Source organism: Achromobacter sp. GbtcB20 (genome assembly GCF_019091095.1).
Taxonomy (GTDB): Bacteria; Pseudomonadota; Gammaproteobacteria; order Burkholderiales; family Burkholderiaceae_B; genus Achromobacter; species Achromobacter mucicolens.
The window spans coordinates 1-54,686 of sequence record NZ_JAGXJZ010000024.1 but is presented as its reverse complement, the minus strand read 5'-3'; the positions used below and the strand labels follow the sequence as shown (position 1 = coordinate 54,686).

At 65.6% G+C, this 54,686-nt stretch carries 57 protein-coding genes (1 of these 57 running past the window's edge); 41 read left to right on the top strand and 16 right to left on the bottom strand.

The window, feature by feature from the left end:
- Positions 1-817, bottom strand: the 5' portion of a protein-coding gene (fliD, locus tag KVT32_RS24035) for a flagellar filament capping protein FliD (protein WP_056316706.1). Its footprint begins 572 nt before the window's first position; 817 of the gene's 1,389 nt are visible here — the first part of the coding sequence; the start codon lies at positions 815-817; its stop codon lies off the left edge, out of view.
- Between the two features lie 143 nt (positions 818-960).
- On the bottom strand, positions 961-1,338 hold the full coding sequence (locus KVT32_RS24030) for a flagellar protein FlaG (protein WP_056316709.1): 378 nt from the start codon (positions 1,336-1,338) through the stop codon (positions 961-963).
- A gap of 139 nt (positions 1,339-1,477) precedes the next feature.
- Between KVT32_RS24030 and KVT32_RS24025 the strand changes: the two genes are divergently transcribed.
- On the top strand, positions 1,478-2,215 hold the full coding sequence (locus tag KVT32_RS24025; protein ID WP_142055703.1) for an IclR family transcriptional regulator: 738 nt from the start codon (positions 1,478-1,480) through the stop codon (positions 2,213-2,215).
- 30 nt (positions 2,216-2,245) lie between these two features.
- Here the strand turns inward: KVT32_RS24025 and KVT32_RS24020 are convergent, their stop codons facing one another.
- The 4 genes from KVT32_RS24020 to KVT32_RS24005 form a co-directional block, all read right to left on the bottom strand.
- Positions 2,246-3,412 (bottom strand): acyl-CoA dehydrogenase family protein, encoded by a 1,167-nt coding sequence (locus KVT32_RS24020; protein ID WP_142055701.1) that lies wholly within the window; start codon positions 3,410-3,412, stop codon positions 2,246-2,248.
- The gene (locus tag KVT32_RS24015; protein ID WP_217618919.1) at positions 3,402-4,643 is read right to left on the bottom strand and encodes a CaiB/BaiF CoA-transferase family protein; all 1,242 of its coding nucleotides are present in this window, start codon (positions 4,641-4,643) and stop codon (positions 3,402-3,404) included. The genes KVT32_RS24020 and KVT32_RS24015 overlap by 11 nt, the downstream gene beginning before the upstream one ends.
- Positions 4,640-5,611: a tripartite tricarboxylate transporter substrate binding protein gene (locus KVT32_RS24010; protein ID WP_056316720.1), complete on the bottom strand. Its 972-nt coding sequence runs from the start codon at positions 5,609-5,611 to the stop codon at positions 4,640-4,642. Before KVT32_RS24010 ends, KVT32_RS24015 begins: the two co-directional genes overlap by 4 nt.
- Positions 5,612-5,676: 65 nt before the next feature.
- Positions 5,677-6,093 (bottom strand): cupin domain-containing protein, encoded by a 417-nt coding sequence (locus KVT32_RS24005; RefSeq protein ID WP_062841386.1) that lies wholly within the window; start codon positions 6,091-6,093, stop codon positions 5,677-5,679.
- Between the two features lie 166 nt (positions 6,094-6,259).
- Between KVT32_RS24005 and folC the strand changes: the two genes are divergently transcribed.
- The 4 genes from folC to purF all read left to right on the top strand — a co-directional run bounded on the left by folC (position 6,260) and on the right by purF (position 10,516).
- Positions 6,260-7,570, top strand: coding sequence for a bifunctional tetrahydrofolate synthase/dihydrofolate synthase (gene folC / locus KVT32_RS24000; protein WP_056316725.1), 1,311 nt, complete (start codon positions 6,260-6,262; stop codon positions 7,568-7,570).
- 73 nt (positions 7,571-7,643) lie between these two features.
- Positions 7,644-8,477: an SPOR domain-containing protein gene (locus tag KVT32_RS23995; RefSeq protein ID WP_217618918.1), complete on the top strand. Its 834-nt coding sequence runs from the start codon at positions 7,644-7,646 to the stop codon at positions 8,475-8,477.
- Positions 8,477-8,965 carry a CvpA family protein gene (locus KVT32_RS23990; protein ID WP_056316730.1) on the top strand — a complete coding sequence of 163 codons (489 nt, stop codon included), beginning with the start codon at positions 8,477-8,479 and terminating at the stop codon, positions 8,963-8,965. The genes KVT32_RS23995 and KVT32_RS23990 overlap by 1 nt, the downstream gene beginning before the upstream one ends.
- 30 nt (positions 8,966-8,995) lie before the next feature.
- Complete coding sequence (gene purF, locus KVT32_RS23985; RefSeq protein WP_217618917.1) at positions 8,996-10,516, top strand: amidophosphoribosyltransferase; 1,521 nt, start codon at positions 8,996-8,998, stop codon at positions 10,514-10,516.
- 74 nt (positions 10,517-10,590) lie between these two features.
- On the opposite strand, the gene KVT32_RS23980 is transcribed toward purF, so the two are convergent.
- The 5 genes from KVT32_RS23980 to map form a co-directional block, all read right to left on the bottom strand.
- Positions 10,591-11,112: a YgjP-like metallopeptidase domain-containing protein gene (locus KVT32_RS23980; protein ID WP_152384189.1), complete on the bottom strand. Its 522-nt coding sequence runs from the start codon at positions 11,110-11,112 to the stop codon at positions 10,591-10,593.
- 13 nt (positions 11,113-11,125) lie between these two features.
- On the bottom strand, positions 11,126-11,608 hold the full coding sequence (locus tag KVT32_RS23975) for a disulfide bond formation protein B (RefSeq protein ID WP_152384190.1): 483 nt from the start codon (positions 11,606-11,608) through the stop codon (positions 11,126-11,128).
- 49 nt (positions 11,609-11,657) lie between these two features.
- A complete protein-coding gene (locus KVT32_RS23970) occupies positions 11,658-12,371 on the bottom strand; it encodes a MarC family protein (protein ID WP_056316742.1) in 714 nt (237 codons plus the stop codon).
- A gap of 68 nt (positions 12,372-12,439) precedes the next feature.
- Positions 12,440-15,046, bottom strand: coding sequence for a [protein-PII] uridylyltransferase (locus tag KVT32_RS23965; protein ID WP_217618916.1), 2,607 nt, complete (start codon positions 15,044-15,046; stop codon positions 12,440-12,442).
- A gap of 16 nt (positions 15,047-15,062) precedes the next feature.
- On the bottom strand, positions 15,063-15,884 hold the full coding sequence (map, locus tag KVT32_RS23960) for a type I methionyl aminopeptidase (protein WP_142055691.1): 822 nt from the start codon (positions 15,882-15,884) through the stop codon (positions 15,063-15,065).
- A gap of 899 nt (positions 15,885-16,783) precedes the next feature.
- Between map and rpsB the strand changes: the two genes are divergently transcribed.
- The 20 genes from rpsB (at position 16,784) to KVT32_RS23860 (ending at position 34,630) form a co-directional block, all read left to right on the top strand.
- The gene (gene rpsB / locus KVT32_RS23955) at positions 16,784-17,533 is read left to right on the top strand and encodes a 30S ribosomal protein S2 (RefSeq protein ID WP_063952311.1); all 750 of its coding nucleotides are present in this window, start codon (positions 16,784-16,786) and stop codon (positions 17,531-17,533) included.
- Between the two features lie 180 nt (positions 17,534-17,713).
- Entirely contained in the window at positions 17,714-18,592 is an 879-nt protein-coding gene (gene tsf / locus KVT32_RS23950; protein WP_056316754.1) for a translation elongation factor Ts, read from the top strand.
- 179 nt (positions 18,593-18,771) lie between these two features.
- On the top strand, positions 18,772-19,488 hold the full coding sequence (gene pyrH / locus KVT32_RS23945; protein WP_056316757.1) for a UMP kinase: 717 nt from the start codon (positions 18,772-18,774) through the stop codon (positions 19,486-19,488).
- A gap of 15 nt (positions 19,489-19,503) precedes the next feature.
- A complete protein-coding gene (frr, locus tag KVT32_RS23940; RefSeq protein ID WP_217618915.1) occupies positions 19,504-20,064 on the top strand; it encodes a ribosome recycling factor in 561 nt (186 codons plus the stop codon).
- A gap of 176 nt (positions 20,065-20,240) precedes the next feature.
- Complete coding sequence (uppS, locus tag KVT32_RS23935; protein ID WP_056316763.1) at positions 20,241-21,005, top strand: polyprenyl diphosphate synthase; 765 nt, start codon at positions 20,241-20,243, stop codon at positions 21,003-21,005.
- A 51-nt stretch (positions 21,006-21,056) separates the two neighbouring features.
- A complete protein-coding gene (locus tag KVT32_RS23930) occupies positions 21,057-21,914 on the top strand; it encodes a phosphatidate cytidylyltransferase (RefSeq protein ID WP_056316764.1) in 858 nt (285 codons plus the stop codon).
- Positions 21,911-23,110: a 1-deoxy-D-xylulose-5-phosphate reductoisomerase gene (locus tag KVT32_RS23925; RefSeq protein WP_152384192.1), complete on the top strand. Its 1,200-nt coding sequence runs from the start codon at positions 21,911-21,913 to the stop codon at positions 23,108-23,110. The genes KVT32_RS23930 and KVT32_RS23925 overlap by 4 nt, the downstream gene beginning before the upstream one ends.
- Before the next feature lie 54 nt (positions 23,111-23,164).
- Positions 23,165-24,496 (top strand): RIP metalloprotease RseP, encoded by a 1,332-nt coding sequence (gene rseP / locus KVT32_RS23920; RefSeq protein ID WP_142055686.1) that lies wholly within the window; start codon positions 23,165-23,167, stop codon positions 24,494-24,496.
- 53 nt (positions 24,497-24,549) lie between these two features.
- Positions 24,550-26,883 carry an outer membrane protein assembly factor BamA gene (bamA, locus tag KVT32_RS23915; RefSeq protein WP_056316774.1) on the top strand — a complete coding sequence of 778 codons (2,334 nt, stop codon included), beginning with the start codon at positions 24,550-24,552 and terminating at the stop codon, positions 26,881-26,883.
- Between the two features lie 109 nt (positions 26,884-26,992).
- Positions 26,993-27,553, top strand: coding sequence for an OmpH family outer membrane protein (locus KVT32_RS23910; RefSeq protein ID WP_056316777.1), 561 nt, complete (start codon positions 26,993-26,995; stop codon positions 27,551-27,553).
- Positions 27,554-27,571: 18 nt separating this feature from the next.
- Complete coding sequence (gene lpxD, locus KVT32_RS23905) at positions 27,572-28,669, top strand: UDP-3-O-(3-hydroxymyristoyl)glucosamine N-acyltransferase (protein ID WP_056316781.1); 1,098 nt, start codon at positions 27,572-27,574, stop codon at positions 28,667-28,669.
- A 67-nt stretch (positions 28,670-28,736) separates the two neighbouring features.
- Positions 28,737-29,192: a 3-hydroxyacyl-ACP dehydratase FabZ gene (gene fabZ / locus KVT32_RS23900; RefSeq protein ID WP_006385190.1), complete on the top strand. Its 456-nt coding sequence runs from the start codon at positions 28,737-28,739 to the stop codon at positions 29,190-29,192.
- A complete protein-coding gene (gene lpxA / locus KVT32_RS23895) occupies positions 29,193-29,987 on the top strand; it encodes an acyl-ACP--UDP-N-acetylglucosamine O-acyltransferase (protein WP_152384193.1) in 795 nt (264 codons plus the stop codon). It abuts the gene before it with no gap.
- On the top strand, positions 29,984-31,180 hold the full coding sequence (gene lpxB, locus KVT32_RS23890) for a lipid-A-disaccharide synthase (RefSeq protein ID WP_152384194.1): 1,197 nt from the start codon (positions 29,984-29,986) through the stop codon (positions 31,178-31,180). The genes lpxA and lpxB overlap by 4 nt, the downstream gene beginning before the upstream one ends.
- Positions 31,167-31,775, top strand: coding sequence for a ribonuclease HII (rnhB, locus tag KVT32_RS23885; protein WP_152384195.1), 609 nt, complete (start codon positions 31,167-31,169; stop codon positions 31,773-31,775). The genes lpxB and rnhB overlap by 14 nt, the downstream gene beginning before the upstream one ends.
- On the top strand, positions 31,772-32,560 hold the full coding sequence (locus tag KVT32_RS23880; protein ID WP_152384196.1) for an RNA methyltransferase: 789 nt from the start codon (positions 31,772-31,774) through the stop codon (positions 32,558-32,560). Before rnhB ends, KVT32_RS23880 begins: the two co-directional genes overlap by 4 nt.
- A gap of 125 nt (positions 32,561-32,685) precedes the next feature.
- On the top strand, positions 32,686-33,153 hold the full coding sequence (locus tag KVT32_RS23875) for a DUF2846 domain-containing protein (protein ID WP_152384197.1): 468 nt from the start codon (positions 32,686-32,688) through the stop codon (positions 33,151-33,153).
- A gap of 167 nt (positions 33,154-33,320) precedes the next feature.
- Complete coding sequence (locus tag KVT32_RS23870; protein ID WP_226849033.1) at positions 33,321-33,653, top strand: hypothetical protein; 333 nt, start codon at positions 33,321-33,323, stop codon at positions 33,651-33,653.
- A complete protein-coding gene (locus KVT32_RS23865; RefSeq protein WP_152384198.1) occupies positions 33,650-34,129 on the top strand; it encodes a DUF2846 domain-containing protein in 480 nt (159 codons plus the stop codon). Before KVT32_RS23870 ends, KVT32_RS23865 begins: the two co-directional genes overlap by 4 nt.
- Before the next feature lie 21 nt (positions 34,130-34,150).
- A complete protein-coding gene (locus tag KVT32_RS23860) occupies positions 34,151-34,630 on the top strand; it encodes a DUF2846 domain-containing protein (RefSeq protein ID WP_152384199.1) in 480 nt (159 codons plus the stop codon).
- A 72-nt stretch (positions 34,631-34,702) separates the two neighbouring features.
- Here KVT32_RS23860 and KVT32_RS23855 read toward each other — a convergent pair whose 3' ends face one another.
- The gene (locus KVT32_RS23855) at positions 34,703-35,530 is read right to left on the bottom strand and encodes a pyruvate, water dikinase regulatory protein (RefSeq protein ID WP_056316802.1); all 828 of its coding nucleotides are present in this window, start codon (positions 35,528-35,530) and stop codon (positions 34,703-34,705) included.
- 214 nt (positions 35,531-35,744) lie between these two features.
- Here KVT32_RS23855 and ppsA point away from each other — a divergent pair, with 214 nt between their 5' ends.
- Positions 35,745-38,111 (top strand): phosphoenolpyruvate synthase, encoded by a 2,367-nt coding sequence (gene ppsA, locus KVT32_RS23850; protein WP_056316805.1) that lies wholly within the window; start codon positions 35,745-35,747, stop codon positions 38,109-38,111.
- 84 nt (positions 38,112-38,195) lie between these two features.
- Here ppsA and KVT32_RS23845 read toward each other — a convergent pair whose 3' ends face one another.
- Together KVT32_RS23845 and KVT32_RS23840 are read right to left on the bottom strand one after the other, a co-directional pair.
- Entirely contained in the window at positions 38,196-39,041 is an 846-nt protein-coding gene (locus KVT32_RS23845) for a bifunctional transcriptional activator/DNA repair enzyme AdaA (protein ID WP_056316807.1), read from the bottom strand.
- Positions 39,042-39,191: 150 nt separating this feature from the next.
- Entirely contained in the window at positions 39,192-39,932 is a 741-nt protein-coding gene (locus KVT32_RS23840; RefSeq protein ID WP_152384200.1) for a glutamine amidotransferase, read from the bottom strand.
- A 169-nt stretch (positions 39,933-40,101) separates the two neighbouring features.
- On the opposite strand from KVT32_RS23840, the gene KVT32_RS23835 reads away from it, so the two are divergent.
- The 3 genes from KVT32_RS23835 to KVT32_RS23825 all read left to right on the top strand — a co-directional run bounded on the left by KVT32_RS23835 (position 40,102) and on the right by KVT32_RS23825 (position 42,769).
- Complete coding sequence (locus tag KVT32_RS23835) at positions 40,102-40,533, top strand: NfeD family protein (RefSeq protein ID WP_152384201.1); 432 nt, start codon at positions 40,102-40,104, stop codon at positions 40,531-40,533.
- Positions 40,534-40,629: 96 nt separating this feature from the next.
- Positions 40,630-41,556: an SPFH domain-containing protein gene (locus KVT32_RS23830; protein WP_056318680.1), complete on the top strand. Its 927-nt coding sequence runs from the start codon at positions 40,630-40,632 to the stop codon at positions 41,554-41,556.
- 25 nt (positions 41,557-41,581) lie between these two features.
- Positions 41,582-42,769 carry a GGDEF domain-containing protein gene (locus KVT32_RS23825; protein WP_152384202.1) on the top strand — a complete coding sequence of 396 codons (1,188 nt, stop codon included), beginning with the start codon at positions 41,582-41,584 and terminating at the stop codon, positions 42,767-42,769.
- Between the two features lies 1 nt (position 42,770).
- Here KVT32_RS23825 and smpB read toward each other — a convergent pair whose 3' ends face one another.
- On the bottom strand, positions 42,771-43,244 hold the full coding sequence (gene smpB, locus KVT32_RS23820; protein WP_062841367.1) for an SsrA-binding protein SmpB: 474 nt from the start codon (positions 43,242-43,244) through the stop codon (positions 42,771-42,773).
- A gap of 271 nt (positions 43,245-43,515) precedes the next feature.
- Between smpB and KVT32_RS23815 the strand changes: the two genes are divergently transcribed.
- From KVT32_RS23815 to KVT32_RS23785, 7 genes are all read left to right on the top strand, one after another.
- Entirely contained in the window at positions 43,516-43,950 is a 435-nt protein-coding gene (locus KVT32_RS23815) for a type II toxin-antitoxin system RatA family toxin (protein ID WP_056316825.1), read from the top strand.
- Positions 43,940-44,287, top strand: coding sequence for an RnfH family protein (locus KVT32_RS23810; RefSeq protein WP_152384203.1), 348 nt, complete (start codon positions 43,940-43,942; stop codon positions 44,285-44,287). The genes KVT32_RS23815 and KVT32_RS23810 overlap by 11 nt, the downstream gene beginning before the upstream one ends.
- Positions 44,288-44,535: 248 nt before the next feature.
- Positions 44,536-45,690 (top strand): acyl-CoA dehydrogenase family protein, encoded by a 1,155-nt coding sequence (locus tag KVT32_RS23805; RefSeq protein WP_152384204.1) that lies wholly within the window; start codon positions 44,536-44,538, stop codon positions 45,688-45,690.
- Entirely contained in the window at positions 45,687-46,862 is a 1,176-nt protein-coding gene (locus KVT32_RS23800; protein ID WP_152384205.1) for an enoyl-CoA hydratase/isomerase family protein, read from the top strand. The genes KVT32_RS23805 and KVT32_RS23800 overlap by 4 nt, the downstream gene beginning before the upstream one ends.
- An 89-nt stretch (positions 46,863-46,951) precedes the next feature.
- Positions 46,952-47,842 (top strand): 3-hydroxyisobutyrate dehydrogenase, encoded by an 891-nt coding sequence (mmsB, locus tag KVT32_RS23795; RefSeq protein ID WP_152384206.1) that lies wholly within the window; start codon positions 46,952-46,954, stop codon positions 47,840-47,842.
- Positions 47,843-47,912: 70 nt separating this feature from the next.
- Positions 47,913-48,281, top strand: a complete 369-nt coding sequence (locus KVT32_RS23790; RefSeq protein ID WP_081101074.1) for a PaaI family thioesterase — start codon at positions 47,913-47,915, stop codon at positions 48,279-48,281.
- A gap of 74 nt (positions 48,282-48,355) precedes the next feature.
- Positions 48,356-49,045 (top strand): VIT family protein, encoded by a 690-nt coding sequence (locus tag KVT32_RS23785; protein ID WP_152384207.1) that lies wholly within the window; start codon positions 48,356-48,358, stop codon positions 49,043-49,045.
- Between the two features lie 54 nt (positions 49,046-49,099).
- On the opposite strand, the gene KVT32_RS23780 is transcribed toward KVT32_RS23785, so the two are convergent.
- Positions 49,100-50,098, bottom strand: coding sequence for a folate-binding protein YgfZ (locus tag KVT32_RS23780; RefSeq protein WP_152384208.1), 999 nt, complete (start codon positions 50,096-50,098; stop codon positions 49,100-49,102).
- A gap of 160 nt (positions 50,099-50,258) precedes the next feature.
- Between KVT32_RS23780 and mltG the strand changes: the two genes are divergently transcribed.
- The 5 genes from mltG to KVT32_RS23755 form a co-directional block, all read left to right on the top strand.
- Positions 50,259-51,350 carry an endolytic transglycosylase MltG gene (mltG, locus tag KVT32_RS23775; protein ID WP_371825611.1) on the top strand — a complete coding sequence of 364 codons (1,092 nt, stop codon included), beginning with the start codon at positions 50,259-50,261 and terminating at the stop codon, positions 51,348-51,350.
- A complete protein-coding gene (tmk, locus tag KVT32_RS23770) occupies positions 51,347-51,970 on the top strand; it encodes a dTMP kinase (protein ID WP_152384210.1) in 624 nt (207 codons plus the stop codon). Before mltG ends, tmk begins: the two co-directional genes overlap by 4 nt.
- Positions 51,967-53,016 carry a DNA polymerase III subunit delta' gene (gene holB / locus KVT32_RS23765; protein ID WP_056316853.1) on the top strand — a complete coding sequence of 350 codons (1,050 nt, stop codon included), beginning with the start codon at positions 51,967-51,969 and terminating at the stop codon, positions 53,014-53,016. Before tmk ends, holB begins: the two co-directional genes overlap by 4 nt.
- 66 nt (positions 53,017-53,082) lie before the next feature.
- Complete coding sequence (locus tag KVT32_RS23760) at positions 53,083-53,853, top strand: TatD family hydrolase (RefSeq protein WP_152384211.1); 771 nt, start codon at positions 53,083-53,085, stop codon at positions 53,851-53,853.
- Positions 53,854-53,891: 38 nt separating this feature from the next.
- A partial coding sequence (locus tag KVT32_RS23755) for an ankyrin repeat domain-containing protein (RefSeq protein WP_217618914.1) occupies positions 53,892-54,686 on the top strand: 795 nt, incomplete at its 3' end.

Below are 54,686 nucleotides of genomic sequence, written 5' to 3'. Positions count from 1 at the left end.
CCGAGGGATCGCTTTCCAGCTTCAGCGTGATGGGCTTGCCGGCTTCGGTCTTGGACGACAGGTTGAGCGTGACGCCGTCGATGGCGGTCGAAATGTTGTTCGTGCCGCTCTTGACGGTGATGCCGTTGATGTCGATTTCAGCGTCGACAGCGGCGGTGGCCGTCATCTTCGCGCTGGTGTCGGCAGCGTCGGTGTTGTAGTTCAGGACGTCCTTGAGCGACTGGTCGCCCGTCACCGTGATGGACTTGACCGACGCCTGCACGCCCGTGTTCTTGGCGGTCATCATCAGGTAGCTCTTGCCGTCGCCGTCGGTGATGACGGTGGCGCGCACGCCCAGCGAGTCGTCGGCGTTGACCGCCTTGACGATGCCGTTCAGCGAGGTGTCGTCCTTCAGGTCGACGGTCTTCTTGGTGCCGTCGGCCAGTTCGATTTCAAAGGAACCGGTGGCGCCATTGGACGCCTTGCGGTCGGCGACCGCGCCCGATTGCAGGGTCTGGGAGGTGGCAACGTTCTTCACGTTGATCGTGTACTGGCCGGCCACGGCGCCTTCGGCGGCCACGGTCGCGGTCAGGGCGTCGCCGCCGGTCACGCTGCCTTTCACGGCGCCCAGCGTCTCGGGCTTGCCCAGCGCGGCGGCAGCCTTCTGCACGGCTTCCACGGCGCTCTTGAGCTGGCCGTATGCCGTAACGCGGGTTTCGAAGCTGGTCTGCCGTACGGTGTACTGCTGCAGCTTCTTTTCCTCGGCAGCCTCCAGCTTCGAGAGGATGTCCTCCAGGGGCAAGCCTGAATTCGAACCGAGGTTGGTGATGGTGGCCATGTGAAGTTCCTTCCTAGCGATGCAATTCTGACAAAAATGTGGTCCCGGCTATCGGCCGGGTAAAGGCATAAGGCGGGCCTATTTCGACGGTTCTCGTGCCGGGCCCCGCTGCAATTTTGGCGAACGGCGTTTTAAGTGCCGGATCAGGCCGAGGTCTTGATACCGTTTCCCTGCATGTTCACGATCATTTTGGCGATCTTGAGCACCGCTTCGCTGGGGATGGTGCGCAGGACGTCACCCGACTCGGCGTCGATCACGGACACAACCACCTGGTGCACATTCGGGTCGATCTCGAACTGAAGCTGGGTCGACCAGGCCTTCATCTGTTCGTTGATCTCGTCCAGCGCCTTATCGAGCGGCATCTTCTGCGCATTGGCCTGATCCGACGTGGCGTTGCCCGAGCCGCTGCTATTGCTGCTGGCGGGGGCGGGCGTGGCGGTGGCGGAAGGGTCGGGCGTGGCGATAACGGTCGAAACCGGTAACGACGCGAACGCTGCGGGGGCTAACGGGGTTACGGCCATGATCACTCCAACGGCGAGGGGGGCGTCTCGGAGAACGCGCTGTTTTCAGGAAATTCTCAGTTACCATAACGGCACCCTCGGGGCGAACTTTAGCCCCGCGCAACTGGATGGTTCACGTGCTAAGAGTCTGGATCGGGCAATGAGTGTCAAGACGGCGTTGCGAGTTATCGAAATCATCGAAACCTACGCCCGCGAGAAACGCGCGCTGCCCCTGTCGGAACTGGCTCGCCTGCTGGATGTGCCGGTGTCCAGCTGCCTGGCGTTGATCCGCACGCTCACCAGCCTGGGCTACCTGTATGAAACCGGACGGCGCCAGGGCTACTACCCGACCGGCCGGCTGCTCGCCATGGCCCAGCGCATCGCGCGGGCCGATCCTGTCCTGGACCGGGTGTATCCCAGCCTGGTCGAACTGCGCGACGCGACGCGCGAAACGGTGGTCTTCGCCAAGCTGTCGGCCGACGGCCGTGTCGTGTACCTGGATGTGCTCGACTCCCCCCATACGATCCGATACGCGCCGGTTGCCGGCGAGTTCAAGGACGTTCACGCCAATTCGCTAGGTAAAGCGTTGCTTTCGCTGCTGGACGACACGGCGCGCGATGCGCTGTTGGCGGGCATCCCCATGACGCGCTACAACGAGCGCACGCTGGTGACCCGCGAGGCGTTGCTCGCGGATCTGGACGCCTCGCGGCAGCGGGGATGGTTCATGAATAGCGGCGAGTCGATCGCCGACGTGGGCGCGATCGCGTGGCCGGTCACGCTGTCCGGCGAACACTACGCCATTTCGGTGGGCGGCCCGATCTACCGGATCGAGCCGGAGCAGGAATCGTATGCCCGGATCCTGCGGGCGGCCTGCACGGGGCTGGAGCAGCAGGCCTGAACCGCGCCCGCCTGCGGGCGGGGCGCTCGCCTAGTACGACTTGGGCAGGCCCAGCACCTTTTCCGCAATGAAACACATGATGAGCTGCGGGCTGACCGGCGCGATGCGGGGGATGAAGCTTTCGCGCAGCAGCCGCTCCACGTGGTACTCCTTCGCGTAGCCCATGCCACCCAGCGTCATCACCGCCGTCTGGCAGGCGTTGTAGCCCGCTTCGGCCGCCAGGTACTTGGCCGAGTTGGCGGCCGGGCCGCAGGGCTTGCCCGCGTCGTACAGGCTGGCCGCCTTGAACACCATCAGGTCCGCGGCCTCCAGCTGCATCCACGCCTGGGCAAGCGGGTGCTGAATGCCCTGGTTCTTGCCGATGGGGCGGCCGAACACGGTGCGTTCGCCGGCGTACTTGACCGCCCGGTCCAGCGCCGCGCGGCCAATTCCCACCGCTTCGGCGGCGATCAGGATGCGCTCGGGATTCAAGCCATGCAGGATGTATTCAAAGCCGCGGCCTTCCTCGCCGATACGATCGGCCACCGGAATCCGCAGGCCATCGATGAACAGCATGTTCGAATCGACCGCCTTGCGGCCCATTTTTTCAATCTCCCGCACCTCGATCTTTTCGCGGTCCAGGTCGGTGTAGAAGAGCGACAGTCCCTGCGTGGGCTTGTCCACCTCGGACAGCGGCGTGGTGCGGGCCAACAGCAGCATCTTGCTGGCCACCTGGGCCGTCGAAATCCAGATCTTGCGGCCATGGACGATGTATTCGTCGCCCTGGCGCACGGCGCGGGTGCTCAGTTTGGTCGTGTCCAGCCCCGCGTCGGGCTCGGTGACCGCAAAGCAGGCCTTTTCCCGGCCGGCGATCAGCGGTTCGAGCCACCGCCCGCGCTGTTCATCGCTGCCGAACACCACGACCGGATTCAGCCCGAAGATGTTCATGTGGACGGCCGAGGCGCCGGTAAAGCCCGCTCCCGACGCGGCGATGGTCTGCATCATCAGCGCCGCTTCGGTCATGCCCAGGCCCGCGCCGCCGTACTCCTGCGGCATCGCGATGCCCAGCCAGCCGTCGCGCGCCAGGTCCGCGTGCAGGGGTTCCGGAAACCCGCCCTCGCGGTCTCGTTCCAGCCAGTATTCGTCGGGGTAGCGGTCGCAGATGCGGGAAACCGCGTCGCGCAGGGCGAGCTGGTCGGGGGTGAATTCAAAGTCCATCGTTGTTTCCGTCCTGGGTAATGCCACGGGCAAGCATGGCGTCGATCTGTTCCTGGCCGTAGCCCGCCTCGGCCAGCACCTCGCGGCTGTGCTGCCCGAGGCGCGGGGCAGGGCGCCGTATCGAAGTCGGCGTGGCTTCGTAGCGGCCCAGCGTTCCCGTGGTGCGAATGCGGCCTTCCGACGGGTGGTCCATTTCCTGGATGAAGCCGGTGGCGGTCAGGTGCTCGTCCTGCAGCAGGCCGTCGATGGTGTAGAGCTGCGAGGCGGGAATGTCGGCGCGCGCCAGTTCCGTCAGCCAGTCCTGGCTCGGGCGGGTGGCGATCACCTCGGCCACGAAGGCGTAGACCTCGCTGATGTGCGCCGCGCGGGCGCCGTGCGTGCAAAAGCGCGGATCCTGCGACAGCTCGGGACGCCCGATCAATGCGAAGAAGTTGCGCCAATGCTTGTCGTTGTAGATCAGCAGGCAGATGTATCCGTCCGCGGTGGCGTACGGCCGGCGATGCGGCGCCAAGAGGCGCGCGTAGCCCGTGGGACCCATCGGCGGCTCAAAGGTCGCGCCGCCCAGGTGGTCGCCCAGCACCAGGTGCGCCATGCCCTCGAACATCGGGATCTCCACCTGCTGGCCGCGGCCGAGCGTGCGGGCGCCCAGCACCGCGGATACCAGCGCGATGCCGACGTGCAGGCCGACCGCCCGGTCAGCCAGCGTCAGCGGCGCATAGCGCGGCACATCGCCGCTCTGCTGCGCGGACAGCGCGGCAATGCCGGTCTGCCCCTGGATCAGGTCGTCGTAGGCGGGACGGCCGGCGTAGGGGCCGGCTTCGCCAAACCCGTAGGCGCCCACGTACACAAGGCGCGGGTTGCGGGCGGAAACGGCCTCGTACGACAGCCCCAGCCGCGCCATCGCCTGCGGGCGGATGTTGTAGAGCAGGGCATCGCAGCCTTCCGCCAGTTTCAGGCAGGCCTCCCGGCCCTCGGGGGTTTTCAGGTCCAGGACGATCGACCGCTTGTTGCGGTTCAGGTGCAGGTACAGATGCCCCATGCCCGGGTTGCGCATGGGGCCGACGGCCCGCATGTTGTCTCCCGCCGGCGACTCCACCTTGATGACGTCCGCGCCCAGGTCCGCCAGGACCTGGGTCGCATACGGCCCCATCACCACCGAGCTCAGGTCCAGAATGCGCACGCCGGCGAGCGGCCCGGCGGCCGGCGTGTCGGGCAGGGGCTGGTCGATCATTGCTGCTCGATCCCCGCGTCGCGGATCAGCTTGCCCCACAGGTCGCGCTGTTCGCCGACGAACTGGGCGAAGGCCTCGGGGGTGCTGGAGAACGCATCAAATCCCAGTCCCGCCAGGCGCTTTTTCGTGTCGGGATTCGCGGCGATCTTGTTGATGGCCGCATTCAGCTTGGCCACGATCTCGGGCGGCATCCCGGCCGGGCCGAAGTAGCCGTTCCAGGAATTCAGGTCGAAGTCGGGCACGCCCGCTTCGGCCATCGATGGCAGGTCGGGCACGATGGCGCTGCGCTCGGCCGTGGACACGGCCAGGGCGCGCAATTGCCCCGACTGCACGAACGGCAGGCCCGAGGCCAGATCGGTGAACATGAAGTCCACCTGGCCGCCCACCACGTCCGTCAGGCTTTGCGGCGTGCCTTTGTAGGGCACGTGCAGGATGTCGATCTTGGCGCGGTTGGCCAGTGTTGCGCCGGCGACGATGCCCGTGCTGTTGCCGCTGGCATAGGTGATGCGGCCGGGATTCTTCTTGGCGTCGGCCACCAGGTCAGCCACCGTCTTCCAGGGGCGCTTCGGGTTCACGACCAGGATGAAGGGCAGGTTGCCGCCCCGCGCGATGGGGGTGAAATCCTTCACCGGGTCGTATGGCACGTTCTTCATCAGCCACGGCGCGGCCGAATGGGACGTGTTGGTGGTGACGAAGAGCGTGTAGCCGTCCGGCTTGGCGCGCGCCACGTAGTTGGCCGCGATCGTCGCGTTGGCGCCGGGTTTGTTCTCGACCACGACCTGCTGGCCAAGAATGGTCGACAGTTCGGCCCCGAAGATGCGTCCCACGGCGTCCGTGCCGGATCCGGCGGGAAAGGGCACCACGAGGGTGATGGGCTTGGTGGGGTAATCGGCGGCGTGCGCGGGGCCAGCGGCCATCAAGGCGGCGCCGCTCACTAGCGCGGCGCCCAGCAGGCGTAGGGATTGCATGGGTGTGTCTCCTGTTTTTATGGAATGCGGCGCGGCTCTGCGGCCGCTGCCTGGGTCAAGCCGCGTCAAGCGGCCGAGGGTGACGCCGGAAAATCGCGTATCACGCGGTCGGGGGATTCTTCGTACGGGGGCGTGTAGATGACCAGCAGCCGGGCCGGCTCGTCGCTCGTCACCGTGAAAACGTGGGGGATATCGGGCGGGAAGTAACAACAGTCGCCCGGGCCCATGTCGGCCCATTCGTCCTGCACCTGGGCGCGGGCGGTGCCCGATATCAGGTAGCAGACCTGTTCAATGCCGGGATGCGCATGCGGCAGCGCGCCCTTGCCCTTGTCGATCACGCCCAGCAGGACCTCCACCCCGCGGGCGCCCACGGTCTCCGGGCTGATCAGCCGGCGGTTGAGGGTGCCGGTGTGGTTGGCCGGGTGGTAACCGGGGACGTCGGCTTCACGCACCAGCCAGCTCGGGGTATCACGCTGCGTCATGTCTCTTCCTTATATTTTTCATACATGAATTTATTTTTACGTATGAGAAAAACATGGGCAAGCACTTTTTGTTCCGGGATACCGGGCCGCGCCCTAGGGGATTAGGGAAAACACCGGGCGTGGACTGCTAAAATCGCAGGCTGATTTCCTTTCGCGAACCCGCCTCATGTCTTCTGTCCGCACGCCTGACGCCGCCGCCAACCTGTCTGATTGGCTGCAGTACCTGGAGTCCATCCACGCCACGGCGATCGACATGGGTCTGGACCGGGTGCGCCAGGTCGCGGACCGCATGGCGCTGTCGCTGCCCGGCGTGAAATTCGTCGTCGGCGGCACCAACGGCAAAGGCTCCACCTGTGCCATGCTCGAGGCCATCCTGCTTGCGGCGGGCTACAAGGTGGGCTTGTACACCTCGCCGCACCTCATCGACTTCAACGAGCGCGCCCGCGTCAACGGGCAGATCGCGTCCGATCAGGACCTGATCGCCCAGTTCCAGGCCGTCGAAGCCGCGCGCGGCGACGTCTCGCTGACTTACTTTGAATTCACCACGCTGGCCATTCTGCGCCTGTTCTCGCAGTCGCGGCTCGACGCCGTCGTCCTCGAAGTCGGCCTTGGCGGACGCCTGGATGCCGTGAACATCGTCGACGCCGACTGCGCCATCGTCACCAGCGTCGACCTCGATCACACCGACTGGCTGGGCGACACGCGCGAAAAGATCGGTTTCGAAAAAGCCCATATCTACCGCAGCGGCCGGCCCGCCATCTGCAGCGACCCAGTGCCCCCGCAGTCGCTGCTGGATTACGTCCAGGAGATCGGCGCGGACCTGTGGCTTTTCGGACGCGACTACAACTATTCGGGCGACCGCCAGCAGTGGGCCTATGGCGGGCGCGAACAGCGCCGCAGCGCGATGGCTTATCCGGCCCTGCGCGGCGCCAACCAATTGCTCAACGCCTCGGCGGCGCTGGCCGCGCTGGAATCCGTGCGCGACCGACTGCCCGTGCAGCAGCAGGCCGTGCGCCTGGGGCTGCTGCAAGCTTCGCTGCCGGGCCGCTTCCAGATCCTGCCGGGCCAGCCCACCGTCATCCTGGACGTTGCGCACAACCCGCACGCCGCCGCCGTGCTGGCGCAGAACCTGGACAACATGGGCTTTCATCCGTACACCCACGCGGTGTTCGGCATGCTGAACGACAAGGACCTCGCCGGCGTGGTGGCCAAGCTCGGTTCCCGCATCGACTACTGGTATTGCGCGGGCCTGCCCGGACCGCGCGGCACCCCGGGCCAGGCGCTCGCGGACCAGGTCGGCGCGGCCCTCCCGCCGTTGCCCGCCGGCAGCGAAAGCCCCGGCATCCAGGCCTACGCCGATCCTGCCCAGGCCTTTGCGGCAGCGCGCGAACGGGCAGGGGAGAATGATAGAATCGTCGTATTTGGATCGTTTCTCACCGTAGCCTCCGTTTTGCAGGCTCTGGGTCGCAAGGCATAGGCAAATCGGGCCATTCGCGTCATGGCGGCCGTGCCGCCGCAATGCCGCAAGGCGCCGCAAGGAATTCTCTTCCATGGGTTTTTTCAAACGCAAAGATCCTGCCGAGCAGGCGCAGGCCTCCAAACGGGCTGCCGTGCCCAGCGAGGTCCAGGCGGCCGAGTTGCGCGGCCGCGCGCGGCGCAGGCTTGCGGGCGCAGTGGCGCTGGTGCTGGCCGCAGTCATCATCCTGCCCATGGTGCTGGACTCTCAGCCCGCCCCGGTCGACGACAACATCCCCATCAAGGTGCCGGAACGCACGACGCCGTTCCAGCCTCAGGTCTCCGAACCCCAGGTTGCCGCGCCCGCCGACCCCTCGGCGTCCGGGGCCACCGACCCGGCCGCGGTGCCTACGCCTCCCGCCGTGAATTCCGTGCCGCCCGTGGCCGCCGCGTCCGGCACGCCCACCACGCCCCACACCACGCAGCCGGCCACCCCGCCCGCGACGCCTGCCGTCCCGCCGGCCACGCCGCCCAAGCCCGAAACCAAGCCCAAGCCCGAGCCCGCCAAGTCGACCACGCCGGCCAAGCCTGAAACGCGTTCCGACGACGGCGCTCGCGCCCTGGCGCTGCTCGAGGGCCGCAGTGCGCCGGCATCGGCGCCCAAGCCGGAAGCGTCCAAACCCGCCGCCGCGAAGGGCAATTTCGTGCTGCAGATCGCTGCCTACACGACTTCCGAAGACGCCCAGTCGCGCCGCGGCAAATTGCATCAGGCCGGCGTCACCAACGCCTTCGTCGAGCAGGCCACGATCAATGGCAAGCAGCAGTACCGTCTGCGCGTGGGGCCGTTCCCGTCGCGCGAGGCGGCCCAGGCGGCCCAGGCGCGGTTGCGCACGCTGGGCTATGACAATGGTTTCATTGCCGCCCAATAGTGACCGGCTTCGACTTCGTCGTGCTGGCCATCCTGGTGGTATCGGGTGTGCTGGGCCTGGTGCGCGGCCTGCTCAAAGAGGTGCTGTCGCTGGTCGCCTATCTGCTGGCCTTCGTGGCCGCGATATGGTGGGGCCCCACGGTGTACACCTGGCTGGAGCCCTATATTGAAACGACGCTGCTGCGCATGGGAGTCTCCTACGCGGCGGTGTTCATCATCGTGTTGCTCGGCGTGGGGTTGGTCAATATGACGCTTGCCGCCCTGATCCGCAGCACCGGACTCAGCCCCGCCGATCACGGCCTGGGCGGAATGTTCGGGCTGGCCCGTGGTCTATTGATCGTGCTGGCGCTGGTCGCCGCCGCAGGGTATACGCCGCTGCCGCAAGAGCCGTGGTGGCAGGACGCCATGTTTTCGCATTCGGCCATCGAGGCCATCAAACATATCAAGACGTGGCTGCCGCCAACCCTGGCGACGTGGCTGCCGTACTGATTAGCTTCAAATCAACCAGGAAATCTCACCATGTGTGGAATCGTAGGGGTCATCGGGCGCGGGCCGGTCAACCAGCTGCTCTATGACAGCTTGCTGCTGTTGCAGCATCGCGGGCAGGACGCCGCGGGCATTGCGACGTCGCAAGGCAACCAGTTCAATATGTACAAGGCGCACGGCCTGGTGCGCGATGTCTTCCGCACGCGCAACATGCGCGCGCTGCCCGGCACGTCGGGCGTCGGCCAGGTCCGCTATCCCACCGCCGGCTCCAGCGCCAGCGAGGAAGAGGCCCAGCCGTTCTACGTCAATGCCCCGTTCGGCATCATGTTGTCCCACAACGGCAACCTGACCAACTGGCGTGAGCTGCGCGAGTCGCTGTATCGCGTCGATCGCCGCCACATCAACACGAACTCCGATTCCGAAGTCCTCTTGAACGTGCTGGCGCACGAGCTGCAATCGGCCGCCAACGGCGTGTCGCTCGACGAGGACGCCATGTTCCGCGCCGTGTCCGCCCTGCACAAGCGTGTGCGCGGCGCCTATGCCGTCGTGGCCCAGATTTCCGGCTACGGCCTGCTGGCCTTCCGCGATCCCAACGGCATCCGCCCGCTGTGTATCGGCCGCCAGGAAACCGAAGAGGGTGTGGAATGGATGGTTGCCTCGGAATCCGTGGCGCTTGAAGGCAGCGGATTCACGTTCGTGCGCGACGTGGAGCCCGGCGAAGCCGTCTTCATCGACCTGGACGGCCGCATGGTGGCCCGCCAGTGCGCCGACAACCCCCAGCTGGTTCCGTGCATTTTCGAATACGTCTACTTCGCCCGCCCCGATTCGATGATCGACGGCGTGTCGGTGTACGACGCGCGCCTGCGCATGGGTGAGTACCTGGCCGACAAGGTCGCGCGCAACATGCGCCTGGGCGACATCGACGTCGTCATGCCGATTCCCGATTCCTCGCGCCCGGCCGCCATGCAGCTTGCCGCACGCCTGAACCTGGACTATCGCGAAGGGCTCATCAAGAACCGCTACGTGGGCCGTACGTTCATCATGCCGGGCCAGGCCGTGCGCCGGAAGTCGGTGCGCCAGAAGCTCAATGCCATCGGCATGGAATTCAAGGGCAAGAACGTGCTGCTGGTCGACGACTCCATCGTGCGCGGCACGACCAGCCGCGAGATCGTCGACATGGCCCGCGCCGCCGGCGCCAACAAGGTGTACTTCGCCTCGGCCGCGCCTCCGGTGCGCTTCCCCAACGTGTACGGCATCGACATGCCCACGCAGAGCGAGCTCATCGCCACCGGCCGCACGGACGAGGAAATCGCCCGCGCCATTGGCGCGGACAGCCTGGTCTACCAGGACCTGCACGACATGCAGCAGGCCGTGCGCGACATCAATCCCAAGCTGACGCGCTTCGAGGCCTCGTGCTTCGACGGCCAGTACATCACCGGCGACATCACGCCCGAGTACCTGGCCCGCCTGGGGCAATCGCGCTCCGAGCCCGGCAAGGACGAAGATGCGGGCGGCCTGCGCTTCAACATGGGGCACACCTCCGACGAAGCCTGATCGCCGCCGGCGTTTGGCGCAGAACAAAATGCCGTCCCTCGGGACGGCATTTTTTTACCCGTTGAAGATGCGATCTAGCCTTTCGCTTCCCACAGCGGCGTGCGCGTGGCCTCCAGGTGCGTCAGGTATAGGCGCAGGTCGAATTCGTACTGGTGGTAGTGCGGCTCCATGCGCAGGCACATGTTGTAGAAGGCTTTGTTATGGTCCTTCTCCTTCAGGTGCGCCAGCTCGTGCACAGTGATCATCTTCAGGAATGGCGCGGGCACGTTCTTGAACAACGTCGCCACGCGGATCTCGTGCTTGGCCTTCAGCTTGCCGCCTTGCACCCGCGAAATGTAGGTGTGCTGGCCCAGCGCGTGCTGAATCACATGGATCTTGCTGTCGAACACAACCTTGTTGATCTGGTCGCCATTGCGCATGTGGGCGTTCTTCAGCTCGGTCACGTACTGGTACAGCGCCTTGTCGGTGCGCACGTCGTGCGCGCCTTCCGGATAGCGCGCCAGGAGGGCCGCGCCCAGCTTGTCCTGGTCGAGCAGTTTCTGGGCCTGCGCCAGCAGCGGTTCCGGATAGCCGGCCAGGTATTTCAGTGTCTGCATGTGCACGCCGCGTTCACGCGCGGCCGCGCCTGAACGCCACCGGCAGCGCCATGAAGAACAGAATCACAAAGAGCGCCAGGCTCCACAGGGCATATTCAATGCCCAGCACCGGCACCTTGGCGTCCATGCAGGTGGCGTAGATGCCGAACAGCGACGGGATGGCGCTTTCCAGGCCGATGCCGGTCATGAAACGATCGGCAAAGGTCTGGTCGCACGAGAGCATGTTGGCGGCCACGGTGTACTGGTACCAGGCGGCCACGATGCCCGACAGCGACAGCAGGGCGGCCAGAAAGCCGCAGATCCGCGTCAGGGCGCGTCCGCCGCCAAAGCCGCCCACCAGGGCGACGACGCCGATCACCAGGTAAATCAGGCGCTGCAACACGCACCAGGCGCAGGGCGGCATGTCGAAGACGTGCTGGGAAACGAGGGCGATGCCCACGGCGCCGAAGGAGAAGAGGGCGATCAGGCGGAGCAGGCGTTCTGAGCGAGAGGTCATTGTTGCGTTGGAATGGGTTAAACGAGGCCGGCGTGGCGGCCGGCCATGCTTAGGCCTTCGGGACGGGAATTGGTTGCATCACCTGGGTCAGCACGCCCAAAAGGAGTTCCCGGGCGCCCTCCCAGAAGATCTGCACCCCCAGGCACAGCATGATGAAGGCCGACAACCGCATGAAGACAGCGGTGCCATTGTCGCCCAGGCGGTGCAGCATCTGGGCCGCAAAGCGCAGGCAGACATACAGCGTGAGCGAAACGACGATGATGCCAGGAATGGAGCCGGCCAGGCGTACCAGGCTCAATGCGTGATTCTGGTCTCGTAGCGAGACCCCCACCGTGATGGCGGCCGCGATGGAGCCGGGACCGCAACTGATGGGAAAGGTTAGCGGATAGAACGCGCGGGCCTTGGCCATTTCGGGCGTGAACGATTCGGCCATGCGGGCGACGCGTTCGGTGTCGGCATCTGGCGAGTTCACCAGCCGCCAGGCGCTGGCGATCACCAGCATGCCCCCGCCCACGCGCACGATCGACAGCGAGATGCCAAAGAAGCTGAGAAGCACGTTGCCCGCCACCATGGCCACGATCAGCATCAGGCACACGTTGGTGGCGACCCGCTTGGCCAGCACCACCCGCGTGGCGGACGAAGCGCCCTCGGTCAGCGAGAGGAAGATGGGGGCGATCGCGGGTGGGTTCAGAAACGGCAGCAGGGTGGCCAGCGCAAAGAAAAAGCTGCCACCGAAAACGCGCAGATAGTCATTGAGCTGCATGGGAGCAAGCATCGCCTGGCCGAAAACCCGGATTGTATGCGGTCCGGGCGGGGTCTGGCGATGCGGGCTCAGGCGGCGCGCTGCTGGGCCTCGCCGCCGGAAAGCGCGTCCAGGATGTCGCGTTCGAACTGCATCTGGCTGCGGGGGCGCGCCAGGGCGGACCCGTCCACGATGAACACGTCCTCGACGCGGTCGCCCAGCGTCATGATCTTGGCCATGAGCAGGTTGACCTCGTGGCGGGCAAAGACGCGCGCCAGGGCATGCAGCAGCCCCGGCCGGTCGGTCGCCGTGACGGACAGGCGCCACGATGTGCTGCGCTCGTCCGGCTGCAGTTCGGCTTGCGGCATGACCGGAAACACGCGAGACACGCGCGACTGCCGGCCGCGTCCGTACCATCCGCCGCGCCCGGGCTGGGCCTGCGCGGCTGCTTGCGGGTCCTTCAGCCGCTCGGCCAGTTCGTGCTCGACCAGCGTGGCCTGCGCCCGCAGGTCGCTGGCGCCTTCCGGCAGCAGCACGATAAAGCTGTCCAGCGCCCAGCCATGACGGGTCGTGTGGATGCGGGCGTCCTGAATGGACAGGGACTTGGCGTCGAAATAGCCGCAGATCGCCACGAACAGGTCGGGGGCATCGCGCGTGTAGACCATGATCTGCAGGCCTTCGCCTTGCTCGGTGGGGCGCGCCTTGACCACGGCCCGCGCGGGCTCGACCTGGTGGTACAGATGGCGCGTGTGCCAGGCGATGTCCGAGGCGTCGTGCCGCAGGAAGTACGCCACGTCCAGCTGATTCCAGAAGGCTTCGCGCGCGTCGTCGCGCAGACCGGCCAGGCGCGTCAGCCGCGCCGCTTCTTCCTTGCGTTCGGCCAGCACCGTATGGGCGTCGGCGTGGGCGCCGCCCAGCGCGGCCAGCGTCAGCTTGTACAGGTCTTCCAGCAGCTTGCCCTTCCAGGCGTTCCAGACCTTGGGGCTGGTGCCGCGGATGTCGGCCACCGTCAGCAGATAAAGCGCGGTCAGATGGCGTTCGTCCTTGACCGTCGCGGCAAACTCCTTCACCACGTCGGGATCGGACAGATCACGCTTTTGCGCCACCGCCGACATCAGCAGATGCTGGCGCACCAGGAACTCCACCAGCTTGGCGTCTTCGGGATCCATGCCGTGGTCGGCGGCAAACTTGCGCACCTCGCGCGCGCCCAATTCAGAATGGTCGCCGCCGCGGCCCTTGGCGATGTCGTGAAACAGCGCGGCCACGTACAGCAGCCAGTGACGGTCCAGGCCTGCGATCAGCTGGCTGGCCAACGGATATTCCTGCGCGTGCTCGGGCATGGTGAAACGGCGCAGGTTGCGCACCACCGCAAGCGTGTGCTGGTCCACCGTATAGGCATGGAAAAGATCGTGCTGCATCTGGCCCACGATGCGGCGGAACACCGGCAGGTAACGCGGCAGGATGTTCAGCATGGTCATGCGCCGCAATTCGTGGACGATGCCGCGCGGCTGCTGCAGGATCTGCAGGAACAGCTTGCGGTTGACCGGATTGCGGCGGAACTGCGCGTCGATGCGGTGTCGCGAATGCCAGATGGCGCGCAGCGTGCGGGCAGACATGCCCGTCAGCTCGGGGTGCTGCTGCATCACCAAAAAGGCGCGCAGGAGCAGGGTGGGATTGCGCTCGAAGCCGTCGTCCCGAATGATGTCCAGGCGGTCGCGCAGGTTGCGGAAATCGTCGTCGATGTCGCGCGCGTCGCTGTCGGGGCGGGGAAACAGCCGCTCCTCGATGTTCTGCACCAGGATGCCGTTCAGCTGCGTCACCAGCCGTGCCGCCCAGTAGTAGCGCTGCATCAGCAGTTCGCTGCCGCGCCGCGTGGCAGTCGCATGGATGCCGTAGACCTCGGCCAGCGCGGGCTGCAGGTCGAACAGCACCCGGTCTTCGCGCCGGTTGGCCAGCAGGTGCAGTTCGATGCGCAGGCGCTTGAAGGCTTGCTCGGCCTTGCGCAGGTCGCGCGCCTCGGACGAGGTCAGCAGACCCGCCTGCGCCACCGACCGCCAGTTGTTGCCAAACCCGGCGGCCCGGGCCATCCACAGGATGACCTGCAGATCGCGCAGCCCGCCGGGCGATTCCTTGCAATTGGGTTCCAGCGCGTAGGGCGTGTCGTGGTAGCGCCCGTGGCGCTGCTGCATTTCGACGCGCTTGGCCAGAAAGAAAGCTTGCGGATCGAGCCGCGACTTGGTGGCCGCGTCGAACTTGCGCATCAGCACGCGGCTGCCGGCCAGCCAGCGGGATTCCAGCAGGGCGGTTTCCACGGTGATGTCGGCGTCCGCCTCGCGTTCGCAGTCCTCGATGGTGCGCACGCTGTGGCCCGGCTCCAGTCCCAGATCCCACAGCGACGCCACCAGCTTTTCGATCGCGCTTTCCTCGTCGGGCGTCGGCGCATGCGGCAGCAGGATCAGCAGATCGACGTCGGAGTGGGGGTAGAGCTCGCCGCGGCCATAGCCGCCCACGGCCGCCAGCGTGGCGCCGACCGGCAGCGGGCAATGCTTGACCAGATCCCGCAGGGCGGCATCCACGATGCGCCGCAGTTCGGTCAGCAGGATATCGGGGCGTTCGTGTTCCCGGAACTGGGCCACCGCGGCCCGCCGGGATTCCTGAATGCGTTCGCGCAGCTGGGTAAGGATTTCGGCGGTCATGGATGGCTGCGGTGCTTCAGACGGCGGGGATGACGATGGGTTCGGTGATGAACGCGGGCGGCTGGGGCATGCCGGGCGACAGGGTCAGGACCTCGTAGCCGGTCTCCGTCACGCAGACGGCGTGTTCCCATTGCGCGGACAGGCTGTGGTCGCGCGTGACCACGGTCCAGCCGTCGGCCAGTTGGCGGATCTCGCGGCGCCCGGCGTTGATCATCGGCTCGATCGTGAACAGCATGCCGGTCACCAGCTTTACGCCCGTGCCGGGCTTGCCGTAGTGCAGGACCTGGGGATCTTCGTGAAAGCGCTGTCCGATGCCGTGGCCGCAAAATTCGCGCACCACCGAAAAGCCGTTGGACTCGGCGTGCTTCTGGATGGCGTTGCCGATGTCGCCCAGGGTGGCGCCGTTCCTGACCTGCTGGATGCCCTTCCACATGCACTCGAACGTGATGTCGGACAGGCGCCGGGACAAAATGGACTGTTCGCCCACCGCGTACATCCGGCTCGTGTCGCCGAACCAGCCATCCTTGATGATGGTGACGTCGATGTTCAATGAGTCCCCATTTTTCAGCACCTTGTCGCCCGGGATGCCATGGCACACCTGGTGATTCACGGAGGTACAGATGGCGCCGGGGAAGGGCGGGTAGCCGGGGGGCGCGTAGCCGACCGTGGCGGACTTCACCTTCAGTTCGTCGGTCAGGTACTCCAGGCAGAGGCGGTCGAGTTCGCCGGTGGTAACGCCCGGTTTGACGTGCGGCGTGATGAAATCGAGAACTTTGGCGGCGTCCTGGCAGGCGGCGCGCATCTTGGCCAGGTCGGCCGGATCAGTGATTGTGCCCATGGAAAGCTTGCGATATGTCGCTTGAATGTCTGCTTGAAAGAATAGTAGAATTATAGGCTTCCCTAAAAATTTGGGGAGCAATCGGGTTACCGGCAAGAAGGGTCTGCACCGCCAGTGCCATGGCAAGAGCTTCGGCAAAAGCCAACGCTCAGGCAGTCTGACCCCCAGCCAAACCCGGCGGGTGCTGGCCTTTGGGTTCAGGGCACACCCGGCAGGATTATTCGGTCATGCGCGGTTCTTCATAAGATCACGCGGCAGGCCCTGAAGTTTCACCGCAAGCGAAGGTTGTGGAGCGAATTCGGGCAAGCCGCAGGGTGTTGGGAAGCAGTCGGGCGTCGATCGGGATCCAGCCGGATGCGTTCGGGGCATGAATGCCGCCGCCAGCTGGGCGCGGTGTGCTTGCAAGCCCGGAAGTGTTTTCGAGCGGCGATGCAGGTTCGGTATGGGCGCTGGATTAAGTTCTTGGAAATGCGCTGAAAAGCGCACCCTGAAAAGGGCATTCCTGAAAAGGATCCTGAAGAACTGCCACAGCGGCCTGATGCGCGGGCTGGCCTAGCGGCCAGGTTTGCGAAGAACTGGATTTCGCCGCCAACAAAACAATTCCGGGTGCGTCTCGAAGAAACTTCCAGGAGTCTCCTGGAGTGTCGGAAAGACGCAATGCAAGAATCTTGTGGTGGCGGCCGTCTGGGTTTATCGCGGCAGCGTAGTAGAAGTCGTTAAAGGCGAGCCGCTACAGGCAACGCGCCTGGAGCGTCGTAGTTATTGCGGCAGTGATCGGCCGGCCCGGTTAAAATCTTTGTCATCCCGCGTTTTGCGGGAAATCGCGCGCAACACCACCCAGGGTGTCAGCAAGATGCTGATGCAGGTGCGGCGCAAGAAACCAACCCTTGGAGAATTAAATGTCTTTGATGCGCGAAATGCTGGAAGCGGGTGTCCACTTTGGTCACCAAACCCGTTACTGGAACCCCAAGATGGCTCAGTACATCTTCGGTCACCGCAACAAGATTCACATCATCAACCTCGAAAAGACGGTTGATAAGTACCAGGAAGCCACCAAGTTCGTGAAGCAGTTGGCTGCTCGCGGCGGCAACATCCTGTTCGTCGGCACGAAGCGCGCCGCTCGCGAGCTGGTCGCTGCTGAAGCCGCCCGTTGCGGCATGCCCTACGTCGACGCCCGCTGGCTCGGCGGCATGCTGACCAACTTCAAGACGGTCAAGACCTCGGTCAAGCGCCTGAAGGACATGGAAGCCGTGGTCGCCGAAGGCGGCGCCGAGCGCATGATCAAGAAGGAAGGCCTGCTGTTCCAACGCGAACTGGACAAGCTGAACAAGTCGATCGGCGGCATCAAGGACATGAACGGTCTGCCCGATGCCATGTTCGTGATCGATGTCGGCTACCACAAGATCGCCATCGCCGAAGCCAAGACCCTGGGCATCCCCGTGGTCGCCGTGGTTGACACCAACCACTCGCCCGAAGGCATCGACTACGTGATCCCCGGCAACGACGACTCGGCCAAGGCCATCGCGCTGTACGCCAAGGGCATCGCCGACGCCGTCCTGGAAGGCCGCGAGCAAAACCTGAACGGTCTGGTCGAAGAGCTGGGCGAAGGTCAGGAAGAGTTCGTCGAAGTGCAAGACAACCAGGCCTAAGCCTGTTGTCATGTCCGGCGGGTAAGGTCTGGAAGCGGCGCCGCATCTGGTCCGCTTTCGCCCCGCCGGCGCTGCGAAGCTGGGCTCCCATCTTCCAGGCCCGCCACGTGCGGGCGTCTCATCGAATCAAATCACAGCCCCGGCCCGCCGGGGCGTGTCTTAGCAAAATTTGGAGCAAACATGGCTGAAATTACCGCTGCCCTGGTCAAGGAACTGCGCGAAAAGACTGACGCGCCCATGATGGAATGCAAGAAGGCCCTGACGGAAGCTGAAGGCGACCTGGCCCGCGCTGAAGAAATCCTGCGCGTCAAGCTGGGCAACAAGGCCAGCAAGGCCGCCGCCCGCGTCACCGCCGAAGGCCTGATCGGTCTGTTCATCTCCGCCGACGCCAAGAAGGGCGCCGTCATCGAAATCAACTGCGAAACCGACTTCGTCGCCAAGAACGACGACTTCGTCGGCTTCGTGAACAAGCTGGCTGAGCTGGTCGCCACGCAGAACCCGGCCGACGTGGCCGCGCTGTCGGCGCTGCCCTTCGGTGAAGGCACCGTCGAAACCACCCGTACCGCCCTGATCGGCAAGATCGGCGAAAACATCTCGATCCGCCGCTTCGAGCGCATCGAGACCGCCAACTCGCTGGCCAGCTACGTGCACGGCGGCAAGATCGGCGTGCTGGTCGAATACACCGGCGCCGAGGAAGTGGGCAAGGACCTGGCGATGCACATCGCCGCCACCAAGCCCAAGGCCCTGAACGCCGACGGCGTGAACCCTGCCGACATCGCCGCCGAGCGCTCGGTTGCCGAGCAGAAGGCCGCCGAATCCGGCAAGCCGGCCGACATCGTCGCCAAGATGGTCGAAGGCTCGGTCGTGAAGTTCCTGAAGGAAGTGACGCTGCTGTCGCAGCCGTTCGTCAAGAGCGACAAGCACACGGTCGAACAGCACCTGAAGGAAAAGGGCGCATCGATCAGCAAGTTCGTGCTGTTCGTCGTCGGCGAAGGTATCGAGAAGAAGACCAGCGACTTTGCCGCTGAGGTTGCCGCCGCCGCCGCTGGCGCCGCCTGACCTCTAGGTAGTGCTTAAAGGCCGGCGCTAGATTAAATTCTAGTCCGGCCTTTTTCGCCGCATGGGCCCCCAAAGGCAGACGCCGATGGGGCAGCCAACCCGCCAGGCGGGCGCGGTGCTGGGGGTCAACCCCATTCTTGTCTTACACTTTCGTCGGATTGTTCTTCGGGATATCACCTATGAGCAGCAGGGCATACAAACGGGTTCTTCTCAAACTTTCCGGCGAGGCGCTGATGGGCGACGATGCATTTGGCATCAATCGCTCCACCATCGTCCGTATGACCGATGAGATCGCTGAAGTCGCCGCCGCAGGCGTCGAATTGGCCATCGTCATCGGCGGAGGCAACATCTTCCGTGGCGTCGCCCCGGGTGCGCAGGGCATGGACCGCGCCACCGCCGACTACATGGGCATGATGGCCACCATCATGAACGCGCTTGCGCTGCAAGACGCGCTCAAGCACAAGGGTATCGACACCCGGGTACAATCCGCGCTGAATATCGATCAAGTCGTCGAGCCCTACATCCGGCCCAAGGCCTTGCGTTACCTCGAAGAGGGCAAGGTCGTGATCTTCGCCGCGGGTACCGGCAATCCCTTCTTCACCACCGACACGGCTGCGGCACTGCGCGGCGCCGAGATCGGCGCGGAGATCGTGCTGAAGGCCACCAAGGTGGATGGCATCTACAGTGCGGATCCCAACAAGGATCCCACCGCGACGCGTTACGCGCGCATCAGCTTCGACGAGGCGATCGTTCGCCGCCTTGAAGTCATGGACGCCACCGCCTTCGCGTTGTGCCGCGACCAGAAATTGCCGATCAAGGTGTTTTCGATCAATAAGTCCGGCGCGCTCAAGCGAGTCGTGAGCGGCGAGGACGAAGGCACGTTGGTACACGTTTAAAGAAAAGGAAATTCCATGAGCGCAGCAGAAATCCGCAAATCCGCCGAAGCCAGGATGGCCAAGTCGCTTGATACGCTCAAGACCAACCTGGCCAAGATCCGCACGGGCCGCGCCCACACCGGCATTCTGGACCACGTGCAGGTCGAATACTACGGCTCGCCCGTGCCGGTCGGCCAAGTCGCCAACGTGAACCTGGTCGATGCCCGCACCATCAGCCTGCAGCCGTACGAAAAACACATGGCCGGCCCGATCGAAAAGGCCATCCGTGAGTCGGACCTGGGCCTGAACTCCATCTCGATGGGCGACACGATCCGCGTTCCGATGCCCGCGCTGACCGAAGAACGCCGCCGCGACCTGACCAAGGTCGTGCGCAGCGAAGGCGAAGACGCCAAGATCGCGGTGCGTAACCTGCGCCGTGAGGCCAACGAAGCGCTCAAGAAGCTGGTCAAGGACAAGGAAATCTCCGAGGACGACGAACGCCGTTCGCAGGACGACGTCCAGAAGCTGACGGATCGCGCCGTCGCCGACATCGACAAGATGGTCGTCCAGAAAGAAGCCGAAATCATGACCGTATAATCCCAACACGCCACGCGGCGCCGCTTTGTCGGCCCGCGTGGCGTCAGGATTTCGTTGCACATGCGCCGTCCTGTCCATTGCCTCGCGGTACTTCCTCGTAGCGATGGAAACGACGGCGCAGGTTTTTTCCCGTATTCGTGTCTTTCGCCGGTCCGCCGCGCGCAGCCCCCAAACTAATGGCAACAAGTTCGACTCAGGCGGTTCCCGATATCCGCGACATCCCCGAGCACGTCGCTATCATCATGGATGGCAACGGCCGCTGGGCGACGCGGCGTCTGCTGCCTCGCACGGCCGGGCACGCCAAAGGCGTGCAGGCCGTCCGCCGCGTGGTCGAGGCGTGCGGTCGCGCGGGTGTGCGCTACCTGACGCTGTTTGCGTTCAGTTCCGAGAACTGGCGCCGTCCGGCCGAAGAAGTCTCGCTCCTGATGCGCCTGTTCGTGCAGGCGCTCGAGCGCGAGGTCGGCAAGCTGCAAGAGCAGGGCGTGCGCCTGCACGTCATCGGCGACCTGAGCGCCTTCGAACCGCGCCTGCGCGAGCTGATCGCCGCTGCGCAAGAGCGCACCGCGCATAACGACCGGCTGCACCTGACCGTCGCCGCCAACTACGGCGGCCGTTGGGACATCCTGCAAGCCACCCGCGCCATGCTGGCGGCCGAGCCCGACCTGGCCGCGCACCCAGAACGGGTGGACGAGGAGCGTCTTTCCCGGCACCTTTCCATGGCATGGGCCCCCGAGCCCGACCTGTTCATCCGCACCGGCGGTGAGCAGCGCATTTCCAATTTCCTGATCTGGCAGATGGCGTACGCGGAGTTCTACTTCACGGACCGCTACTGGCCGGATTTCGGCGCCAATGAACTCATGGCCGCCTTTGATTGGTACCGCACGCGCGAGCGCCGCTTCGGCCGCACCAGCGCACAAGTCAGCGAAGCGGCTGCAAAGTAAGCTGAACGCGACGCGCGCGTCTTTCCAGGCTGCACAAGAGGAGACCGTCACATGCTGGGCCAGCGTATCGTTACCGCCGTCGTTTTGTTGGCCATTCTGGCCGCCGCCATGGCGAGCGCCAATCCCTGGTGGTTCGTCGCGCTGCTGGCCCTTGCGGCCGCGTGCGCCAACTGGGAGTGGTTGCGCCTGACGCTGCCGCAACCGCCTTCCCCCCTCATCTCCATCGGTGTCGCCGTCCTGCTGTTCGCTGGCATGCTGGTGCTGACGTCCGCGTGGCTGGCGGGTGACCGGACCGGCGCGGGCGATCCCGGCTGGGTGCTGCGCTACCTGGTGCCGGCCGTGTCCGCCGTCTGGCTGTTTGCCGGCGTGGCCGCCGTGGTGCGCGGGCGCGCCGACGCGCCGCCGGCCAGTCTGGCGTGGTCGGTCTTCTCCGTCCCGGCCGCGTTTGCCGCTTGGGCGGTGCTGGCGCAGATGTACGTGGCGCGCGGCGCCGTGTTCGTCGTGTCGCTGCTGGCCCTCGTCTGGGTGGCCGATATTGCCGCTTACTTTGCCGGCCGGGCCTTCGGCAAGCGTAAACTGGCTCCGCGAGTGAGTCCGGGCAAGACCATCGAAGGCGCCATTGCTGGCGTCCTGGGCGCGGTGGTGTGGATCGGGCTGTCCAGCCTGTGGGACGGCACCTTCGGTCACGCCCTGGTGGAACGCTGGACTTTCTGGCTCGCTCTGCCGATCGCCGCGGTGCTGGGCGTGCTGTCCATTGTGGGAGACCTGTTCGAGTCGCTGCTCAAGCGCCGCGCGGGCCGCAAGGATTCCAGCACACTCTTGCCTGGCCATGGCGGCGTCTATGACCGGATCGATGCGATTCTTCCCGTCGCGCCGTTCGCGCTACTTTTGTCTGGAGTCTTGTTTTGACGGCTTTTCAACGTGTCGTCGTGCTGGGATCGACCGGTTCGATTGGTGAAAGCACGCTGGACGTGATTGCCCGCCACCCGCAGCGGATGGCGGTTTACGCGCTTTCGGCCCACAGCCGGATGCAACGGCTGGCCGAGCAGGCGCTGGCCAGCCGGGCCGCGGTCGTCGTGGTGCCCGACGCCGCCGCCCGCCAGAAATTCATCGATGCCTGGACGGGCGGGCAAGCCATGCCCGAAATCCGCGTGGGCGCACAGGCGCTGGCCGACACCGCCGCGGATTCGCAGTGCGACACCGTGATGGCCGCCATCGTGGGCGCCGCAGGCCTGCCTTCGGCGCTTGCCGCCGCGCGTGCTGGCAAGCGCGTGCTGCTCGCCAACAAAGAGGCGCTGGTCGCCGCCGGCACGCTTTTCATGCAGGCCATCCGCGACAACGGCGCCGAATTGCTGCCCATCGACAGCGAACACAACGCCATCTTCCAATGTCTGCCGCACCAAGGCCGTGCCGATGCGCCACAGCAGCCGGCCAAGGGCGTGCGCCGTTTGCTGCTGACTGCCTCGGGTGGGCCTTTCCGCGGCCGCGACCTGGAAGACCTGCACGACATCACCCCCGAACAGGCCTGCGCCCACCCCAACTGGAGCATGGGCCGCAAGATCTCTGTCGATTCGGCCACGATGCTGAACAAGGGGCTTGAGGTCATCGAAGCGCACTGGTTGTTCGCGATGCCGGCCGATCGGATCGACGTGGTCGTGCACCCGCAGAGCGTCGTGCATTCGATGGTCGAGTACGACGACGGTTCGGTGCTCGCGCAGCTGGGCCAGCCCGACATGCGCACGCCCATCGCGTACGGCCTTGGCTTTCCCGACCGCATCGAGAGCGGCGTAAGCCCGCTGGATTTGACCCGGCATGGCCGCTTGGACTTCGAAAAGCCGGATCTGACCCGCTTTCCGTGCCTGGCGCATTCCTTTGCCGCGATGCGGGCGGGGCAGGGCGCCTGCGTGGTGCTCAATGCGGCCAACGAGGTGGCGGTTGACGCATTTTTGGACGGGCGGCTGGCCTACACCTGGATTCCGCGGGTCATCGAGGCTGCGCTCGAGTGGCAGGCGCGGCAAGCATCTGTTACGCTCAGCAGTCTTGACGACGTACTTGCGCTTGACGCCGAGGCGCGCGCCTTTGCGGGCAACCTCGGACTGGCCTGATGGCGGGCCGCGATTGCCTCTGCGTTTGCCTCTGATTTCCTAGATTCCGACCCCATGCTTTTCACCTTGCTGGCCTTTGCGGTAGCGCTCGGCTCACTGATCATTTTCCATGAGCTCGGGCACTATTGGGTTGCCCGCCTTTGCGGTGTGAAGGTCCTGCGTTTCTCGGTGGGCTTTGGCAAGGTCATCCTGCGCCGCACCGACCGGCACGGCACCGAATGGGCGGTATCCGCGCTGCCGCTGGGCGGCTACGTCAAGATGCTGGACGATGCGCCGCCTGGGGCCTCGCCGGCCGTGGCGGCTTCCGCCTTCAACACCAAGCCTGTGGGCCAGCGCATCGCCATCGTGGCCGCTGGCCCCATCTTCAATCTGATCCTCGCGGTGTTCCTGTATGCGTGCCTGAACATGGCCGGCACCGAGGAGCCCGTCGCCATCATCGCGCCGCCCGCGGCCGAGACCCCCGCAGCGCGGGCTGGCCTGTTGGCCGGCGACCGCATCCTGGCCATCGATGGCCAGGAGGTCGCCTCGTGGTCCGACGCCCGCTGGCGTCTGATGGACGTCATGTCCACCGGCGGGCGCGCCAGCATCGAGGTCAGCACGCCGTCCGGCGCCGTCCAGCGGCGCGAACTCGATCTTCCCCCCAACACGATGGACCCGGCCGAGGGCGACCCGCTTGCCGCGGCCGGCGTGCGTCTGGCCCAGCCCAAGCCCGCCGTGCGCGCGGTGATCGACGGCGGAGAAGGGCAGGCCGCCGGCCTGCGCGCGGGTGACCTGGTCGTGGCCGTCAATGGCCAGCCGGCGCCCGACACCGGCGCGCTCGTCAAGCAGATCCAGGAAAGCGCCGGCAAGCCGCTCGCCCTGACCGTGGTCCGGGATGGTGCCAACGTCACCCTGAATGTCACGCCTCGCCCTGAAGTCGTCAACGGCCAGGAAATCGGCCGATTGGGCGTGCAACTGGGCGGCAACGTGCCGATGGTGACCGTGCGCTATGGCGTCTTCGACAGCCTCTGGCGCGGCGCCGTCCGCACCTGGGACACCGCCTGGTTTTCGCTGCGCATGATGGGCCGCATGGTGACGGGCGACGTGTCGTGGCGCAATGTAAGCGGTCCGGTCACCATTGCGGACTACGCCGGCCAGACCGCCCGGATCGGAATTGTTGCGTATATCGCCTATATCGCATTGATCAGTATCAGCCTGGGCGTTTTAAATTTGCTCCCCATTCCTATGCTGGATGGTGGCCATCTGCTGTACTATCTCGTCGAAATTGTGCGGGGTAGCCCCCCGCCCGCAAGATGGATCGACATCGGACAACGCGCCGGCATAGGCATATTGGCAAGCCTGATGGGGCTTGCGCTGTTCAACGATTTCACGCGTTTGTTCACTTGAACGCCATTTAGCATAAAATCCCCCGCCATTTGCACGACCGAGGATACTCAAGGATGTCTTTTCGCCGGATGTTTCAACACAAAAAGGGTGTACTGCCGGGTCTCGTAGCCGCGCTGATGTTGCCGGCCTTGGCCCACGCCTTCGAACCCTTTGTCGTGCGGGATATCCGCGTGGAGGGTATTCAACGAACCGACGCCGGCACCGTCTTTGGTTATCTGCCTGTCAAGGTCGGCGAGAAATTCACCGAAGAAGAAGCCACCGAAGCCATCCGCCGTTTGTATGGCACGGGCTTTTTCACCGACGTTCAGATCCAGACGGACAATAATGTCGTCGTCGTGGTCGTTCAAGAACGTCCCACCATCGCGTCCGTTAACTTCAACGGCATGCGCGAATTCGATTCCAAGGCCATCACCACCTCGCTGGCGCAGGTCGGTTTTGCGGAAGGCCGCATTTTCGACCGCTCCATGCTCGAGCGCGCCGAATACGAATTGAAGCAGCAGTATCTGTCCAAGGGCAAATACGGCGTCGAAGTCACTTCCACCGTCACGCCGCTGCCGCGTAACCGCGTCGGCGTCAGCTTCGACGTGTTCGAAGGCTCGGTTGCGCGCATCCAGGAAATCCGTTTCGTCGGCAACAAGGCCTTTTCCGAAAGCGACCTGCTGGACGAATTCAAGCTGACCACCCCCGGCTGGCTGACCTGGTACACCGATACCGATAAATACTCGCGCGAAAAGCTCGAGGGCGACCTCGAACGCCTGCGCTCGTTCTACCTGGACAAGGGTTACCTGGAGTTCTCGGTCGAGCCGCCGCAGGTCACCATTTCGCCGGATCGCCAGGACATCCGCATCACGATCACCGTCCACGAAGGCGAGCCCTACAAGGTGCGCAGCGTCAAGCTGGCCGGCAACCTGCTGGGCCTGGACAAGGAAATCAACGACCTGGTGCAGATCAAGGCAGGCGAGACCTTCTCGGCCGCCAAGACTAATGATTCCGCCAAGGCGATCACCGACTACCTGGGTGAGCTGGGCTACGCGTTCGCCAACGTCAACCCGAACCCGCAACTGGACCGCGCCAAGCACGAAGCCGACCTGACGTTCTACGTCGACCCGAGCCGCCGCGTCTACGTGCGCCGCATCCAGATCGGCGGCAACACCCGTACCCGCGACGAAGTCGTGCGCCGCGAAATGCGCCAGCAGGAAGCCGCCTGGTACGACGCCGGCGACATCAAGACCTCGCGCGATCGCGTCGACCGTCTGGGTTACTTCAGCGACGTCAACGTCAAGACCGAGCCGGTCCCGGGCTCCCCTGACCAGGTCGACGTCAACGTCGACGTGAAGGAAAAGCCCACCGGCATGATCAACCTGGGCGTGGGCTACGGCTCGTCCGAAAAGGCCATTCTGTCGGCCGGTATCAGCGAAGACAACGTCTTCGGCAGCGGCACCAACCTGACGCTGCAACTGAACACCAGCAAGACGAACCGCGCCGTGGTGCTGTCGCATACCGATCCGTACTGGACCAAGGACGGCATCAGCCGCACCACGTCGGCGTACTACCGCGTGACCGAGCCCTGGAACAACAACGACGGTGACTACCGCGTCAAGGCCTTGGGCCTGGGCATGAACTTCGGTATCCCGATCTCGGAGTACGACCGCATCTTCCTGGGCGGCAACTTCGAACGCAACCAGATCGACCTGTACAACAACTCGCCGGCGGCCTACGAAAGTTTCGTTGACCAGTATGGCGATGCGACGAACTCGGTGATCCTGAGCGCCGGCTGGTCCAAGGACACGCGTGACAGCGCGCTGGCGCCGACCAAGGGTTCGTACACGCGCCTGAAGGCCGACGTGTCGACCATCGATCTGCAATACACGATGCTGACGGCGCAACAGCAGTATTACGTGCCGCTGGGCGGCTCGTACACCCTGGCGCTGAACGGCATGGTCGATTGGGGCCAGAGCTACGGCAGCAAGGATTACCCGGTCATCAAGAACGTCTATGCCGGCGGTATCGGCACCGTCCGCGGCTACGAAGGCTCGTCGCTGGGTCCGCGCGACGTCAAGACGGGCGATTACCTGGGCGGCACGCGCCGCATCGTGGCCAACGCCCAGCTGTACCTGCCATTCCCGGGCGCCTCGAAGGATCGCACCCTGCGCTGGTTCATCTTCAGCGACGCCGGTCAGGTGTCGGCGGGCAGCGGCCTGTCCTGCACCCGTGGCCGCGACAACACCGAGGTCGAGGATCCGTGCGGCTGGCGTTTCTCGGCCGGTATCGGCCTGTCTTGGCAATCGCCGATGGGCCCGCTGCAGCTGTCGTATGCGCGACCGCTTAATTCCAAGCCGGGCGACGACAAGCAAAGCTTCCAGTTCCAGATCGGAACGGGATTCTAAGCGAGGCGTTACTCTTGAAAACAAGGGCGCGGCCCCCTGGTCCAGCGTCCTTGCTGTTTAGTGGCACAATACACACTTTGGCTTTGCCTTACTGGAAGGTGAGATTTTCATGATGTCTGATTTCGCACTTAAATCATCGAAGACGCTGGGCGCCAAGCGCCGTGGCAAGCTGGGCGGCTCCATTGCCCTGGTGGGTGCGCTCATTCTCGGTTCGGCTGCCGCGATCCCCGCGCAAGCGCAAGGCACCAAGATCGGTTTCGTCAATACCGAACGCATCCTGCGCGAATCGGGTCCGGCCAAGACTGCCCAAAGCAAGATCGAAGCCGAATTCAAGAAGCGCGACGACGAACTCCAGCGCCTGAACAACAGCCTGCGCTCGCAAGCCGAGAAGTTCGACAAGGACGCCCCCGTCCTGTCGGAATCCGACCGCGTCAAGCGCCAGCGCGAACTGGCCAACCTGGACACCGACCTGCAGCGCAAGCGCCGCGAGTTCCAGGAAGACTTCAACCGCCGCCGCAACGAAGAATTCTCGGGCATCGTGTCCAAGGCCAATGACGCCATCAAGCGCATTGCCGAACAGGAAAACTACGACCTGATCATCCAGGACGCGGTGACGGTCAACCCGCGCATCGACATCACCGACAAGGTGATCCAGAGCCTGGGCAAGTAAAGCGATACCCGTCTAGTCATGCCGGTTTTACTGGATCTTGCCCGCGCGCCGACACTTGAAGCATTGTTGAGCGCCGCCAATACCCAGGGTATGGACTGGCGTATCAGTGCGGTTCCCGGCGCAGACCCCATGCGGGTCTGCGGCATCGGGACCCTGTCTTCGGCCGGCCCCCAGGAAATCACTTTCCTGTCCAATCCCCGTTACCAAAGCCAGCTTGGCGCAACCGGAGCGGGGGCGGTCATCGTCTCCACCGACGTCGCCGAGGCGCTCGAAGCCCAGGGCAGCGACCGCCCGCCATTTGCGCTGGTCGTCTGCAAGCATCCCTATCTGCTCTACGCGCGCGTCGCGCAGTGGTTCGACACTGCCCGCAGACCCGCCTTGCCCGCTGAAACCCATCCCTCCGCCGTGGTTGCGCCCGACGCGATCATCGAAGAAGGCGTGCGTATCGGCCCGAACTGCGTCGTCGAAGCCGGCGTGCGTATCGGACGGGGCACGGTGCTGGGTCCGGGTTGCGTCATCGGCGCCGGATCGTCCATCGGGCCCGATGGCCGGCTGCATGCCAACGTCACGCTGTACGAAGGCGTCAAGATCGGCGCCCGAGTCATCCTGCACAGCGGTTCGGTGCTGGGGGCCGATGGTTTCGGCTTCGCGCCGGATCCTTCGCTGGGCAAGGGCGCCTGGGGCAAGATCCCGCAGTTCGGCGGCGTTTCGCTGGGCGATGACGTCGAAATCGGCGCCAACACCACCGTCGACCGCGGCGCCCTTGAAGACACCGTCCTGGCGGACGGCGTGAAGCTCGACAACCAGATCATGATCGGCCACAACTGCCGCATCGGCGCACATACCGCGATGGCGGCCTGCGTGGGTGTGGCGGGCTCGACCACCATCGGCGAGCGCTGCACCATCGGCGGCGCCGCGATGCTCTCGGGGCATCTGGTGCTGGGCGACGACGTGCATATCTCGGGCGGCACGGCAGTGACGTCCAATATTTCCAAGCCTGGCCGCTACACCGGGGTCTTCCCGTACGCGGAGCATGGCGAATGGCAGCGCAACGCCGCCGTGATACAACAGTTGGCGCAATTGCGCCGCCGCGTGCGCACGCTGGAAAAGGACTAGGGCGCGTTCGCCGCCCTGGCGCGCCCGCGCCGCCACATTATTTAATTTCGCAGGAACGCATAGAAAAATGGAACTCGACATCAAGGGGATCATGGAGAGGCTGCCGCATCGCTACCCGATGCTGCTGATTGACCGTGTCGTGGAAATGGTGCCTGGCAAGTCCATCGTCGCCATCAAGAACGTCTCGATCAACGAGCCGTTTTTCAACGGTCATTTTCCTCACCATCCGGTGATGCCGGGCGTGCTCATCGTCGAAGCCATGGCCCAGGCCTCGGCGCTGTTCTCGTTCACGGACGAGAACGGCGGCCTCAAGTGTGAAGGCGCCAAGACCGCCTATTACCTGGTCGGCATCGACGGCGCGCGCTTTCGCCGCCCCGTCGTCCCGGGTGACCAGCTGCGCATCGAGGTCGAAGCGGAACGCCTGAGCCGCAGCATCTGTAAGTATCAAGCACGCGCGACGGTCGACGGCCAGGAAGTGGCTTCCGCCAAGCTGATGTGCGCGATTCGCAGCCTGGAAGAGTAAATGGCAGGAAACATCCATCCCACCGCTGTTGTCGATCCGGCGGCAAAAATCGACCCGACCGTGGTCATCGGCCCGTTCGCAGTGGTGGGGCCTGATGTGACCATCGGTGCGGGCACCGAAATCGGCCCGTACTGCATGATCGACGGTGTGACCACCATCGGTCGCGACAACCGCTTCTATCGTTATTGCTCCATTGGCGGCATGCCGCAGGACAAGAAGTACGCGGGCGAGCCCACGCGCCTGACGATCGGCGACCGCAACACGGTGCGCGAATTCGTCACGCTGAATACCGGCACGACGCAGGATGGCGGTGAAACAACGCTGGGCAACGACAACTGGATCATGGCCTACGTTCACGTGGCCCATGACTGCCACATCGGCAGCAACACGATCCTGGCCAATTCGGTGCAGCTTGGCGGCCACGTGCACGTGGGCGACTGGGCGATCATCGGCGGCCTGACCGGGGTGCACCAGTTCTCGCGCGTGGGTGCGCACACCATGACGGGCGGCAACAGCTCCCTCATGCAGGACACCCCGCCTTTTGTGCTGGCGGCCGGCAACCCGTGCCGTCCGGTGGGCATCAACGTCGAAGGCCTGAAACGCCGCGGTTTTTCCGCGGCCTCGATTTCGGCTCTTCGCGAAGCCTACAAGATCATCTACCGCCGGGGCCTGCCCCTGGACGCGGCGCGCGCCGAACTGCGCGAGCGCCAGCAATCTATCCCTGAGGCCGCGGAGCATCTGCAGACGCTGCTGGACTTCCTGGACGTCGCCTCCCGCGGCATCATCCGCCCATGAGCGCTCGGATCGGCATGGTGGCCGGCGAGCCTTCGGGCGACCTGCTGGCCGGACGCATCATTGCCGGTCTGCAAGCGCGCGACAGCGGCGTGCGCTGCGAGGGCATCGGCGGACCGCAGATGCAGGCGCGAGACTTCGACGCCTGGCATCCGATGCACGCGCTGACCGTGTTTGGCTACGTGGACGCGCTCAAGCGCCTGCCGAGCCTGCTGGCCACCTACCGCGACGTCAAGCGCCGCTGGCTCGCCGAGCCGCCGTCCGTCTTCGTGGGCATCGACGCACCCGACTTCAATCTGCGGCTGGAGCACCAGCTGCGCCAGGCGGGCACGCCGACGGTGCATTTCGTCGGCCCCTCGATCTGGGCCTGGCGCTACGAGCGCATTCACAAGATCCGCGAATCGGTCTCGCACATGCTGGTGCTGTTTCCGTTCGAGGAAGAGATCTACCGCAAGGAACGCATACCGGTGACGTACGTGGGCCATCCGCTGGCCGGCGCCGTGCCGATGCAGCCGGACCGCGCGGCGGCCCGCGCGCGCCTGGGCATCGATCAAGACGCCCGTGTGCTGGCGATCCTGCCCGGCAGCCGGTCCTCGGAGATCCGTCTGCTCGCGCCGCGCTTTCTGCAGGCGGCCCAGCAACTGCTGAAGAAGGATCCGGCTCTGCAGTGCATCGTGCCCATGGTCAATGACCAGCGGCGGGCCGAGTTCCTGGAAATCCTGGCCCAGTACCCCGTGCCCGGTCTGCGCTGCGTCACCGCGCACGATCTGCACGGCGAGGGCGGGGACCGCAAGGCGCCGGTGGCCTGGTCCGTCATGGAAGCCGCCACGGCCGTCCTGGTCGCAAGCGGCACCGCCACGCTGGAGACGGCGCTGTTCAAACGGCCCATGGTCATCTCATATGTCCTGTCGCCCTGGATGCGGCGGATCATGGCGTGGAAGTCTGGTCAGCAGCGCCCGTACCTGCCCTGGGTGGGCCTGCCCAACGTGCTGCTTCGCGACTTCGTCGTTCCCGAGCTTTTGCAGGATGACGCGACGCCCGATAAACTGGCCGAAGCGACCTGGCAGGCGTTGACCGACGACGCCCTGATTGCCCGCGTGGAGGCCCGTTTTACCGCCATGCACCAAGACCTGTTACGCGATACGCCGGCGCTGGCCGCGCAGGCGATCCTGGAGGTGGCCGATGGAGCAGCCTGAGCTTTTCGTGGCGCCGGAGCAGCCCGCGCTGCTGACCGCCGGCGTCGACGAGGCGGGCCGCGGCCCGCTAGCTGGCGAGGTCTACGCGGCGGCGGTCATTCTGGATCCGTCACGCTTCATTGACGGCCTGGCCGACTCCAAGGTCCTCACCGCCGTGCGCCGCGAGGAACTGGCGCTGCAGATCAAGGAACAGGCGCTTGCCTGGTGCATCGCCAGCGCCACGGTCGCGGAAATCGACAGCCTGAACATCCTGCGCGCCACCATGCTGGCGATGCAGCGCGCGGTGCAGGGCCTGGCCACCGTGCCGCAACTGGCGCTGGTCGACGGCAATCAGGCGCCCAAACTGCGCTGCACCGTGCAGACCGTCATCAAGGGCGATGCGCTGGTGCCGGCGATCTCGGCCGCCTCCATCCTTGCCAAGACCGCGCGCGACGCCGACCTGCTTCGCCTGCACGCCCTGTATCCGCAATACGCGTTCGACCAGCACAAGGGCTACGGCACGGCGCTGCATCTGCAACGGCTGCGCGAGCACGGTCCGTGCGCCGAACACCGGCGCAGCTTCGCGCCCATCAAGGCCTTCGGCCTGGTTTCATGAAGCACATCAGTTCCCGGGACAACCCGGCGGTCAAGGCGCTGGTCAAGTTGGCCGGCACCGCGGGTAAGCGTGGCGCCCCCGTGCTGCTCGATGGCGTGCACCTTTGCCAGGCATGGTTGCAGCACCACGGCGCGCCGGATCGGGCGATTTTCGACGTGGACCGCCTTTCCCAGCCGGACATCGCGGCGCTCGCCGCGGCCGTGCCGGACAACGTCAGCCTCGCGCTGGACGCGCGCCTGATGCACGCCGTGGCCGCCGTCGAAAGCGGGCAGGGCGTCGCCTTCCTGGTCACGCCACCGGTGCCCGCGCTGCCTGAACAGGTGGATGAAACCTGCGTGCTGTTCGACCGCATCCAGGACCCTGGCAATGTGGGCACTTTGCTGCGCACGTGCGCCGCGGCCGGCATCAAGCGGGTGTTTCTTGCCACGGGCTCGGCGGCGGCCTGGTCTCCCAAAGTGCTTCGCAGCGGCCAGGGCGCGCATTTTGCCCTGGATATCCACGAGCATGTCGATCTCCAGGCCTTGCTGCCGCGCTTGCGTGTGCCACTGGTGGCGACGGCGCTGGACGGCTCGCGCGACCTTTACGCGGACCGCCTGCCTGAGCGGTGCGCATGGGTGTTCGGGCACGAGGGCCAGGGTGTGGCGCCCGCGCTGCTGGCCGCTGCCAGCCTGAAGGTCCGCATAGACCACGACGCCGCCGCCGTCGAGTCGCTGAATGTCGGCGCCGCCGCAGCGATCTGCCTGTTCGAGCAGCGCCGCCAGGCGACCCAGCGCCATCCCGGCTGAGCCGGCGCGGGATCCCCCCGTTTTTCCACCGATTGATAGGTGCATCTGCCCCCTATACTGCCGCGCTTGTGCAACGTGGGCGGCGCACTGACGCGGCCCGCATTTCGAGCCCGGGGAGGGGACACGTGAAACACTGGATCAAACTGAGCCTGGCCGCGCTGGGCGCCGCAAGCGTGCTGGCGGGCTGCGCGGGCCCCCGGTATGGCGACGTGGCGGCCAAGATCTCCGCGCTGGAACCGGGCGAAGGGCGGATCTATTTCTACCAGCCCAAGACATCCAACGGCGACAAGGTGCCGCATCCGGCCATCCTGGTCGACAACGCCCGCGTCGGCAAGTCCAAATCAGGCCACTTCTTTTTCGTGGACCGGTCGGCCGGGACGCTCGAAGTGATCACGGCAACGGACCGCAAGGAACGCAAGGACCCGCTGGTCGTGCCGCTAGCGGCAGGGCAGACGCAATACGTCCGGGTGGACGTCGCGGGGGGCAAGCAAGTGCTGCGCCTGGAGCAGTCGCCCGACGCCGCGCAGCAAGCGCTTGCCGACTTGCGATATTGGGGCGCGGGCCGGCGCGAGCGCGAAGCGCTGCGCTATTGAGCGCGGATACGTTTTGTAGATTTCTGACGCACCCCTATACTTACGCACTTCATTCGTTGCCGGGGGTATCCATGGTGTCGTCGGAAGTTTCAAAAATCGCGGGCGCGGCTCGCCTGAGCAAGTTTGCCGTGTTGGCCGTCGCAGGCATGCTCTCCTTGAGCGCGTGCATGTCCGTGTCGACACAGCGGGCGAACCTGGTGCCCGTGGCGCCGGCGGACCCGGTCAACGTGATCCAGCTGTCGCGCTTGGTCACCGCCCAGCTTCCCAATGACAGCATTGCGAATCTGCCGGCGGCGTCGCAATGGCAGCGCGTGGGCGCCTTGCCGCAAGGCGACGTCTACCGGTCGCTTGGCGGCCTGTTCACGGTCCAGACGCGGCGCCAGGGGGAGGCCTATCTCGTGGCGTCCTCGGGAAAGCTCGTTGGCTTTTACCTGCCTGGTGAAATGGCCTATCTGCCATTGAACCGTCCTGTCACCCTGCCTGTGGAAATGCGTCAATGAAAATCTGGCTGAAATTGGCGGCGACGGCCGCGACGGTGGTTGCGCTGGCCGGGTGCGCTGGTCCGCAATACCAATCCTTGCAGGGGCGCATGCCGCCAATCGCGCAAGGCGAAGGGCGCATCTACTTCTACCAGCCGCAGGCGCAGGCGTCAGCCGCCGCGGTGGCGCAGCAAAAGCTGCGCGTGAACGGCGATGTCGTAGGGCGCAACAAGCCGGGCAGCTTCTTTTTCGTGGACCGCCCGGCAGGCAGTTATGTCGTGACCAACCTGTATTGGACGGGCGACGGCGTGAGTTTCAAGCTTGATCCGGGTCAGACGCGCTATGTGCGCATCAAGGCCGAATCGCTGGGCAGCACGGGCACGGTGGGCAAGCTGTCCATGGAAATGGTCGATCCGCCCGAACTCGCTGAAACCGAGCTCTTGAAGATGCGCTACTGGGGCGCGGCTTCGCCCGAGCAGGCTCCGGGCTTGCGTTAGACCCGAACCGAAGAGAAATCCATGCAGAGCAGTTTGAAGATGATGGCCGCCGCCGCGCTGGGCGCCGCCTTGTTGGCCGGTTGCGGCGGCCCCCGCTACCAGGACGTGGCGGGCACCATTCCCGTCATGGTCCCGGATACGGGCCGCATCTATTTCTACCAGCCGGCGGCGCCGATTGGCGTGGTGTCGAATCAACCGTATCTGCGCGTCAATGGCGTGAAGGTCGGCCGGTCCAAGCCGGGCAGCTTCTTCTACGTGAACCGTCCGGCGGGCAAGTACGAGATCGATACGTTGCGCGATGGCGAGACCCTGACGTTCGACCTGGCGCCGGGACAGACGCGGTACGTGCGCCTGAGCATCGAGGGCGCAACCGGAAATGCCGCCAGCGTGGGGCGGCAGGACATGCGCCTGGAGGAATCCGAAAAGATTGCCCAACAGGAGATGTCGCCGCTGAAGTACTGGGGCGCGGGATCGCGAGAGCGCGTCAAGCTGCGTCCCTGAATATTCGCAGTGAACATTCGCCGGCTGAAATCGCCGGCCAATCAAGGGCGCGCGTGAACGCGCCCTTTTTCTTTATCCGCGATCCAGTCCGACTTCCTGCAAGACGGTGGTTGCGATCTCTTCGATCGATTTCGTCGTGCTGGACAGCCACGAAATGCCCTCGCGGCGCATCATGCGCTCGGCTTCCGCCACTTCGTAGCGGCATTGCTCAAGTTGCGCGTAGCGGCTGTTGGGGCGGCGCTCGTTGCGCACTTCGGCCAGGCGCTCGGGCTGGATCGACAGGCCGAACAGCTTGCCCCGGTGCGGCGCGATGGTCGAGGGCAGGGTGCCGCGTTCGAAATCGTCGGGCGTGAGCGGGAAATTCGCGGCCTTGATGGCGTATTGCATGGCCAGGTACAGACTGGTGGGCGTCTTGCCGCAGCGCGAGACCCCGACGAGGATCACGTCGGCCTGATCGAGCTGGTTCACGAACTGGCCGTCGTCATGCGCCAGGCTGAAGTTGATGGCGTCGATACGGTTCCGGTACTTTTCCGAGTTGGCCTGCATGTGCGAGCGGCCGATGGAGTGGCTGGATTTCAGGCCCAGCGCCTGTTCGATGTGGCTGACGAACGTGCCAAACAGATCCAGGAAGATGCCGTTCGCCTGGCGAACACGTGCCAGGATTTCAGGGTTGACCAGGGTACTGAAAACGATGGGCGGCACGCCCGCGTCCTGGGCGCTGCGATCGATCCGCATGGCGACTTCCGCGGCCTTTTCAAGCGTGTCCACGAAGGGCAGGCGGATGGGCTTGAAATTGACCTCCTCGAACTGCGAAAGTACTGACTGGCTGAAGGTTTCCGCGGTGATGCCGGTACTGTCGGAAACGATGTATACCGTGCGTACGATAGGGGTAGATGTCATGTGTAAAAAATTCCAACCAGGCAGATGGCCGGACGTACTCCACCGAGTACAATCAGGCCCCTATAAGTCACCCCAAGGGCGGTCCAAGGCCAGTTTGGTCAGCGTCTGAAAGCATGTCTGCACAAGCCGGAAAAAGCGTTTCTCCGGCACCCAGAACAGCGCATTTCATCCATTGACCAAACTCGCTTTCATTCCATTGTAAAAGGTGACTTCAATGTCGTATGTTGTTTTGTTCGAGCAGCTCCGCATGACGGACGTGGACTCGGTAGGAGGCAAGAACGCATCTCTTGGCGAAATGATCAGCCAGCTGTCTGGCGCGGGTGTCCGCGTGCCGGGCGGCTTTGCCACGACCGCAGATGCGTTTCGCGATTTCCTGAAGGCTTCGGGCCTGGACAAGCGGATCGCTGAACGCCTGACCACGCTGAACCCCGAAGACGTGCGCGAACTGGCCACCGCCGGTGCGCAGATCCGCCAATGGATCGTCGAGGCGCCGTTCTCGCCGGAATTCGAATCGCAGATCCGCGAAGCCTTCGCCAAGCTCGACGCCGATGGCAAGGGCTCGTTCGCCGTGCGCTCGTCCGCCACGGCCGAAGACCTTCCCGACGCCTCGTTCGCCGGCCAGCAGGAAACCTTCCTGAACGTGGTGGGCATCGACGACGTGCTGGACAAGATCCGCCACGTGTTCGCGTCGCTGTACAACGACCGCGCCATTTCCTATCGCGTGCACAAGGGCTACGCCCATGCCGACGTCGCCTTGTCGGCCGGCATCCAGCGCATGGTGCGTTCCGACAAGGGCAGCGCCGGCGTCATGTTCACCATCGACACCGAATCGGGCTTCCAGGATGTGGTGTTCATCACCTCGTCCTACGGCCTGGGCGAAACCGTCGTGCAGGGCGCCGTCAACCCTGACGAGTTCTACGTCTTCAAGCCCACGCTGGAGCAAGGCCACTATCCCATCGTCGGCCGCCGCATCGGCTCCAAGCTCATCAAGATGGAATTCGATCCCGAGCGCCCCGAAGGCCGTGCCGTGCGCACGGTGGACGTGCCCGTGTCCGAGCGCAACCGCTACTCGCTGACCGACGACGAGGTCAACGAACTGGCCCGCTACGCCGTCATCATCGAAAAGCACTACCAGCGTCCGATGGACATCGAGTGGGGCCGCGACGGCGTGGACGGCAAGATCTACATCCTGCAGGCGCGCCCCGAAACGGTGAAGTCGCAGCAGGGCGCCAACGACGTGCAGCAGCGCTATCGCCTGAAGGCGACCGGCCAGGTGCTGATCACCGGCCGTGCCATTGGCCAGAAGATCGGTTCGGGTCCGGTGCGCGTCGTGGGTGACATCTCCGACATGGACAAGGTCCAGCCGGGCGACGTGCTGGTCACCGACATGACGGATCCCAATTGGGAACCCGTGATGAAGCGCGCCTCGGCCATCGTGACGAACCGCGGCGGCCGTACGTGCCACGCCGCGATCATCGCGCGTGAACTGGGCATTCCGGCGGTGGTGGGCTGCGGCAACGCGACCGACGTGCTCAAGGAAGGCCAGGCCGTGACCGTGTCCTGCGCCGAAGGCGACGAAGGCCGCATCTATGATGGCCTGATCGAAACCGAAGTCGAGGAAGTGCGCCGTGGCGACATGCCCGCCATCGATCTGAAGATCATGATGAACGTGGGCAACCCGCAACTGGCGTTCGACTTCGCCCAGATCCCGAACGGCGGCGTCGGCCTGGCTCGCCTGGAATTCATCATCAACAACAACATCGGCATCCACCCGAAGGCAGTCCTGGACTACCCGAACGTGGACGGCGAACTGAAGAAGGCCGTGGAATCGGCCGCTCGCGGCCATGCCAGCCCGCGCGCCTTCTTCGTCGAGAAGATGGCCGAAGGCGTGGCGACGATTGCCGCCGCCTTCTACCCCAAGCCGGTCATCGTGCGCATGTCGGACTTCAAGTCCAACGAGTACCGCAAGCTGGTGGGCGGCTCGCGCTACGAGCCCGAGGAAGAGAACCCCATGCTGGGCTTCCGCGGCGCGTCGCGCTACATCGCCGAAGACTTCGCCGAGTGCTTCCGCATGGAATGCGAAGCCCTCAAGAAGGTGCGCGATGAAATGGGCCTGACGAACGTCGAGATCATGGTGCCGTTCGTGCGCACGCTGGGTCAGGCCGAGAAGGTCGTGAACCTGCTCGCCAAGCACGGCCTGGCGCGCGGCGAAAACGGCCTGAAGCTGATCATGATGTGCGAAGTGCCGTCCAACGCCATCCTGGCCGACGAGTTCCTGCAGTACTTCGACGGCTTCTCCATCGGCTCGAACGACATGACCCAGCTCACGCTGGGCCTGGACCGCGATTCGGGCATGGAGCTTTTGGCGGCCGACTTCGACGAGCGCGACGAAGCCGTCAAGTTCATGCTGCGCCGTGCGATCAAGGCTTGCCTGGCTGCCAACAAGTACGTCGGCATCTGCGGCCAAGGCCCCAGCGATCACCCGGACTTCGCGCAGTGGCTGAAGGACGAAGGCATCCTGTCGATGTCGCTGAATCCGGACACCGTTGTCGATACGTGGCAGCGCCTGGCCAAGAACTGATTGGCCGGTTGAAACGAAAAACCCCGCGTCTTTTGGGACGCGGGGTTTTTTTATTCGCTCGGGCTTTTATTCGACCCGTGCCGCTCAGGCAGCCTTGGCTTCCCGGGCGATGAGTTCGCGCTTGCGGTCGATGCCCCAGCGGTAGCCGGCCAGCGAGCCGTCGGTGCGCACCACGCGATGGCAGGGAATGGCCAGCGCGATGTTGTTGGTGGCGCAGGCGCGGGCGACGGCGCGCACGGCGGTGGGCGCGCCGATGCGCTCGGCCACTTGCGCGTAGGTGGCGGTTTCGCCCAGCGGGATCTCGCAAAGCGCCTCCCAGACCTTGCGCTGGAACGCCGTGCCGCGTACGTCCAGCGGCAGGTCCAGGCCACGCGCCGGATCTTCGACAAAGCCGACCACGTCCGCCACCCAGCTTTCGAACTGGGGATCGGCGCCGATCAGCCTGGCGGCGCGGAAGCGGTCCTGCAGGTTCTTGACCAGCCGGTCAGGGTCCTCGTCCAGCGCGATTTCGCAGATGCCGGTGCTGCTGGCCGCCACCAGCAGCGCGCCCAATGCGCATTGCGCGACCGCGAACCGGATGTCCACGCCTTCGCCGTTCTTGCGGAACGCGGTGGGCGTCATGCCCAGGATGGCGGGGGCGGCCTCGTAGAAGCGTCCGCTGGAATTGAAGCCGGCGTCGTACATGGCGTCGGTGACGCTTGCGCTTTCTTCGAGGCGCTGGCGCGCGCGGCTGGCCCGCAGCGCGTTGGCGTAGGCCTTGGGCGTGATGCCCGTGGCGGCCTTGAAAACGCGGTGGAAATGGAAGCGGCTCATGCCGGCCTGCTCGGCCAGCGTCGACAGATCGGGCGGCTGCTCGGCTTCCAGGGCGCGGCAGGCGCGCTCGACGGCGGCGGCGTGCTGTTTGCTCAAGGGGACGGCGGCGGGGCTCATAAGGGACTCCTGACTGGCGCGTGTTGGCGTAACGCTTGACGCCATCGTCTCAAGACTGGACGGCCCCGGCACTCCGCTTGTTGCGGCGCAGCCTTGGCCTTTGGCGTCCCCCGTGGCGTCCCGGCAAGGCCGGCGGGACGCCTGCGGAGGTCAGGCGCCGGGCGCGTAGGTCTCCAGGAAGCGCCGCAACAGGCCCGCCGCCACGGGCGTCGCGCGCACGTTGGCCGACAGATCGGGCATGTCGAGGTTTTCGGCGGCGTAGCGGCGGCCATAACGCTCGAGATGAGCCAGGATGAAATCCGGCCCGAACTCGGGGTGAAACTGGGTGGAAAAGACGTTGCGGCCGATGCGGATCATCTGGTGGTCGTCCAGATCCGAACGCGCCAGCACCGCCGCGCCCGGGGGCGGTTGCAGCACGGTCTGCGCATGCAGCATCTGCGCAGGGAAGGTGGACGGCACGCCGGCCATGAGTGGGTCGCCGGAGGCGGTCGGCAGCAATTCCACGGTCTGGGTGCCCACTTCACGGCCCGACGGGTTGTAGCCGACCTTGCCGCCGAGCGCGTGCGCCAGCAATTGGTGCCCGTAGCAGACGCCGAACATCGGCAGGCCCGCGTCGACGGCCTCGCGCAGCCAGGCGGCGGTGTCTTCGCTCCAGGGTTCCTTGTCGGACACCATGGCGGGCGAACCGGTGATCAGGGCAGCGCGGTAGCTGGAGGGCGCCTGCGGGCGCTGGCCCTCGTATACCGCGACGATCTCGACGTTGCTGGCGGCCAGGCCGGCCGCCGTCATGATTTGTTCGGCATAGCCGCCGAACTGGCTTTTGAGCGTATCGTCCGGATCGCCGGTGTGCAGGATCAGGACGGGAAGAGCAGAAGGAGTTGCGGCGGTCATAAAAGCATATAGGTGGATGAGGGCGGCGCGTTGGTCCCGCGACTTGGCGCGCCAGCGCACATAGTAATCCAGCGAAAATGTTCCCGTCGGCGCACCGCGGCTCCCGCTCCGTCCCGGAAATACGTACAATCCGCTCAGATACTCATCCTTACAGACGATTCTCAATACTATGTGGATTTGGCTGGGATTGGCGGCGCTGGCGCTCATCGGAGAGCTGGCGACAGGAACCTTCTATTTGCTGCTGGTCGCTCTAGGTCTGGCCGCCGGCGGCATTGCGGCCTGGCTGAACGCCGGCCTGCAATGGGAGCTGGTCGCGTGCGGCGTCGTGCTGTTGCTGGGGCTATTGGTGCTGCGCAAGACCCGGGTGCTGAAAAAGCGCGAGGTCAATTCCGCCCGCAACGCCGACGTCAACCTGGACATCGGCCAAACCGTCGTCGTAGAGGCGTGGTCCGACAGCGGGGCGGCGCGCGTCTGGTACCGGGGCGCGCATTGGCAGGCCGAGCTGGCCAAGGGACACGCCGCCCATCCCGGCGAACACATCATTACCGAATTGCGCGGCTCGATCCTCGTGCTGACACCCAAGCGCGGCCGATCGGCATAGCAGAACGCGCCCGCGCAGCGCCGCGGGCAATCGCCGGAACCCCGGCCAGCATGGCGGGGCAGGCCGGCGCATCCATCCGAAAAGAGGCTTCACACCATGATCGATACTTCAACCGTCGTGCTGCTTGTCATCGTTGCGTTGGCGATCCTTATCGTCGTCAAGGCGATCGCCATCGTGCCGCAGCAGCACGCCTGGGTGGTCGAGCGGCTGGGCAAGTTCGACCGCGTCCTGTCGCCGGGCGCCGGGTTCGTGATTCCGTTCATCGAACGGGTGGCTTACAAGCATTCCTTGAAGGAAATCCCCCTGGATGTGCCCAGCCAGGTCTGCATCACGCGCGACAACACCCAGCTGCAGGTCGACGGCGTGCTGTATTTCCAGGTCACGGACCCGATGCGCGCCTCGTACGGTTCGTCCAACTACATTTCGGCGATCACGCAGCTTGCCCAGACCACCTTGCGTTCGGTCATCGGCAAGATGGAATTGGACCGCACCTTTGAAGAGCGCGATTCCATCAACAGCAACATCGTCTCGTCGCTGGACGAGGCGGCGCTGAACTGGGGCGTGAAGGTGCTGCGCTATGAAATCAAGGATCTGACGCCGCCCAACGAGATCCTGCGTTCGATGCAGGCCCAGATCACGGCGGAACGCGAGAAGCGCGCGCTGATCGCCGCCTCCGAGGGCCGCCGCCAGGAGCAGATCAATATCGCCACCGGCGAACGCGAAGCCGCGATCGCGCGATCCGAGGGCGAGAAGCAGGCGCAGATCAACCAGGCGCAAGGCGAGGCGGCCGCGGTGCTGGCGATTGCCGAAGCCACTGCCAAGGCCATCACGCAGGTTGCCGATGCGGTTCGCCAGCCGGGCGGCATGGAAGCGGTCAACCTGAAGGTTGCCGAGCGCTACGTCGAGGCGTTCGGCAACGTGGCCAAGGAAGGCAACACGCTGATCCTGCCGGCCAATCTGTCCGACGTGGGCGGGATGATCGCCTCCGCCATGACCATCGTGAAATCCACGCGCAACACCTGATACCGCGCCTCGCGGCGCGCCGCCCATGATCGCTCCCGTTAATTTGCTTCTGATAGCAGCGCTGGCGGGAGTGCTTTCGCTGTGCGTGCTGGGATCCCTGGCGCGCAGCGGCATGGCCGGCATCCGCGAGACCATACGCGCCAACCTGCTCACGCTGTTGGCGTTTTCTACATTTGCGCTGCAGAACACCGAGGCGCCGCTCTGGGCGTCCATCCTGGTGCCGAACGCGGCGATCGCGCTGGCCCTTTGTGCGTATTACGCGGGCGTGCGCCGGTTGCTCGGTCTTGCGGTGCCCCGGCATCTCATGACCCTGGGCTGCCTGGCGGCGCTGTCGGTCGTGGCCACCTACACCTACGTGGACTGGCAGGTGAGTCCGCGCATCGTCGCGATGTCGCTGCTGCAAATGGGCTTCATGCTGGCCGTGGCCATCGTCGTCCAGCGCAACATGCCCAAGCATCGCTCGCGCTACGCCTACCGTTTCGTGTGGGCGGTGACGCTGATCTCCGCCGTGGTCTGCGCGCTTCGCGCCGGGGTCTACCTGGCGGGGCTGGACACGGTGGCCGCCTTTCTTGAACCCAAGCTGTGGGGCGTTGCGTTCCTGACGTTGGGCGTGTTGATCATGCCGTGCCTGACGCTGGGAACCATCATGATCATCCACGACCGCATGCTGGCCGACCGCGAACAAGAGGCCAACACCGACTTCCTGACGGGTCTGATGTCTCGCAAGGCGTGGTGGCTGCAGGCCGAACGGTATTGCGCCCAGGCCCTGCGCATGCGCCGTCCGCTGACCTTGCTGCTATTGGACATCGACCACTTCAAGCGCATCAACGACACGCATGGCCATGCGGCCGGCGATGCGGTGCTGCGCCATTTCGGCTTGCTGGCGACCGCGACACTACGAACCGGCGATCACGTGGGACGGGTGGGGGGCGAGGAATTCTGCGTGCTGTTTGCGGACATGCGCAGCGACGCGGTGCTGGAGGTGGCCGAGCGCCTGCTGGATTCGGTGCGGCGCACGCCTTGCGCGCACGGGGGCAGCACGATTTCGTATACGTTCAGCGCGGGCGTCGAGGACTGGATCCCAGGCGAAAACCTGCAGGTGCTGTTCGAACGGGCCGACCGAAAACTCTATGCGGCCAAATCGGCGGGGCGCAACCGCGTGGTGGGCCCCGGCCACGAGGCCGAGCGCCCGGCGCTGCCGGTGGCCGCCTGAATCAATCGTCCTTGCCGCGGCGCGGGGCGCGGGTGTCGTGCTTCATGATGCGTTCCTTTTCGCGCGCCCAGTCCTTCTCGCGCGCGGTGTCGCGCTTGTCGAACAGCTTCTTGCCGCGGCCCAGCGCGAAATCAAGCTTGATGCGGCCGTTCTTGTAGTGCAGGTTCAGCGGCACGAGCGTATAGCCGCGCTGCTCGACCTTGCCGATGAGCTTGCTGATTTCCTCGGCCTTGAGCAGCAGCTTGCGCGTGCGCATGGCGTCGGGGTGGATGTGCGTGGAGGCCGTGGGCAGGGGGCTGACGTGCATGCCAAGCAGGAACAGTTCGCCATCGCGCACGATGACGTAGCTTTCCTTGAGCTGCACGCGGCCGTCGCGGATCGCCTTGACTTCCCAGCCTTGCAGGACAAGGCCGGCTTCAAAGCGGTCTTCGATGAAATAGTCGTGCGTGGCCTTGCGATTGTCGATAATGCTCATAAAGCCTTCTTGCTGGGGGATTCTGCGAATCCGGCGGATTGCGGGTTGTTGCGGGCGGCGATTGCTCGGTATCCTGACGGCTGTCTTTTGCCGCTGTTTTGTTTACTGCGCAGGCCGCTGCACCACTTTGGCCGCAGTTTTGTTCACTGCGCAGTTTTTCACTGTTTCGGCCGCTGTTTCGGCCGCAGTTTCGGCCGCAGTTTCGGACCATTCAAGCCCACAAAGCGCTGTGCCGGTAAAATCTTGCCATTCTAGCCATTTGCGATAGTCGATGCACAAAGTACAACGATCCGTCCTGGTGCCTTACAGCGCCGCCCAGATGTTCGACCTGGTTGCCGACGTGGAGAAGTACCCCGAGTTCATGCCGTGGTGTGGCGGCGCCGAGGTGCAGACCCGCGACGAACACGGCATGCAGGCCTCCATCCTGATTTCCTTCGCGGGGATGAAGCAGCGCTTCACGACCCGCAATACCCACGTCTACCCCGAGCGGATCGACCTGGAGCTGGTGGATGGTCCGTTCTCCAGCCTCGTTGGTCATTGGGTGTTCCAGCCGCTGGCCGAAGACGCGTGCAAGGTCCTGTTCACCATGGAGTACGCGTTCTCGAACCGGCCGCTCGAAATGGTCGTGGGCCCGGTCTTCAACCGCATTGCGACCAGCTTCATCGATTCCTTCACCAAGCGCGCGCAGGCCAAGTATGGCGAGTGAAGGGTCCGCGGGCGGGCAGATCGGCGTCATCGTCTGCTACGCCTTGCCCGGCCACGCCTGGCAGCGCGACGTGCGCTTGCCGGACGGCGCGACCGTCGAGGACGCGTTGGCGGCCAGCGGTTTTGCGCAGGCATTTCCTGTCGTCAAGCCGTGGGAAGCGGGCGTGGGCATCTTCGGCCGCGCCACCGAACCCAAGGCGCGCCTGGCCGACGGAGACCGCGTGGAAATCTATCGCGGCCTGAGCTTCGACCCGAAGGAGTCGCGCCGCCGCCGCGCCGAGCATCGCCGGGCCAAGACGGCCCGCAACGGGCGCATCCGGCCGGCAGGGCTGCTGTAACGGCGAACTGACGGCACCCTGGCCCGGCGCCCCGCACGCCACCGTCGACATCCGCCGGTGGCGTTTTGCTTTCGGCCCGTCCCCGCACATTGTCGTCAATAAGACAAAGCGCCCGGCCGCTTCGGGCGTAACATTGAGCCGGATTCCCGCTTACGTTTACGTCAACGTCATGTCAAAATCGACGGGCTGGCGTTCACGAGACGGCAGCAACGCCACGAGACAATACCGACTACAACAGGAGACAGGCTGTGGACTTGGAACTGACCGACGAGCAGCGCGCGTTCGCGCAGGCCGCCCGCGACTACGCTGAGGGCGAACTGGCTCCCCACGCCGCGCGCTGGGACGCCGAGGGCATCTTCCCGCGTGACGCCTTTGCCCGGGCGGGCGAGATGGGTTTCTGCGCGATCTACGCCAGCGAGGACATCGGCGGGCTGGGCCTGCCGCGTCTGGACGCCACGCTGGTGTTCGAGGAAATGGCGGCGGTGGATCCGTCCACCACGGCGTTCCTGACCATACACAACATGGCGACCTGGATGGTCGGCAAGTGGGGCCAGCCGGCCTTGCGGCAAGCCTGGGGACCCTTGCTCGCCAGCGGTGAAAAGCTGGCCTCTTATTGCCTGACCGAGCCCGGCGCGGGCTCCGACGCGGCATCGCTGTCCACGCGCGCGCAGCGCGATGGCGACAGCTACATCGTCAACGGCGCCAAAGCCTTCATCTCCGGCGGCGGCGACACCGACCTGCTGGTCGTGATGGCCCGCACCGGCGGCGAGGGGGCCGCGGGCATCAGCGCCTTTGCGATCCCCGCAGACAGCGAAGGCATCGGCTATGGCCGCAAGGAAGAGAAGATGGGCTGGAACAGCCAGTCCACGCGTCCCATCACCTTTGAGAACGTCCGCGTGCCGGCCGCCAACATGCTGGGCGTGGAGGGCGAGGGCTTCAAGATCGCCATGAAGGGCCTGGATGGCGGCCGGATCAACATCGGCACGTGCTCGGTGGGCGCAGCGCAGGGCGCGCTGGACGCCGCCCGCCGCTACATGGACGAGCGCCGCCAGTTCAACCGCCGGCTGGCGGAATTCCAGGCCCTGCAGTTCAAGCTGGCCGACATGGCGACGCACCTGGTGGCGGCGCGCCAGATGGTTCGGCTGGCCGCCTGCAAGCTGGATGCCGGCGCGCCCGATGCGTCCACCTACTGCGCGATGGCCAAGCGTTTCGCCACCGACATGGGCTTTCAGATATGCCTGGACGCGCAACAGATCCATGGTGGTTATGGTTACCTGAAAGACTATCCCTTGGAGCGTTTGGTGCGCGATACTCGCGTTCATCAGATTCTGGAGGGCACCAACGAGATCATGCGCGTGATCATTGCCCGCCAATTGTTGGAAAAAGGAGCCGACATAAGATGAATGCACCGGTGTTGTTCGAAGAAAGATCCGCCGCCAATGGAATGCGTTTCGGCATTGCGACGCTGAATGCGCCGCAAACGCTGAACGGCCTGTCGCTCGAGATGGTTGACCTGTTGGCGGATCGCCTGGACGCCTGGGCGCGTGATCCTGGTGTTGCGCTGGTGGTGCTGCAGGGCGCGGGCGACAAGGCGTTCTGCGCCGGCGGCGACCTGCACGGCCTGTATCGCAGCATGACTGAGAACACGGGCAAGCCCAGCTGGAGTAACACTTACGCGCGCACCTTCTTCGAACGCGAGTACCGGCTGGACTATCGCATCCACACATATCCGAAGCCCGTTCTGTGCTGGGGCCATGGCATCGTCATGGGCGGCGGCATCGGCCTGATGATGGGCGCGAGCCACCGCGTCGTCAGCGAGACCTCGCGCCTGGCCATGCCGGAAGTGTCGATCGGCCTGTTCCCGGACGTGGGCGGCAGCTGGCTGCTGAACCGCATGCCGGGCCGCAGCGGCGTCTTTTTGGCGCTGACGGGCGCGCAACTGAACACGTCCGACGCCTTCTTTGCCGGGCTGGCGGATTTCCGCCTGAACAGCGCGGATTGGCCGGCGCTGCTGGCGTCGCTGGAGCAGCAGCCGTGGGCCGGCCAGGCCGCGGATGCGGCCGAGGACGCGATTCCCCCGCGCTCGATCAACGACGGCCTGCTGCGCCGCGCGCTGACCGCGCTGGAACCGCCCACGCCGCTCGAACCCGGGCCGCTGCGCCAGCACTCGTTCGTCGTCAACAACCTTTGCAACGGCAACCGGCTGGACGACATCTACGAAGAGCTGTCCTTCCTGAAGGACCACGAAGACCCCTGGCTCTCGCGTGCGGCCAAGACGATGCTGGCGGGCTCGCCGGGATCGGTGCGCCTGGCGTTTGCCTTGCAGCAGCGCACGCGCCTGCGGTCGCTGGACGACGTGTTTCGCGTCGAGTACATCGCCGCGCTGGCGTGCACGGCGCATGGCGACTTTGCCGAAGGCATCCGCGCGCTGCTGGTCGACAAGGACAAGAACCCGCGCTGGAATCCCGCCGTCATCGACATGGCGACCGACGCCTGGGTGCAGAAATTCTTTGAAGAACCCTGGCCCGAGGGCGAGCCGCATCCGCTTGCCGATCTGGGGCAGGAAGGGCGCTGATCCGCCGGCCGGCCCGCCAGCCGGCCGATCCGCCACGCAGGTCACGATGAATCCATACCTACAGCAATAGCAACAGGAGACAAGACATCATGAGCAGCATCGCGTTTATCGGTTTGGGCAACATGGGTGCGCCCATGGCATTGAATCTGGTCAAGGCTGGCCACAGCCTGAAGGTGTTCGATCTGGTGCCGGCGGCCATCAAGCTGCTGACCGATGCCGGCGCGACGGCGGCCGCGTCCGCGTCGGAAGCGGTCCAGGGCGCGGAGGTCGTGATCTCGATGCTGCCGGCCAGCAAGCACGTCGAGGGCCTGTACCTTGACCAGGACCTGCTGGGCAAGATTTCCTCGAGCGCGCTGGTCATCGAATGCAGCACCATTGCGCCGGATTCGGCGCGCAAGGTGGCCCAGGCGGCCGAGGCGCGCGGCATCGCCATGATCGATGCGCCGGTGTCGGGCGGCACGGGTGGCGCGGCCGCGGGCACGCTGACCTTCATCGTGGGCGGCGCGGCCGCCTCGCTGGAGCGCGCGCGGCCCGTGCTGGAAAAGATGGGCAAGAACCTCTTTCACGCGGGGCCGGCCGGGGCGGGACAGGTCGCCAAGATTTGCAACAACATGCTGCTGGGCATCCTGATGGCAGGCACGTCCGAGGCGCTGGCGCTGGGCGTGGCGAACGGCCTGGATCCCAAGGTGCTGTCGGACATCATCGCCAAGAGCTCGGGCCGCAACTGGGCGACCGAACTCTACAACCCGTGGCCGGGCGTGATGGAGCATGCGCCGGCCTCCAAGGGCTATGCCGGCGGGTTCGGCGTGGACCTGATGCTCAAGGACCTGGGACTGGCCGCCGAGGCCGCGCTGTCGGCGCGGGCGTCCATTCCGTTGGGCGAACTGGCGCGCAACCTGTATTCGCTGCACAGCGCGGGCGGTTCGGGCAAGCTGGACTTTTCCAGCATCGTCAATCTGGTCAAGCGCGAGCAGGACTGACGTGGCGCACGTCAACGCCTCGGAAGACCCGGCCGCGCGGGTCCAGGCCAGCTTCGATCAGCAGAGCATCATGGCGCTGCTGGGCGCGCGGCTGCACAGCGTCGAGCCGGGCAGGGTGGACATCGTCCTGCCCTACCGGCAGGACCTCTGCCAGCAGAACGGCTTTCTGCACGCGGGCATTTCCACCACCATTGCGGACAGTGCGGGCGGCTATGCGGCCTACACGCTGTTCGGACCGGGCGAGGATGTGCTGACGTCCGAATTCAAGATGAACTTTCTGGCGCCCGCCAAAGGCGACCGGTTCGTCGCGACCGGCCGCGTGGTCAAGCCGGGCAAGCGTCTTTCGGTCTGCCAGGTGGAGATGTTTGCGCACGACGGCGAACAAGCCACGCTGTGCGTGATAGGCTTGCTCACCGCGGTGCGCGTGACGCCGCGATGAACGCTGCCGGGGCATGCCGGGGCCATCGCCCCGCATGCCCGGCGCCCGTCACGCGTTGCATGGGTTTTCCAGCAATGCCAGCAAAAGAACACCACAGAATTTTCCGCAGCAACTGGCTGCGCGCCGCAGTGCTGGGCGCCAACGACGGTATCGTCTCCACGGCCAGCCTCATCACCGGCGTCGCGGCTGCCCAAGCCTCGCACGGCGCCATTCTCACTTCCGGACTGGCCGGCCTGGTGGCCGGCGCGCTGTCGATGGCGGCGGGCGAGTACGTGTCCGTGCGCACGCAGGCCGACACCGAAGCCGCGGACCTGCGGCTTGAACAGCGCTCGCTCAAGCGCAACTCCGGCGAAGAACTGGCGGAACTGGTCGACATCTACGTCGATCGCGGGCTGACCCGCGACTTGGCCGAGCAGGTGGCGCGCCAGCTCACCAGCCATGATGCGTTGGATGCGCACGCCCGCGACGAGCTGGGCATTTCGCTGCACAATCGCGCGCGGCCGGTCCAGGCGGCGTTGGCGTCGGCGGCGTCGTTTGCCGGCGGGGCCGCCGTGCCGCTCGCCGTGGCGGCGGTATCGCCCGGACCGCCCCTGATCATGTGGGTGATCGGCGCATCGGTCTGTTGTCTGGCGGCGCTGGGCACCATGTCCGCAAAGGCGGGCGGTGCGCCAAAGTTGCCCGCCGCGCTGCGCGTCACGGTGCTGGGCGCGGTGGCCATGGCGGTGACGGCGGGCGTGGGGGCGCTGTTCGGCGTGGCGGTCTGAAGACGAACGCCAGATTCGTGCGCGCCACGATTGGCGCGCACGGGTGCAGCAGGGTCAGGGATTGATGGCGTAGGGCAGGGGGGCGGGCGCGATGCGCGGACCGTCGGCGCTGGCCAGACGCAGATCGCCCTCGGGCAGTGCGGCCAGGGTGGTTTCGAACAGCACCGACACCACGCCGGCATCGCTGGCGGCCTGCACCACGCGGCCAATGGCCTCGCCCGGTTGCGTGGCATCGAACACGTCCACCCCTGTCAGCGCCGGGCCCTGCAGGCTGACGTCGGCAACGGTGCCGAACGCCATGCGCCGCTTGACGGTGCCCCGGTAGTGGCTGCGCGCCACCACTTCCTGCCCGGGATAACAGCCCTTGGTGAAGCTGACCCCCTGGATCAGGTCCAGGTTGACCGTCTGCGGAATGAAGACGTCCTGCGTGGCCGCGGCGATCCAGGGGATGCCAGCCGCCAGGTCTGCCGCCTGCCATTGCTGCGCCGAGGCCAGGCCCAGGGCCTGGGTCAGCGCGGCGGACTGTGCCAACTGCTCGTCAGAGGCAATCCACCACCAGCGCAGGCGGTCGTCTGCCGACGGCGCGACGATCCAGGTGCCGGACGGCAGGTCGGCGCGCTGCCACGTGGCGCGCGGCAGCGCGCCCGCCACCGCTTCCAGCGCGGCAGCCTGTTCCGGGGTGGCCTGCACGCCGGCCACGTGCAGCGGCGCGGCGGCTAGCTTGGCCTTGGCCCGCAGGACGAACATGGACAGGCGCTTGATCAGTGCTTGGGACAGGTCCTGGCGGACCAAGCCGTAGAACTGGGGGGCGTCGTCGGTATCGCCGGCGCCGCGCCACATGACCATCGTGGCCAGCAGACGGCCCTTGGCGGTGCAATAGCCGGCCAATCGCGCGGCGTCTTGGGGCAGGCCCGTGACGTCCTGCGTGAGCTGGCCGTGCAGGAAGGACAGGGCGTCGGCGCCCGAAGCAGTGAAGACCGCCAGATCTTCCAGCGGAGCGCATTGCGCGCAACCTTCGGCGCGGACAGGAATCGAAGCGTAATAGGCGTGCATGGCGGCGGGAGTTATCGCGTCATCAAAGTGCTGATGATAGCCGTGTTCCCCGGCTGGCCCGGGCATGTCCCCGATGCGCAAAGGGGCGCGCCGCGCGATCCGGCCCCGGTTGTGTCACGGCTGCGGCCCGCGATCCATTAAACTTCCGACACTTATGAAGATGCGACTCCGAAATTTCGTCCTGTGGTTCCTGTTGCTCATCGTCCTGGCCGTGGGCGGCGCGGTGGGCGCCGCCTATACCTGGATGCACCGCCCGATGACGCTGTCGTCCGACAAGATCGACTTTGTGGTGGATCCGGGCAGCAGCCCGCGCACCGTCGCGCGCGCGCTCAATGCCGCCGGCGTGCCGATGTGGGAACCGGGTTTCGTGTGGATGGCGCGCCTGTCCGAGCGCGACAAGCTGATGAAGGCGGGCGGCTACCAGGCGCTCAATGGCGACACGCCCTGGCTGCTGCTCGAACGCCTGGCCCGCGGCGACATGACGCAGCGCCAGATCACCTTTCTGGAAGGCTGGACCTATCGCCAGATCCGCCAGGCGCTGCGCGAGAACCCCGACGTCAAGCAGACGCTGGGCGATGTCAGCGATGAAGAACTGATGGAGCGGCTGGGATCGACCATCAAACACCCGGAAGGCCTGTTCTTTCCGGATACCTACGTCTTCACGCCCGGCAGCACGGATTTCGACCTGCTGCGCCGCGCCTACCAGGAAGGGCAGCGCATCCTGAACGACACCTGGGACAAGCGCCAGCCCGACGTGGCGGTGTCCACGCCCTATGAAGCACTGGTGCTCGCCTCCATCATCGAAAAGGAAACCGGCCATGGCCCGGAGCGCCGGCGCGTGTCGGGCGTGTTCACCAACCGGCTGAAGATCGGGATGCTGCTGCAGACCGATCCCACGGTGATCTACGGCATGGGCGAGGCCTACCAGGGCCGCATCCGCAAGCGCGACCTGCAGACCGACACGCCCTGGAATACTTACACGCGGCCGGGCCTGCCGCCCACGCCGATTGCCGCGCCCGGCCGGGCGGCCTTGCTGGCCGCCGTGCAGCCCGAGCAGCACAAGTTTCTTTATTTCGTGTCCCGGGGCAACGGCACCAGCGAGTTCTCGGCCAACCTGTCCGAACACAACCGCAACGTGGCCCGCTACATTCTTGGTCAGCGGTCCAACCCCACACCCACGCCTGCGCCCACCCCCGCGCCGGCGGCCTCGGCAGCGCCCGAACCCGAATCAGCACAAGGACAAGATCAATGACCTCACGCGGACGTTTCATTACGCTGGAGGGCGTGGACGGCGCGGGCAAGAGCACGCACACCGTCTGGATCGCGGATTTCCTGCGCGCGCAGGGCCTTGAGGTCGTGTCCACCCGCGAGCCCGGCGGCACGCCGCTGGGCGAGAAGCTGCGCGCGTTGGTCCTGAACGATCCGATGGGGCTGGATACGGAAACCCTGCTGATGTTCGCAGCGCGATGCGAACATTCGCGCCAGGTGATCGAGCCTGCGCTGGCGCGCGGCGCGTGGGTCGTCTGCGACCGCTATACCGACGCCAGCTACGCCTACCAGGGCGGCGGCCGCGGCCTGGGCGCCGAGCGCGTGGCGGTTCTGGAAGCCTGGATGCATGCCGGCCGGCCGGACCGCACCTGGCTCTTCGACGTGCCGCTGGAAGTCGCCCGGGCGCGCCTGGCAGACGCGCGCGAACCCGATCGATTCGAGCGCGAGGGCGCGGCGTTCTTCGAGCGCACCCGCGAGGCCTACCATGCCCGCGCAAAGGCCGATCCGGACCGCATCCGTGTCGTCGATTCGACGCGCGCCATCCCCGAGATCCGCGCCGACCTGGAAGCCGGCCTGCGCGAGCTGTTGGCCATTCCCGCATGAGCGCGCCCCAGTTTCACCCCTGGCAGATGGACACGGCCCGCGCCTGGCTGGGCAATCGCGACCGCTTTGCGCATGCCTGGCTGGTGCATGGGCTGGCCGGCATCGGCAAGCTTGATTTCGCCATCGCGGCGGCGGCCAGCCTGCTGTGCGAAACGCCTGAAAACGGGCTGGCCTGCGGCCACTGCGCCGCCTGCGCGTGGTTCGCCAGCGGCAACCATCCCGACCTGCGCCGCATCCGTCCCGAGGCAGTGGCCGTGGAAGAGGGCGCGGACGCCGCCGAACAGGCCGAAGACGCCGAGCCGGCGACAGGCGCCGCCAAGCGCGCGCCGTCCAAGGAAATCCGCATCGACCAGATCCGTTCGCTGGAGTCCTGGTTCAACACCGCCACGCACCGCGGCGGCTGGCGCGTGGCGTTGCTGTACCCGGCCCATGCGCTCAATGTCGTGTCGTCCAACGCCTTGCTCAAGGTGCTGGAAGAACCGCCTCCCCATACGGTATTCCTGCTGGTCGCGGACGCGCCGGACCGGTTGCTGCCCACGCTCGTGTCGCGCTGCCGCCGCTTGCCGCTGCCCGCGCCTGATGCGGATACGGCGTTGCAGTGGCTGCGCGACCAGAACGTCGAGCCCGCGCGCGAATGGCTGGCCGCGGCGGGGGGCGCGCCGCTGGCGGCGCTGCGCCTGGCGCAATCCGGCGAATCCGCCTGTCCGGCGTGGCTGGGCCAGCTGGTCAACCCGCTGGCCAAGGGGCAGACGCCCGACGTGGGCACGCTGGCCGAAGCGCTGGAGAAAGTGGCCGCGCCAGAATGGATCGATGCCCTGCAACGGCTGTACACGGATCTGATGCTGGCCAGCGCCGGCGCGCCGGTGCGCTATTTTCCGTCGCTGGCGGCCGGTGTGGCGCAGGTGGCCGCCCGCATGCATCCTGCCCGCGTGGCCGAGGCCGCCCGCTGGCTGACGCGCCAGCGCGCGCTGGCCACGCACCCCTTGAACGCCAAGCTGTTCGCCCACGCCACCCTGCAGCGCGTGGTGCTATCCTGCCAGGCGTAAGTCCTTGATCCGGCGGCGCTTTGCTTCGCTTCGCGACGCGCCCCGGCTCGCAACACCACACTCACCATGTACGTCGATTCCCACTGTCATCTGAATTTCCCCGAGCTTGCCAACGATCTGCCGGCCATTCTTGACCGCATGACGGCCAATCAGGTCACGCACGCGCTCGTCGTCAGCGTCAACATGCCGGAATGGCCCGGGCTGATGTCGCTGGTCGAGCCGCAGCCCCGCCTGTGGGCCTCGGTGGGCGTGCACCCCGACTACGAGGACACGCCGGACCCGACGCCCGAGGAATTGGTGCGGCTGGCAGAACACCCAAAGGTCGTGGCCATCGGCGAAACCGGGCTGGACTACTACCGTCTGTCCGAACCGCTGGATTGGCAGCGCGAACGTTTCCGCCGCCATATCCGCGCCGCGCGTGACGCCGGCCTGCCGCTCATCGTGCATACGCGATCGTCCGCCGAGGACACCGTGCGCATGCTGCGCGAGGAAAAGGCGGCCGAGGCGGGCGGCGTGATGCACTGCTTCACCGAGACGTGGGAAGTGGCGCAGGCCGCGCTGGACCAGAACTTCTACATTTCGCTGTCGGGCATCGTGACGTTCAAGAATGCGCAGATCGTGCATGAAGTGGCCGCCAAGGTCCCGCTGGACCGGCTGCTGATCGAAACCGATTCGCCCTACCTGGCCCCGGTGCCGTTTCGCGGCAAGCTCAACGATCCGTCCAAGGTGATCCATGTGGCCGAAAAGATCGCGGACCTGCGCGGCATCACGGCAGCTGAGGTCGCCCACGCTTCCACCGACAATTTCTTCAAGCTTTTCAGCAAGGTGAAGAAATAGGTCGGCCCGATTTTTTGAATCTGCATCCTAGGACAGCCATGGCCATCCGCATTGCCTCCGCTCACAAAGCCCTTCTGACGTGCAGCCGCGCCGGCCTGCTTGCGCTGGCCATCGGTCTGGCCGCGCCGACCGTGCAAGCGGCCAATCCGGGCGACTGGTGGGTCTACGTCGCCAACGATTACCCCGACGACATCCGCGATCTGCTCGCACAAGGGTCGGATCCCAACGTGCGCTACAAGAATGGACAGCCGGCCATCATGCGCGCGGTCGTGGACAACGCCTGGAAGGTGTTTGACGTGCTCGCCGCGGACAAGCGCACCGACGTCAATGCCGAGAACCCGGCGGGCGAGACGCCGCTGATGTACCTGGCCATCGCCGGCCAGACCGAGCGCGCCAAGAAGCTGATCGCGCGTGGCGCGCAGGTCAACCGCCTGGGATGGACGCCGCTGCATTACGCCGCCTCCAAGGGGCAGATGGAAATGGCGCGCCTGCTGCTCGCGAACAAGGCGATGGTCAACGCGCCGGCGCCCAATGGCGAGACGCCGCTCATGATGGCGGCGCTGTCTGGCCGCAAACCCATGGTCGAATTGCTGATCCGGGCCGGGGCCGACGTCACCACGCAGGACACGAAGGGGCAGGATGCGGCCGCGTGGGCGGCCACGGGCAAATCGGAATCGCTGGCCGCCGAGCTGACGGCCATGGCCCAGAAGGAAGCGGACGCCAAGCGCAAACGCCGCGCGTCGGCGCAAGGGGCGCCGCAGGAGGCGGGCGCCGCTGGCACGGGCGCGGGGCAACCCGCCGAGGCGCCAGCGCCGGTCCCGGCACCCGCGCCG

Excerpts from the sequence above, each read along its gene's own strand:
- KVT32_RS24030 (WP_056316709.1), bottom strand. The coding sequence starts at position 1,338 with ATGGCCGTAACCCCGTTAGCCCCCGCAGCGTTCGCGTCGTTACCGGTT.
- KVT32_RS24025 (WP_142055703.1), top strand. The coding sequence starts at position 1,478 with ATGAGTGTCAAGACGGCGTTGCGAGTTATCGAAATCATCGAAACCTAC.
- KVT32_RS24020 (WP_142055701.1), bottom strand. The coding sequence starts at position 3,412 with ATGGACTTTGAATTCACCCCCGACCAGCTCGCCCTGCGCGACGCGGTT.
- KVT32_RS24015 (WP_217618919.1), bottom strand. The coding sequence starts at position 4,643 with ATGATCGACCAGCCCCTGCCCGACACGCCGGCCGCCGGGCCGCTCGCC.
- KVT32_RS24010 (WP_056316720.1), bottom strand. The coding sequence starts at position 5,611 with ATGCAATCCCTACGCCTGCTGGGCGCCGCGCTAGTGAGCGGCGCCGCC.
- KVT32_RS24005 (WP_062841386.1), bottom strand. The coding sequence starts at position 6,093 with ATGACGCAGCGTGATACCCCGAGCTGGCTGGTGCGTGAAGCCGACGTC.
- folC (WP_056316725.1), top strand. The coding sequence starts at position 6,260 with ATGTCTTCTGTCCGCACGCCTGACGCCGCCGCCAACCTGTCTGATTGG.
- KVT32_RS23995 (WP_217618918.1), top strand. The coding sequence starts at position 7,644 with ATGGGTTTTTTCAAACGCAAAGATCCTGCCGAGCAGGCGCAGGCCTCC.
- purF (WP_217618917.1), top strand. The coding sequence starts at position 8,996 with ATGTGTGGAATCGTAGGGGTCATCGGGCGCGGGCCGGTCAACCAGCTG.
- KVT32_RS23980 (WP_152384189.1), bottom strand. The coding sequence starts at position 11,112 with ATGCAGACACTGAAATACCTGGCCGGCTATCCGGAACCGCTGCTGGCG.
- KVT32_RS23975 (WP_152384190.1), bottom strand. The coding sequence starts at position 11,608 with ATGACCTCTCGCTCAGAACGCCTGCTCCGCCTGATCGCCCTCTTCTCC.
- KVT32_RS23970 (WP_056316742.1), bottom strand. The coding sequence starts at position 12,371 with ATGCAGCTCAATGACTATCTGCGCGTTTTCGGTGGCAGCTTTTTCTTT.
- KVT32_RS23965 (WP_217618916.1), bottom strand. The coding sequence starts at position 15,046 with ATGACCGCCGAAATCCTTACCCAGCTGCGCGAACGCATTCAGGAATCC.
- map (WP_142055691.1), bottom strand. The coding sequence starts at position 15,884 with ATGGGCACAATCACTGATCCGGCCGACCTGGCCAAGATGCGCGCCGCC.
- rpsB (WP_063952311.1), top strand. The coding sequence starts at position 16,784 with ATGTCTTTGATGCGCGAAATGCTGGAAGCGGGTGTCCACTTTGGTCAC.
- tsf (WP_056316754.1), top strand. The coding sequence starts at position 17,714 with ATGGCTGAAATTACCGCTGCCCTGGTCAAGGAACTGCGCGAAAAGACT.
- pyrH (WP_056316757.1), top strand. The coding sequence starts at position 18,772 with ATGAGCAGCAGGGCATACAAACGGGTTCTTCTCAAACTTTCCGGCGAG.
- frr (WP_217618915.1), top strand. The coding sequence starts at position 19,504 with ATGAGCGCAGCAGAAATCCGCAAATCCGCCGAAGCCAGGATGGCCAAG.
- uppS (WP_056316763.1), top strand. The coding sequence starts at position 20,241 with ATGGCAACAAGTTCGACTCAGGCGGTTCCCGATATCCGCGACATCCCC.
- KVT32_RS23930 (WP_056316764.1), top strand. The coding sequence starts at position 21,057 with ATGCTGGGCCAGCGTATCGTTACCGCCGTCGTTTTGTTGGCCATTCTG.
- rseP (WP_142055686.1), top strand. The coding sequence starts at position 23,165 with ATGCTTTTCACCTTGCTGGCCTTTGCGGTAGCGCTCGGCTCACTGATC.
- bamA (WP_056316774.1), top strand. The coding sequence starts at position 24,550 with ATGTCTTTTCGCCGGATGTTTCAACACAAAAAGGGTGTACTGCCGGGT.
- KVT32_RS23910 (WP_056316777.1), top strand. The coding sequence starts at position 26,993 with ATGATGTCTGATTTCGCACTTAAATCATCGAAGACGCTGGGCGCCAAG.
- lpxD (WP_056316781.1), top strand. The coding sequence starts at position 27,572 with ATGCCGGTTTTACTGGATCTTGCCCGCGCGCCGACACTTGAAGCATTG.
- fabZ (WP_006385190.1), top strand. The coding sequence starts at position 28,737 with ATGGAACTCGACATCAAGGGGATCATGGAGAGGCTGCCGCATCGCTAC.
- lpxA (WP_152384193.1), top strand. The coding sequence starts at position 29,193 with ATGGCAGGAAACATCCATCCCACCGCTGTTGTCGATCCGGCGGCAAAA.
- lpxB (WP_152384194.1), top strand. The coding sequence starts at position 29,984 with ATGAGCGCTCGGATCGGCATGGTGGCCGGCGAGCCTTCGGGCGACCTG.
- rnhB (WP_152384195.1), top strand. The coding sequence starts at position 31,167 with ATGGAGCAGCCTGAGCTTTTCGTGGCGCCGGAGCAGCCCGCGCTGCTG.
- KVT32_RS23880 (WP_152384196.1), top strand. The coding sequence starts at position 31,772 with ATGAAGCACATCAGTTCCCGGGACAACCCGGCGGTCAAGGCGCTGGTC.
- KVT32_RS23870 (WP_226849033.1), top strand. The coding sequence starts at position 33,321 with ATGTCCGTGTCGACACAGCGGGCGAACCTGGTGCCCGTGGCGCCGGCG.
- KVT32_RS23865 (WP_152384198.1), top strand. The coding sequence starts at position 33,650 with ATGAAAATCTGGCTGAAATTGGCGGCGACGGCCGCGACGGTGGTTGCG.
- KVT32_RS23860 (WP_152384199.1), top strand. The coding sequence starts at position 34,151 with ATGCAGAGCAGTTTGAAGATGATGGCCGCCGCCGCGCTGGGCGCCGCC.
- KVT32_RS23855 (WP_056316802.1), bottom strand. The coding sequence starts at position 35,530 with ATGACATCTACCCCTATCGTACGCACGGTATACATCGTTTCCGACAGT.
- ppsA (WP_056316805.1), top strand. The coding sequence starts at position 35,745 with ATGTCGTATGTTGTTTTGTTCGAGCAGCTCCGCATGACGGACGTGGAC.
- KVT32_RS23845 (WP_056316807.1), bottom strand. The coding sequence starts at position 39,041 with ATGAGCCCCGCCGCCGTCCCCTTGAGCAAACAGCACGCCGCCGCCGTC.
- KVT32_RS23840 (WP_152384200.1), bottom strand. The coding sequence starts at position 39,932 with ATGACCGCCGCAACTCCTTCTGCTCTTCCCGTCCTGATCCTGCACACC.
- KVT32_RS23835 (WP_152384201.1), top strand. The coding sequence starts at position 40,102 with ATGTGGATTTGGCTGGGATTGGCGGCGCTGGCGCTCATCGGAGAGCTG.
- KVT32_RS23830 (WP_056318680.1), top strand. The coding sequence starts at position 40,630 with ATGATCGATACTTCAACCGTCGTGCTGCTTGTCATCGTTGCGTTGGCG.
- KVT32_RS23825 (WP_152384202.1), top strand. The coding sequence starts at position 41,582 with ATGATCGCTCCCGTTAATTTGCTTCTGATAGCAGCGCTGGCGGGAGTG.
- smpB (WP_062841367.1), bottom strand. The coding sequence starts at position 43,244 with ATGAGCATTATCGACAATCGCAAGGCCACGCACGACTATTTCATCGAA.
- KVT32_RS23815 (WP_056316825.1), top strand. The coding sequence starts at position 43,516 with ATGCACAAAGTACAACGATCCGTCCTGGTGCCTTACAGCGCCGCCCAG.
- KVT32_RS23810 (WP_152384203.1), top strand. The coding sequence starts at position 43,940 with ATGGCGAGTGAAGGGTCCGCGGGCGGGCAGATCGGCGTCATCGTCTGC.
- KVT32_RS23800 (WP_152384205.1), top strand. The coding sequence starts at position 45,687 with ATGAATGCACCGGTGTTGTTCGAAGAAAGATCCGCCGCCAATGGAATG.
- mmsB (WP_152384206.1), top strand. The coding sequence starts at position 46,952 with ATGAGCAGCATCGCGTTTATCGGTTTGGGCAACATGGGTGCGCCCATG.
- KVT32_RS23790 (WP_081101074.1), top strand. The coding sequence starts at position 47,913 with ATGGCGCTGCTGGGCGCGCGGCTGCACAGCGTCGAGCCGGGCAGGGTG.
- KVT32_RS23785 (WP_152384207.1), top strand. The coding sequence starts at position 48,356 with ATGCCAGCAAAAGAACACCACAGAATTTTCCGCAGCAACTGGCTGCGC.
- KVT32_RS23780 (WP_152384208.1), bottom strand. The coding sequence starts at position 50,098 with ATGCACGCCTATTACGCTTCGATTCCTGTCCGCGCCGAAGGTTGCGCG.
- mltG (WP_371825611.1), top strand. The coding sequence starts at position 50,259 with ATGCGACTCCGAAATTTCGTCCTGTGGTTCCTGTTGCTCATCGTCCTG.
- tmk (WP_152384210.1), top strand. The coding sequence starts at position 51,347 with ATGACCTCACGCGGACGTTTCATTACGCTGGAGGGCGTGGACGGCGCG.
- holB (WP_056316853.1), top strand. The coding sequence starts at position 51,967 with ATGAGCGCGCCCCAGTTTCACCCCTGGCAGATGGACACGGCCCGCGCC.
- KVT32_RS23760 (WP_152384211.1), top strand. The coding sequence starts at position 53,083 with ATGTACGTCGATTCCCACTGTCATCTGAATTTCCCCGAGCTTGCCAAC.